Source organism: Chamaesiphon sp. (genome assembly GCF_041738855.1).
Classification (GTDB): Bacteria; Cyanobacteriota; Cyanobacteriia; order Cyanobacteriales; family Chamaesiphonaceae; genus Chamaesiphon.
Window position 1 is genome coordinate 1 of the sequence record NZ_JBGSPA010000208.1, and the last position, 45483, is coordinate 45483.

Below are 45483 nucleotides of genomic sequence, written 5' to 3' on the forward strand. Positions count from 1 at the left end.
TGAAGGCATTGAGTCAGTGCTACGCCGATTCAAGCGAGAAGTCTCCAAAGCGGGGATTTTTCCAGATATGCGGAAGCACAGACACTTTGAAACTCCAATTGAGAAGCGTAAGCGCAAAGCGATCGCTAGACACAGACAGAACAAGCGCAGATTCCGCACTTAGTTCCTGACTGTCTAAAATATTTAAGACTATAAATCTGTTCGGAGAGTACTCATTACTCGCTCGGGCAGATTTTTGGTATGTGGGCGATTGATGGCGATCTTACCCTAGCCCAACAATATGTGCCAACTCACCATCTGCAAAGCCAGATCTGCTGCTAGATGACTGATATAACTCGGCAATAAAGATTGGTAGATCTGCATACATCTCGCCCACAGTCCGCCAGCGATGAATACAGCAACCGCACCCACAGCTACCAACCGCCAATCATCACAGTAAGCAGCCAGCAAGATAATGTGATGGAGCGTAAACAAGCCAGCAGAAATCCATACCGCCCAAGTTTTCGACCAGATTATTTGGCAGTGACGATAGACAAACCATCGCCAGCCATACTCCTCAATGAATGAATTGATGAGCGTCTGAAAAGTCCCAAACCCAAACACCATCAACGGCACATTCATACCCATCTGGCTGACTCTAGCTCTAATATCGGCAATATCTAACCAATATCTGCCCGCAAACCAATAACTGGCAAGAATTAGCCCAAACATCATCCCGCCTAAGATCGTGCCAGCTAGCAACCCATCCCGCTGAGACCATCTCCATTTTAACGGTTGGCGATCGATAACTAGCTGCCACCCGATCGGCAATATCAACATCCCGATCCCACAGCCGAGCGCGATTGCTTGCCCGATTGCGCCAAGAGCAACAACCGTTGATGAGATCGCCCCGATGCTCGACAGCGGCACTACCAATAGTAAGGCTAGAATCGATCGATTGCGGCTGAATCGATCTGGAGTGGGATTTGAGTTCATAGCTGCTAGCGTTAGATATTCTTAATCTAATCCCTAATTAATTTTTAATGGAGATCGAGTGGACAGTTAGGCAATCGTCCACGCTCACCAGCAGAGAGCAGGAGGAATAGATAGTGCGATCTCAGAGGGGATAGCGATGCCAATACTTCTCGGTTAATCTAAAAACTAATTAGTCCGCGTAGGCGGACTTTGCGTCACTAGCGGCGACTTCAGTCGCTAGCAGTTCTTAAACGAGAAGTATTGATAGCGATGCTGCCAGTTTGGAGCGATGGTGACTTAGAGATGGCGATACGGATAAATATTAGAGATTGGGACTATGTTCCCAAAATTACTGCTAGCTATTCTCAAAAAATATTGACATAAATTCTCATTACCTGTATAGTAATTGATATCACTCAAATTTACTGGTAACAAGCAACCAGTCATCAGCAGTAGATCCAATTAGCGATCGTTGATGACTGGCTCGTAGATGTTACATTCAGTTTTCGGACTGGATGGGGATTGTAACTAGTCATTGGTTTGGTGTTCTCCTCTCTAAAAATTAAGGATCGGTAAGTCGGATCGATGAGTATACTCTCATCATCCGATTTTTTTGTAGTTATTAAGAATTATTATTAATAATCTTGGTGAACAAAGCGCAGGGGTTTAAATCCCCTACCAGAAAAAACTTCGCTGTCAACTGTCAACTGTCTGCTTGGTGCAACACATGCGCCAGGTATCCTCCGCGTGATTGCATCCGCAACTGTCAACTCTCAACTGTTTAACTAACCACACAAAAGACCTCCGGCTGGAGCAACCAACGTTATTTAAATCGCTCTTTTGCGCTGGTAAAAGCGGTAGCCATCACTGCTTGGATTTGTTGTGGATCGGGGTTTTTGCCACCCATCAGATCGCCAAAATAAACACAAGCACTTTCGCCTAATGCCAGAGTGTAAGCAGCAGCCCACGAAGCAGAAATGACGCTGCCAAAGCCAGGGATAAATTTAATCAACTGTCGGGCTACTAATTGCGCGACAAAACCACCAGCGATCGCACTGACTACGCCCCCAGCTTGCGATCGAGTCAATGTTTGCCCATATAATTTGCCCAGTAGTCCCACCATCGAGACTTGAATGGCAGTCAGCACGGGCAGATCGGCAAAGGGAAGGGGAATGGCGGCGACAGTTCCTGCCGCGATCGCAAAGGGTAAAATATAGCGACGAGCGACATCCCGATAGATATTGCCGAGTTTGTCGCCATCTAAATCGCTAGCGGCTGTCCCCGCACCCAGCAGTTGAGACATGGCTCTAGCTTCGGCTTCAGGTAGCAGATCGGCGAGGTTGGCGCGCATCGTCTCCAAGCCATAAAATTCGGGCGTGTAGCCATCTTCGGGTAGAGTGAAGTCGATTGCCACCGCTCGATCGCATAGCCCTACAAACGCCTGCTGGATGGCTGTAAAGGCGCGATCGATCGATTCGACACTATTCAACTGTGGGGAATGATCGGTTTGGGTGGCTGGATAAAGTTCGTGCAGACAAGTGACTGCTAGTAAACACGGGATCTGCGGATATTTTTGACGTAATTCGCTAGCGATTTGGCGCAATGTATCGATCGCAAAATCAGTGATTTTGACTGTCAAAATGATGATGCGCGGACGCGTGGTTTCGGCTTCGAGATCGCCGATGAGTTCTTGGATCAGGCTCTGGGTATCGCGATCGATATCACCCAAGCCGACGGTATCGGTAAATACTAATAGCGGCAACTCGCTGGACGGATAATTGTAGCGGGTGGTGGATTGGGTATGGGGGCGAAATCCCTGTCCGACAATTTCGGCAGATACCCCTGTCAATCCCCGGACGATCGAACTTTTGCCTGCTTGGGGTTTGCCAATCAGTAAAGCTTCAGTGGTGGGTAATTGCGATCGAACACTAGCTAAAATCTCGGCGATCTGAGCATCATCAACACTAAACCACTTCCCAACTGTTTGCGCGGCTTTATCGACAGGCAAAACTTGCATCGCTCGTGCTGTAGCCTCCTCCCACCCTGCTTTGAGGCGATCCGTCCAGATATTTAGGGCTGACTTTGATGCGGATCGATCGGTGGAGCTAGTCGATGGTGGCGGTGTGGATGATGGATCTGGCGGTTGTGGCACGATCGTGGGGGGAATGATGGCACTTGACTACTTCAATTATCCGCTGTGCGATCGGTCTTGGTGGCGTGTTATTACGGTAGTATTTACCGTCGATAGTCGTACCTGTAGCAATCCTCAATCAGATCCTTTGGTATCGATTGTGGTGCGTTACGGCTGTCGCCTAACACACCCTACATCAAGTCGAGCTACTCGCCATCAATACCCCTTGCATTTTACTTAAAGTATTGATGAGGGTTTCTACCTGTTCGTTGGGGCGCAATACACCTAGACCTCTGGCGGTGACTTTACCAGTACTATAGATATAGCGCGATCGACTACTATCGGTGAGATATTCGGCGAGTAAATTCCAGGCTGGTTCCGCCATTGGCGTTTCCAGAATAACGTGTTGTTTGCCATCGGGACGGATGCGACTAAAACCGAGTTGTTTGGCAATTTGTTTTAGTTCGACAATGCGGAATAATTGGACGGCTGGCTTGGGAATTTCGCCATAGCGATCGTGCCATTCGGCGGCAATATTGGTGAGTTCTTGTTTGGTATCAGCGGCGGCTACCGATCGATAGGCACTCATTTTTTGCTCTAGATCGGAGATATAATCAGCAGGAATCATCGCTGTGACTTTGAGATCGATTTGGGTATCATCTACTTGCGGTATTTCCTGTCCGCGAATCTCTTTGATTGCTTCTTGCAACATTTCCATATACAAGTCAAACCCGATGACATCCATCTGTCCCGATTGTTCTGCACCCAACAGATTGCCCACACCACGAATCTCCATATCGCGGGTTGCTAGTTGATAACCAGATCCCAACTGGGTGAACTCCTGAATCGCTTTCAGTCGCTGTCTAGCTGTCTCGGTTAAGGTTGACTCTTTGGGGAAAAACAACCACGCATGAGCTTGAATCCCCGCACGTCCAACGCGTCCCCGCAGTTGGTACAATTGCGACAATCCAAACCGATGAGCATCTTCAACCAAGATCGTATTGACGCGGGGAATATCCAAACCCGACTCAATAATCGTCGTACATACTAGTAAGTCAGCATCGCCATTACTAAACGTCAACATCGTTGATTCTAGTTCCGACTCATCCATTTGCCCATGAGCGATCGCAATCCGACAAGATGGAATTACTTCATGTATTTTGGCAGCCGTTTCTTCAATTCCTTCAATTCTGGGCACTACATAAAATATCTGTCCACCGCGATCGAGTTCTTGCCGGATTGCGGTTTCGACAGCTTCGATCTTGTACGGTGACAAATGAGTATCGATCGGTCGCCGTGATGGTGGTGGTGTGGTAATTAGGCTCATTTCTCGGACGCCAGACAGTGACATATAGAGCGTACGTGGAATCGGAGTTGCGGAGAGAGTTAGTACGTCAATTTGACTTTTGAGCGTCTTGATTTTTTCTTTTTGATTTACTCCAAATCGTTGTTCTTCATCGATAACTAATAATCCTAAATCTTTAAACTTCAACTCTTTACTCAATAGTTGATGAGTTCCGATTACAATATCCAACTCTCCAGTCTTCAGACGTGCTAAAATACTTTTACGTTCTTCGGCTGTGCGGAAGCGATTGAGCAATCCGACATTAATGGGATAGGGTGCAAATCGCTCTTTGAGAGTGTGATAATGTTGCTGAGTTAAGATCGTTGTCGGTGCGAGAAATATTACCTGCTTATTGGCAGTCACAGCTTTAAAGATCGCTCTGATTGCTACTTCAGTTTTACCAAAGCCGACATCGCCACAAACCAATCGATCCATCGGTCGATCGCTTTCCATATCGCGCTTGACATCTTGAGTCGATTTCAATTGATCGGGTGTTGGTTGGTAGCGAAATGAGTCTTCTAATTCTTGTTGCCACGGTGCATCGGGTGGAAAGGAAAAACCTTCCTTTTGCGATCGCTCGGCATACAGTTTCAGCAAGTCAAATGCTAGCTTCTTGATCGACTTCTTGACTTTTGCCTTGGTTTTTTCCCAGGCTTGCCCCGATAATTTATTTAATTCTGGTTTGGCACCTGCTGCTTGCCGAAACCGTGACAATACACCCAATTGATCTGCGGCGACTTTGAGCGAACCATCAGCATACTGAATCGTCAGATAGTCACGCGTAATATCATCTGTCTGAATGCTTTCAAACTTGATAAATCTTCCCAATCCGTGATTGCGATGCACCACATAATCACCTGGGCGCAGCTTATTGGGATCGACTTGTTTGGATACCGCCTGACGGCGTTTGCGAGTATAACTAAAACTCGCTAAAGATTGCTGCCCAAAAAACTCGCGATCGGTAACTAATACCATCCGAAATGTGGGCAGAATAAATCCTTCTAATTCAGCGATACCTGAGTACTTGATCGCGACAGTCGTATGCTGAATCTGGAGTTTATCGATCGCCGGAAAGTCGCGCGGGTTGGGGACAAATTGCGCGGGACAATCATGCTCTTGTAATAGTGATGCCGATCGCGATGGTTGAGCGGATACCAGCCAACTTGAATAACTTTGCTTATGATAACCGCGTAAAGTATCGGCAATTTTGGCAAACTGATGGGGAATTGTGGGAATCGATCGACAGGCGAGATTTAATCCTTCTCCAGTCACTGCTAACTCATCCAATCGGAGATAAGCAAACCTGTCGCTAATTTTAGTAATACTAGTATCAAACTGTTGATGTCGAATAAGTGTACCTGCGGGCAATATTTCCCATTCCTCCTGCATATACTCCCACCAGCGATCGTTATGAGCTTGCGTACGATCGAACTCATCGATCGTTACTAAACAATTGTCTGGTAAATAATCTAAGAGTGAATAACGCTCTTGCGTGTCATCTTCACCAAAAATCGTCCCAAAATTGACTGGCGTCAGCGTCAAACTTGCAATCTTATCCAAAGAACGTTGGGTACTCGGATCGAATTCGCGCAATTTATCTAGCTCATCGCCAAACCACTCCAACCGCACTGGCAACTCCGCCGCCACCGGAAAAATATCAATAATATCCCCGCGCCGACTCCATTGTCCCTCTACTTCTACCAACGGGACTCGCTCATAGCCCAAATATACCAACTGCGTACCGAGTCGATCGACATCCCCCTCATCACCCACTCGCAGCGTCAAACATCGCGCTGCAAACTCTGCTGGTGATGGTAAATGGGGCTGAAGAGCCAGCGCAGTACAGACGATCGCCACTTCATTGGCACGTCCGCCCGTTTCCTCCCCAACTAGCGATCTCAAAGATTGCACCTCTGCCAACCCCTGCATCTGTCCCCAAATCAGCTCGGATTCGGTGCTAGCAGCCCCGTAGGGCGATGATTCGGTCGTTGGATAGAAATGGACAGTTTTCCAGCCCATCGCCTCTAGTTGAGCCGCCCATCTGCCACCTTCTTCTACCGTGGCAGTCACTACCACCAGATGTTGCTGCGATCCCTGTGCCAGTGCTGAAGCCACCAGTCCTTTTGGCAGTCGCGGCAATCCACTCAAATGCAACATCCGCTGTTGGTCGAGCTTGGAGAGCAGTTCAGCCGCGAGTTGGGAGCGTTCGAGGGTGCGAATCAGTGCAGAAAATGCCATCGTTTCAGTCAGCAGTAGATGATAAATAGCCGCGCGCTCGACCTGTGGCACGATCGATCGCGACAGATGCGTCAAGAGCTGGGGATATGATTCTCACCTTAGATGGTTTTGCCAGATTTTTAAAGGGATATTGGGTGGACTAGTTATTCAGTTTGGGTTGCAGAGTTAGCTAGAGACTAAAGTCTCCGCTAGTGATGCAAAGTCCGCCTACGCGGACTAATAGATTTAGTCCGCGTAGGCGGACTTTGCATCATCAGCCACGATTTGCGGCTCGCGTTCCTCGGGTTCCCCGAGGGTTTAGCGGCTTTTTTATTCGGGGGTTCCCCCGTCTTGGCGTTTTTTATGCGGGGGGAACCCCCGCATAAAACGCCGCCGAATAAAAAAACGACAAGACAGCGAGAAAAGACACAATCGTAGGCATTTTTCACACTCCGCGATCGCACACCCTACCAACTGCGAATCTACCCAAATCGACCGCTGATATATTCTTGAGTGCGCTCCTCCTTGGGAGAACCAAAAATAGTGCGCGTATCGTCGTATTCCACCAAGTAGCCAAACCGACTACCACCCTCGCCAGCTTCGGCATTAAAAAAAGCCGTCTTGTCTGATACCCGAGCGGCTTGCTGCATATTGTGAGTGACGATGATGATGGTAAACCGATCCTTTAGCTCGTGGATCAGATTCTCGATCTGGACGGTCGAGATCGGGTCGAGTGCAGAACATGGCTCATCCATCAAGATCACTTCAGGCTCGATCGCGATCGTCCGAGCGATACACAGCCGCTGTTGTTGACCGCCAGAGAGCGACAAACCGCTTTGTTGCAGCTTATCTTTCACTTCCTCCCAGAGAGCCGCTTTACGCAGCGATTGCTCGACCCGCTCGTCGATATTGCCTTTGAAGCCAGCAATTCGCAACCCAAAGGCTACATTTTCATAGATCGATTTGGGGAAAGGGTTTGGTTGTTGAAATACCATCCCAATGCGTCGCCGGACTTCTACCGGATCGATTTTGGCATCGTAGAGGTTGGTACCCCGATAGGTGATTTGACCTTGAACTTTGGCACTGGGAATCAAGTCATTGAGGCGGTTATAGCAACGTAGTAGCGTACTCTTGCCACAACCCGAAGGGCCGATAAATGACACGACATTATTCTTGGGAATATCCAAGTAGACATTCCGCACCGCTTGGAACGCACCGTAGAAAATTGAAACATTATCGGTCTTAATAACGATATCTTTGTCCGTTAGAGCTGCCATAAAATTAAGAGATGAAGGACACAATAAGGCTCGAACTGAAAAATAGCTCCCAATTTAGTTGCTTGCTAAATGATTGTGGTGTTGGCTTGGCTCATCGGCATCGCCGCTAAGATCGATGCTTAAATGTATCTATTGTTACATAAATTTATCGCGGCTTTACACAGCATTCCCCCACCTTCTCAAATACATCCACCACAATCCGAAAATTCAGTAAATCGATCGAACAGAGCCGATCTCAGCAGCGATCTCGGTTGCTAGCATCATGCTGACGATCGGCAACACCGCTACCCCAGCTCAATTTTGGAATTAGTAAACCTTGCGGCGAGAGACAACCCGAGCGATGATACTGATTCCTAAAATCATCACCAAAATCAGCAATGCAGCTACCCAAGCTAATTGTTGTTGATTCTTGTATGGAGAAATTGCAAAGTTATAGATCAGTACTGATAGGGTGGCTGTAGGCTCCCACAGTCCTTTGATATCATATTGGTTGAATAAAGCTGTAAACAGCAGTGGAGCTGTCTCTCCAGCCGCTCTAGCGATCGCGAGTGTCACACCAGTGGCGATAAAAGGTAGTGATGCTGGCAAAACAATCTGTGATACAGTCTCAAAGTTAGTAGCACCGACGCCTATTGACGCTAGCCGAGTCGCTTTAGGGACAGATTTAAGTCCTTCTTCCGCCGTACGAATAATCGTCGGCAACATCAACACTGATAGTGCGACACCGCCAGCCACTGCCGAGAAGCCACCTGTTAGTAGGACGATAATCCCGTAAGCAAACAGTCCAGCAATAATAGACGGTACGCCGCTAAGTACATTGGTACAAAAGCGTACGAACTGAGAAATCCAGTTACCCTGAGCGAATTCAACGGTGTAAATCGCTGTTAATACACCAAAAGGTATACTGATGATAGCACCGATCAGGCAGGTGAGCAGAGTCCCAACGATCGCGTTTCTAAACCCGCCACCCTGGATGCCCGCCGCTGGGGGTAGATCGGTAAATACCGCTGGTGAAAGACTTCCCAGTCCATTGACGATGACCATGAACAGAATCGAAGCTAGAGGAATAATCGCGATCGCTACACAGGCAAACACCAGTCCAGTCATCACTTTCCCAAATAACTGACGATTGGGAGACACAGCAAACTCGTTGCCATTGGGATTGGATTGAGCAGGTAATTCAGAGGATAAGGGAGTCATAGTTTAGGTTTTAGGCTTTAGTTTTTAGCGGATGCGCGCCCGCCTTTGTTCCCCGACGGTTTAGCGAAAAGTGCGTTCTTGGGCTTTGCCCAAGTGAAGCACCTTTTCAAGACAGCAGTCCTAATTTTCAGCTTTTAACTAACTTACTCCACCTGCTGAAAGCGACTGACAAGTGCTTGCGCCAATACGTTCACGAGCAGCGTCAAAACCATCAGAATCAGAGCTTCATAGAATAGTGATGACTTCTGAAGACCACTGGCTTCGCCAAACTGGTTGGCAATCAACGAAGCGAGCGTCGAAGCCGGAGATAGCCAAGACACATTCACCTTATTGGCATTGCCAACTAGCATCGTCAGTGCCATCGTCTCGCCCAATGCTCGTCCCAATGCCAGCATGATCGACCCAATAATCCCTGAAAGTGCAGCGGGGAGTAGCACCCGCGTGATGGTTTCCCACCGCGTCGCGCCCAAGCCATAAGCTCCTTGACGAAGTTTTGGCGGGAGGGATGTCAACGTATCGCGAGAAATCGCAATGATCGTCGGGAGAATCATGATTGCCAGTACCAAGGATGCCCCAAACAACTGCCTTCCCCCTGGCTCGGTCGAGAAAAAGGGAATCCAACCGAAACTCCGATTGAGTCCCTGTAAGAGCGGTTTGATCGCTGGTAGGAATACAAACAAACCCCACAAGCCGTAGACTACACTCGGTACGGCTGCGAGTAGTTCGATCGTAAACGCGATCGGTTGGAGAATATTTTGCTTCAAAAAGTTCTCCGTCAAGAAAATCGCCACGCCCACACCCAGCGGTACTGCAAATATCAGTGCCAGGATGGAACTCATCACAGTACCGTAGATGTGAGGCAGTGCGCCGTAGATATTCTTGACTGGATCCCAAGTACTATCGAACAAAAATCCCAGCCCGAACGCTTGAATCGCTGGTAAGGCGATAACTAGAAGTGAGTAGGCGATCCAAATTAGAATCAAACCCACTGAAATCGCCAGCCCCAGAGTTAATCGTCGGAAATTCTGGTCGATCGCTCGGACTACATTGAATCTAGTCGATGCGTCTAGGAGTGATAACTCCTTGGGATCTGAAGGTTGTACAGTCATAAAAGTCTATTTGGCTTTGGTGAGTTCTTCTTTGACCTTGGCTACCAATCCATCCTCTAGAGGTACATAGCCCAACTCGGTGGCTGTAGCTTTGCCTGTCGTCAACGACCAGTCAATCACTGATTTCAATGCTGTTTGCTTGGCAGCATCTTTGGACTGAGGATACAGTAACAGCCAAGTCAGACCAGAAATGGGATAAGCTTTTGGGTTGGTAGGATCGGGAACTGTGAGGGCGAGATCGGCTGGTATTTTTTGACCAGCAAATGCTTCGGCACCTGCTTCTGGAGATGGAGCGATGATTTGACCTGATTTATTTTCGATCGCCGCCATGGCTAAACTAGTCTGCTTGCCGTAAGCATACTCCACATACCCGATCGAATTAGGTGTTTGTTGGAGCTGTGCTGCGATACCTTCATTACCTTTAGCACCAGTACCGACTGGCCACGATACGGACTTGTTGGCACCCGCAGTCCAGGTAGATCCACAAGCCGCTTTGAGGTGAGTTGTGAACTGAAAAGTGGTACCACTGCCATCCGAACGATGAACGAATTGAATAGTTTGGTCGGGTAGTTTAGCCCCTGGGTTGGCTTTAGCGATCGCTGGATCGTTCCATTTAGTAATCTTACCTGCGGCAATCCCACAGTAGGCAGCGCGAGACAGTTTGAGATCTTTGACATCAGTCAGGTTGTATGCAAAGACGACACTGCCACCAGTCATCGGCACCTGAATTGGTTCGGCATTATATTTCGCCTTGAACTTAGCGCGCTCTTCAGCGGTTAATGGCGCATCTGTCGCACCAAAATCTACCGTACCCGCCAAAAATTGCTCGACGCCAGCCCCACTACCAACAGATTGATAACTGATCTGAGTGCCAGGATTGGCTTTGTTGTAGTCATTAAACCACCGCTGATACACAGGTGCGGGGAATGATGCTCCCGCACCACTGAGGGAGGCACTTGCCCCACCAGCAGCAGGTGCAGCTCCAGATGCTGCTGGTGTCGGCGCACCTGCTGGTGGAGCAGCCACATCAGGACTCGTGGGAGTACACGCAGATATACTCAGCCCGAGCATCAGGGCAATCGGTGCCCAAATTGCTCGATTCGACCTAGTGAGCTTTGCGCCAGTAGCAGAGTCTCGATTGAGTAGTGTCAATTTATTTAATTGTTTACCGTTCATGATTACTTTCTCCTCAAAATTTATTATGCTCTCAACTAACCACGACTGAAGGTGCTTCAATTCGTTAGTTCGATCTGATTTGTGGGTATCTTGAAGATGTTGCAGCCTACAACGCATCTGCAAGTACTGAGATTAGATCGGGATTAGTTCAGTGTTTAATTACTATTGAGCATAGGTCAATCATGAGTGCTTTCTGGTTAACAATAGGTTAAGATTTGCATTTAGATTTGCTAGTCCCAGACCGAAAGCAGCACTGTGATAAGGATTTGGCTACTTTCGATCCACCGACTAAAAGCTCTCTCGAAACAACCTCCACGCTAGTCTGTTTTGGTAGCTCAGTTATTAACAAATTTCCATAAAAAATGTCTGTAATGTTGCTAAATCATTACAGACATTGTTGAGCGATCGATGTCAAAGCAGTGCTAAAGATTGAGCTGCTCGGACTGTGGCTTAAATTGCTACGTTGATGTAGCTTTGAACCACTATGAACACCTAACTATCAACTCGATAATACTCTTTAGTTGCCTCCAGATATCCCCAAGCTAAGCCTTCAGGATCGCGGTTGCGCGTCCAGTCGATAAAATTTGGTTCGCTCCGACGTTTGTAGACAGTGCTGGGATGAACATCCAATCGCTTGGCTAGTTCGGACTGGATAATCGTCACTACTGGGGTGTCTGTCGGTGGCGTCACATCGTTAGCTGGATCGAGCTGTGCTGCTGCTTGGTGGTCGAGTTCCAGCATTGGCGGCGCGATCGACTCAGCCATTACTGGAGTTGCTGGAGCTACTATTTGAGTTGGCGGCGCGATCGCTTCAACCGTTACGGGAATCGATCGCACTGCTGAGTCGGGGCTGAGATCGGCTGAAACTGGCATTGCTGTTGCTAAATTAGCGACAGATGGAGTAGCTTCTAGCGGTAGTAATACTTCAGGAGTTGCCGGAGTGGGCACAAATGCCACGACTGGAGTTGTCGCTGGCATGATTTTTGGCGGTGGCGTCTCCAGCTCACTATCGTCAAAAATCCTGCCCAGAGTGGTATGGGAAATAAAATAGTAGACTGGAGCACCGTCGGGACTTCTGCGACTACTAGTGCCAAATTCACTAGCCCTAGCAGCTAAATACCGATTGGAGACAGCCCCAGAAATTTTGGCGGTGAGAGCCAGATCGAGCGGGGTGATTTCGCCGCGATTTTGGACGATCAGTTGTTGAAATACGGGGTCGATCGATCGAGTCGTCTTCGACCATTCATAGCTTTGCCACATGTTGCCACCAGCGATGAGTACCGTCATCCCCAAGATGAACGGCCACGCTACAAACAGCGCGGACATCGCTAGTGCTGCTGGGATGAGAATTAGCAGAAAACCTGTGGCATTTTTCGGATTGATAGCTCTTTCAGGCATTTGCCCTATCGTTTGAAGTTAACGGTAGATGATTTGAGTCGATTGTACCGCTTTCGGTGCCGATCTGTTCGGATTGACTCATCGATCGTTACGCCCAGTTGAGACTATTTATAATTAACAATTCCAGCAAAATCACTAGGAGCAAGACTCGCGCCACCGACTAATACACCATCAATCTGGGGTTGAGCCATAATTTCGTCGATATTGCTCGGTTTGACTGAGCCGCCGTACTGAATGGTGACATGGGGATTGGTCAACTGAGCGCGGATCAGCCCGATGACGCGACAGGCTTCAGTGACTTCGCACGTCTCGCCAGTACCGATCGCCCAAATTGGCTCGTAGGCGATTACCAGCCGCTCTTGGTCGATCCCGACCAGATCTCGCGCCAACTGGGCGGCGATAATCTGCTCGGTTTCCCCTGCATCTCGTTGTTGTTTGGTCTCGCCCACGCAGAGAATCGGAATCAACCCATGATGTTGAGCGGCTTTGAGTCGTAGGTTGACTGTCTCGTCAGTCTCCCCAAAGTATTGACGCCGTTCGCTATGACCGATGATGACGTATCTGACGCCCATTTCGGTCAACATACTGGCAGAAATCTCGCCTGTATATGCGCCGCAGTCTTCCCAATGTACGTTTTGGGCACCCAGCCGAATTCGATTACCATGCAGGCTTTTATTGACGATCGTCAAATCTGTAAATGGCACGCACAAAACTACTTCCCGATCTTCGGGAGCATCATCAATTTGAGAAATAAATTCTGTCAAAAACTCGGTGGCTTCGCCTTGAGTTTTATACATTTTCCAATTACCAGCAATAATAACTTTACGCACTGTCTAAATTTAGATTACTCTTGAGGGTTGTTTTCTATGTTCTCATGAATTGGGTTTAGGCTTTGGGTTTTAGGCTTTAGGGTTACATCATGCTTAACTGCTGGTAACAAGCGAATCGGCAGACGGAGAGAATTTGTGGGTTGCGAGTTCTACAGGTGTGGGCAGAACCCGGATCTGGGGGTACCGACCCCCAGACCCCCCGTTGAGAGGCGGGACGCCGCCCCTCAAACTCCCCTGCGTATGGATGGCTGGTGGGTTGCTTAGTGCGGCGTTCGCTCCATTCTAGATTTTAGTTGGAAGTTATTCGATCGTTCACCATCCACCATCCACCATCCACCCTCACGATCGCCTACCTTGCCACCAAAGCACAAGTGCGATCGCCGTAGATGGCAAGAATACTGCTGTCAGGACGATACTGGTGGTGGGGGATGGGGTCAGACTTTTGCCAAAGTAGTTGATGGCGATCGCGATGGCGACAGATGGTAATAACATTTTGAGTAGTAGCCCAACTTGGTCTGACACTGAATAATCTCTATCCTCAAATTTATGGTGCAATTTAGCGAACTGACAATCCAACTAGGGTCGGCGATCGCCGCTAGTAGTCTGGGGACAGCCAGCCACCTCAACCCAATCTTAACTGGCTTGGCACCGATCGAGACAGCCGCTGCTGGGACGATTAGTTACATCGAAGGGGATAAGTTTGCCAAATTTGTCGGGAGTACGGCGGCGAGTGCCTTGATTTTGCCGATGAATGCGGCGATCCAAGCCCAAGCAACCGAGCGCGAGATTGCTTGGCTGGCTGCTAGTGAGCCGCGCTTGTTGTTTGCCCAAGTCATCAAGTTATTTTATCAACCGTTCCAGCTCCCACTGGGAGTGCATCCGAGTGCAATCGTCGCACCAGATGTCGAACTGGGTAAGAATGTGGCGATCGGTGCCCATGTCGTCATTCAAGCTGGGGTCAAGCTCGGTAGTAATGTGACGATCCATCCCAATGTAGTTATTTATCCTGATGTTCAGATCGGCGATCGCACGATTCTCCACGCCAATTGCACTATTCACGAACGCGTGCGGCTCGGGGCTGATTGTGTCATCCATAGTGGGGCAGCGATCGGCTCAGAGGGCTTTGGATTCGTACCGACGGCAACGGGCTGGTTCAAGATGGAACAGGCTGGTTGTACGGTCTTGGAGGATGGGGTGGAGATCGGCTGCAATAGTACGGTCGATCGACCTGCCGTGGGTGAGACGCGGATCGGTCGCGATACCAAGCTAGACAACTTGGTGCATATCGGACATGGTTGTCAGATCGGCTCCAATTGTGCGATCGCGGCTCAAGTTGGTTTGGCTGGCGGGGTCAAGGTTGGCGACCGCGTTTTACTGGCTGGGCAAGTTGGGGTCGCCAATCAAGTTACGATCGGCGATCGATCGATTGCTACGTCCAAAACGGGGATTCATCGCAATGTCGAACCAGGCGAGATTGTCTCTGGCTATCCGGCAATTTCCCATAAACTCTGGCTCAAAACTGCGGCGATCGTCAATCGATTACCAGAAATGTATCAATTATTCAAGCAAAGTCAACGAGATTAAATGGGTCGATCGTCAAGTTTTGCACAGTGGGATCGGACTACTCATCTAAGTCAATAGATTTGGGATAACAATTGTTAAATCTACTGCTTTCGATGGATGCCATTACTGATGAAGCATGATAAGCTACCGTTGTATTCTAATCGATCGATTCCTAAAGAGTAGAAAATGCCTAGCTTTGACGATCGTTGTCGATCGATTCTATGTGCCGATCGCTGTATACTTTTGGTTAGATGAACCGAGACTGATTCAATTGTTTGAAACTGCCAAGTCGATGAGAAGTTGAAGAATCTTCAACCTCAATTCGTAGTTGGTAGCAAGATCTAAAAATCGGTATATTTCAACACAATTTAGCCAATCTTGAGGATACTAGCGATCGCCACTCCAAAGTCCTAAACTGCGAATATTTGGAACATTTGTCAAGCGGCGGTCGATCGCGATCGATCGCTGCCGGAACATGGTGTGTGCTAGACCTAAACTGCTCCCAATTGAAATGAGCCGCACAGAGTGCTAGCTGGTTTTTTGCCTCACACTTAGTCCGTGGATTCACAATTTACATAGCAAGAATATGAACGAAACTTGGCAACTCATCAGTACGTTACCTGGAACTAGTCAGCTTATTGCTGAAAATTGGCTACTCGCTCAAGTTGCAGCACCAACAGTCGTACCAAATATCAATCCAAATTTTTCAACAACTGGGGTTGAAAATTTTGTCAGACAGACTAGTGGTACGCTCGGATCTTTTTTACCAAATTTAATCGGTGCGGTAGTTACGCTATTTGTCGGGTGGATCGTCGCACTGATCGTGTCATCAGTCGTTAGGAATATACTCAAACGGACAGATCTAGACAATCGATTGGTGGGCTGGGCGAGTGGTAGCTCGACTGGATCGAGCATGAACTCGGAAAAACTGATCGGGGACATTGTATTCTGGTTGATTTTTCTATTTGCCGTATTGGGTTTTCTCAATGCGCTCAACCTCACTGTGGTCGCTCAACCACTCAATAATGTCCTCAATCAAGTTCTAGCATTCGTGCCAAAATTGGCTTCAGCGGCTGCATTGGCGGCGGTAGCTTGGCTGATTGCGACTGCTGTTAAGGCGATCGTCATTCGTACGGCAGGAACTTTGATGCCAGCGATGTCACGGCGGTTGGCAGTCGGCGAAAATCAAGTTTTACCCAGTGAGACATTAGGCAATGCCCTCTACTGGTTTGTTTTCTTATTTTTCCTACCCCTGATCCTCGATGTCCTCGACTTGAGAGGGCCATTAGCACCCGTTCAGAATCTGCTCAATGATATTCTCAGTGCGCTGCCAAATATCTTCAAGGCAGGTTTGATCGCTCTGGTAGGTTGGTTTGTAGCCCGCATCGTTCGCGAGCTGGTGACCAATCTACTCGCTGCGGCTGGGACTGAGCGATTGGCTGCCAAAATCGGCTTGAATAGAGCTGCTCCAGGTCAATCGCTTTCGGGGCTATTGGGTACGGTTGTGTACTTGATGGTGCTGATTCCGACGGCAGTAGCCGCCTTAGATGCACTTCAGATCCCAGCGATTTCTGGCCCAGCCACTTCCATGCTCCAACGAGTGTTGGATACGATTCCCCAAATTCTCACCGCAGCGGCGATTTTAGCGATCGCTTATGTGGTAAGTCAGTTCATTGGTGAGTTGGTGAGCAATCTCCTCAGCGGATTGGGCTTCAACAATATCTTCCGTGCGCTAGGACTCAATGCGCTGCATGATGCCACTACTGCGACGCCAGTGACGCCAGTGAGCGGTAGCGAGATCGTACCTACCAGCAGTACCAAACAGACGCCCTCCGAGGTGGCTGGATTGGTAGTACGGATTGGTGTAATGTTGGTTGCAACCGTTGCTGCTACTGAAGTCTTGGGGATACCATCACTCAATCAACTCGTAGATGGATTGTTGCTCATTTCTGGTCAGATCCTCTCTGGAGTGGTAGTATTTGCGATCGGTTTATACTTGGCAAATCTTGCCCAAAGAGTAGTCAGCAGTTCTGGTACTCAACAGTCACAAGTTCTCGGACAAGCTGCCCGATTGGCAATTATCATCTTTGTTGGCGCGATGGCATTACAACAAATGGGGATTGCCGCTAGTATCGTCAACTTAGCTTTTGGTCTCCTGCTCGGTGCCGTTGCAGTGGCGTTGGCGATTTCCTTCGGTCTGGGTGGACGCGATGTCGCTTCCGAACAACTGCGGGATTGGTTGTCAGGTTTTCAAAATAAGCGTTAGATCGTTGATAGTTGATAGTTGACAGTTGACAGTTGCGGCGCGCGCTCTGGAGGTTCCCTCCAGGTATAGCGCGACAAGACAGACAGCGGCTTGCTATATGTCAATTTCAAGTCGATAATTTGAGATCTGAACAGTCAGGAGCCAGTTTTGAAGACTGACTCCTGACTTTTTAGTTGTAGTAGCGATTTTACAAGTTGGCTAGACTTCTGCGAAGGCAGATGCTACGCGAACGGATCGGATAGTTTTACCCCCGAACTCCCCAATAACACCCCTACCCTCTACCCCCTACCAGTCACTTGAGCTAAAATATTAATCACATTTAAAATTTTTTTAGAGACAGTGGAAACTAGTACGATTAACTGTAGTGAAGTTTGTGTGAGTGGGTGCATTCGACCCGATCGCTGTCAAAGTCAAGCTCATGTCCAGTCAGCCTCCAAATTTATTAGCGAAACTTCCTTGGACAAAATGCACGAACTAGCCGAGGAGGCGCGACGTAAAAAATTGACGGCTCCCCCAGTGTGGGTGATTCCAGATTGGCAAGATTAGTTTATCTATTGGCATATCTATCTAAAACTACTATCTACGAGCTGCTATATGAACTTAATCTCGCTCCAGAATCAACTGGACAACCTCTCCTTCGGAATCTTGCTACTGACGATGCTGATTTATTGGGTCGGTGCTGCTTTCCCTAGCATCCCCTTCTTACCCAACTTGGGGACTACGGGGATGGCAGTCGCCAATCTGTGCATGGCAACCTTACTCAGCGCGCGCTGGATCGAAGCGGGTTATTTCCCACTCAGCAATCTTTATGAGTCGCTGTTCTTCTTGGCTTGGGGTGTCACTGCTATCCACCTATTTGCAGAATCCATCAGTCGCAGTGCCCTAGTGGGAGTCGTCACTGCGCCTGTGGCGATGCTGATTACCGCATTTGCCGCATTGAAACTACCGGATGATATGCAGGCATCAGCACCATTGGTACCCGCGCTCAAGTCCAACTGGTTGATGATGCACGTCAGTGTGATGATGCTATCTTATGCGACCTTGTTGGTGGGTTCTGTACTCGCGATCGCCTTTTTATTTGTCACTCGCGGTCGGGAGATCGAGTTGCGTGGTAGCTCTTTTGGTGGTAACGGTTATCGCTTGACGAGTAGTCTAGCGACTCAAACTGCTGCCGCTACTGCTGTCTCACCCGTGACGATGTTGGCATCAGCCAGCTATACCAACGGTAAATCGGCTCTAGGCACAACTGCCGTATTAACACTGCCCACAACTACTACTGCCACGGCAACTCTCACACCGCAGCGGCTGAGTCTAGCAGATACATTGGACAATATCAGCTACCGCGTCATCGGTTTGGGATTTCCATTGTTGACAATTGGGATTATTGCTGGTGGCGTCTGGGCAAATGAAGCTTGGGGTTCTTATTGGAGCTGGGACCCCAAAGAAACTTGGGCGTTGATTCTGTGGTTGGTATTTGCGGCTTATCTGCATTCGCGGATTACCAAGGGCTGGCAAGGACGCAAGCCAGCAATTTTGGCGGCTGTCGGCTTTGTCGTGGTGTGGATTTGCTACTTGGGGGTCAATCTGCTCGGCAAGGGATTACATAGTTACGGCTGGTTCTTGTAATATGATGTTAGCGATCGGGGTTTTTGCCGATCGCCAGCTAGCTCAACATCTAGATATTTAGTCCAACTATTGGAGAGTATTATGACCGATCGCTTTGAGTCATTGGAACATGGAGAAGTTATCTCAGTTCAACACGAAACGCAGGTGCTCAGTGGACATCGTACCTTTAGAGTAGGCGAACTCAGCGCGGCGATTAAAGCTCATTTGGAAAAAGCGATCGAGAATTGGACTGAAGAAAACAATGGCTGGTTTAGCGATCGCGGGATCGATTGCGAGGCACTGAGATTTGGCTCCAATGGCTGGCAAAAAGGTCGAATTAGGCTATCTCTAGAATTTTGTCCAGATCTACCGCACCCACCTGCTCATAGTGCTGCCAGTAGCATTCCCGCCGCAGCAACTGCGCCGTCCCAAATCGGACAAGCGATCGCTCCGCCGCCAGCCACCCCCAGTCCAGCCGCTACTACCAATGCCGCTGATGAGATCGCCGCCACAGCCATAGATCCAGCTCTGCATCAGGATCGGGCGACTACCATCCCCGTTGCCGAATACTTTAGTCCCACAGATACCACTAGTCCTGCACCTCAGCATGACAATCATCCCGTTGACATCCTAGCGGCAATCCCCGTCGCCGGAATCGCCGCAGTGGGCGGTATTGCCGTCGCAGCTACCGCTGCACCAGAGTTGCACGAAGCTGTCACCAACTTGGCTCCACATGCAGATACGACCTTGGAGCTAGAACATCATCTTAGCGACCCGAGTGCGCCAAATAGCGGTGGCTTTGATGAGATCGCCTTTGACTTCGATATCGCTAATAGCGATCGCGGGATCAGAATACCCAATGGCACGATGGAACTGGATTTAGCCGACTTAGGGCTAGATTTTTCCGAGCATGAGTTGCTAGATTTTGAAGATAATGGCATGTTTCATAGCACTACCGAATTTATCAATCTTCAGGATCTCGATCGACCAGCAACTTCCGGTACGCCGATCGATGAAGTCTGGAACGAAATCAGTCAAGGCAATTGGCCTGGAATTAATTGACATCAGGTTTGTCACAGCACTAGTCCAACAGACTTGTGTCTATACGGTAGCCGTGGCGGTGGCGATGGCAATACCCAGGCTCTGCCGTGTCGGCGCATATATTGATGTGCGTAAAGATGGAGTAAGTTTTGAAAACTTGACAAAAAAGTTTAAATATGTATCAAGATGATATCGCTAATTTATGGACGTGATTCAACTAACAGGGATTCGTTGCTACGGTTACACGGGATATCTACCAGAGGAGCGATTTTTAGGGCAATGGTTTGAAGTCGATCTCCGCATGGGGCTGGATTTGACCGCAGCAGGTCAGAGCGATCGGATTGAGGACACACTCGATTATCGGAGTGTGATTACTGCTGTCAAAGACATCATTGCCACATCCAAATTCGATCTAGTTGAAAAACTCGCCGAGACAATTATCGCTACAGTCCTGAGTTTCGACATGGTGCAACAAGTCGAGCTAAAGTTACACAAGCCTGGAGCACCAATTCCCGATTTTGGGGGCAAAATCACGATCGAATTAATTAGATCCAAGTAAACCATCGATAGTATAGCAACCGCCAAGGCTGTTAGGACGGAACAGCGATTGAAATCGCCGCTCAGAATGCAAAGTCCGCCTACGCGGACTAATTGAAAAAATGTCCTAACGATCTTGGCTATTGCTATATCAAATACTGGTGCGTTACGGCTGTCGCCTAACACACCCTACATCAACCTAGCTTGTCATTTAGGATGGCTATATATTGGTGCAAGATGTCGGTAATCACGCATATTGCGGTTGCATAAAGATCGGTATCTCACCTAACTTTTAGCCGACTAGATCGGGTAGGCTAGAACTAATTGTGACTCTTTAGCATTGAACTGACGGGAGCATCTATGACTGTGCGATTGCAACGTCCACTTTTGATTGGCGGGATTGGGTTAACACTGGGTTTGTGGGGTTTGGATAGTGTCGCTCACAGCCTGTCTGGCGTGGGCGACTTGGTGACGGTAGGCACACTCGCCGCTGGGGGTGGGTATTGGTGGTATAGTCAGCGCGATCGTCAGCCGCAAGGAGCAGCAGGCAAGGTAGAGATCGATCGGGTGACACTCGATCGCGTCCTGAGCCAGGTAGAAGTGGTCATCACTCAACTAGCGATCGAATGTCCTAGTTTTGAGCGCGAGGGATTACAGCAACAACTTACCCAAGCTCAGAGCAATTTGACGCGAACCGATCGCCAGATCGCCATTACTGGCGGTCAAAAAGTTGGTAAAAGTAGTTTGATGCAGCTACTCACCACCGCGCCAGTCCCCTCAGCCACCGCACTCAGATACATTGAGACACCAGCTTTGTTTACTAGTGGTGCTAATAGTGACGTAGCCACCGCTACCGCCGAGCGAGTCGCACTCAATGCCGATCTAGTTATCTTTCTCACCAATGGCGACCTCACCGCCACTGAATACAAATATCTCGCCACCCTCCATCAAGCTCAACAGCGGGTATTATTGGTATTCAATCAAGCCGATCGCTATCTGCCTGAAGAACGCAGCCTCATCCTGCACAAACTCCAATCGATCGTCGCAGGGACAATCGCCCCTACAGATATCCTCACCGCTAGTACTGCACCGACACCGCTAAAAGTTCGCCAAATCCAAGTAGATGGCACCATACTAGAAACGCTGGAAACACCACCTGTCGAGATCGACAGCCTCAATCATCAACTGACGCAGATCCTCGCCAATGACAGCGAAAAACTAGTCTGGGCGAATACTTATCGTCAAATTGCCACAGTCCAAACTGCTGCCAAAACCGCGCTCAATAGTGCCCGACGCGATCGCGCACTGCCACTCATCGACCAAAATCAGTGGATCGTCGGTGCGGCTGCATTTGCCAACCCCGTCCCCGCATTGGATCTGCTCGCGACAGCAGCAGTGAATGCCCAAATGGTTGTCGATCTCGGTGCGATTTATCAGCAGAAATTCTCGCTCGCACACGCTCAAGCCGCCGCTGGGGCGATGGGTAGCGTCATGCTCAAACTGGGCTTGGTCGAAGTCTGTACCCAGACAGTCAGCGGCTTGCTCAAGACCAATGCGGCAACCTTTGTCGCTGGGGGACTGGTACAAGGATTGAGCGCGGCTTATCTGACGCGGATTGCTGGGTTGACCCTAGTTGAATACCTCGCAGCGCAAGATCTCGTCGCTCCCGAACCAGCCCGCGCCTGGAATCTCGATCGCTTGGGGAGCACTCTTCAGCAGGTCTTCCAAGCCAACCAACGCGCCGCTTACCTCCAAACTATCGTCAAGCAAGGGATCGAGCGGCTACGACCCGCTGAGGCGACGATCTGAGGCGCGATCGGGTGATGGCGATTGCCACTCGATCGATCGGGGCTTACCCCTCAACCCCCCTGATAAAACCCATTTGAGATCTTCTGTCTTGTCGGTTTTTTTATGCGGAGGGAACATCCGAATAAAACCGCCGCTAGTGGGGAGGGCGGGTATGTACGATATCGAATACTTGTAGGTTGGGTTGACCGAATGTGAAACCCAACCTGCAAGTATTCTGATGTTAAGTTATTGAATCCCCGCGCCCAAATTGTCATATTCATCATCGATCGTCAGTTGCGACGGTTTCAGCCGTCGTACATGCGTCTGGATACCTTGGGCTGATTCGCCCTCCAAGTCTTCGACATATCCCACAACCGCTAAGGCTGCCTCGTGAGCATTGGCAAATGGGCCAAAGTAGTAAGTACATTTGGGCACGGCTGTCAAAACTTCCACCCACCAAGCCCGTCCCAATAAATAGAGTCCACTAGCCAAGAGTTCAGAGATATTCATAATTATTTAATTGTTTATCGAGTGGATGCGATCGCCTGACAGTGCCCTAACTTCACAAAGCACTGAGGTGTTAATGGATCGGGGTATGCAGGCACTAGAGTGGGGAATTGGGGGAGCTGAGAGCGTAGAAATAGCGAAATATTTCTCAAATTGGCAACACTAGCATGTCACTCCATCGCTTCAATCTGGAGTTGAGCTATCAGTCGAGCGATCGTGTTACCCGATCGCCAATTTTGGCGATCTAGCTGTCCTGAAGTGGTTTCAGACAGATCCGAGCTGATGCGATCGAATGCTGGCAAACTCAACTGGCAAGCGATCCATTCACCCTCAACGGTAATATCGAGCTGGCTACAACTACCGTGATAGTGACCATCAGGTTGAAAAAAACGACAGTTGTGACAGGTCAACGGACGGGGCATATTTAAGTTTGCTAAATTTCTACTAAGTGTCGATCGCCGCAGATATTGTCTGCGGCTATTTTCTTTTGTCGATCGATTATTAAAATACTTTCAGATCCGCTCTAGCTTTGGTTACCAGCATTAAAGCAAATAAATGTGAGGAAGTCGTGAGGATCGAATGAGAATTCTAAATTTTGTTTGCTCATCTAGTGTTAAAATACTGATAACTGGTACGGGCTATTAATCTCATTTTTTTAATAAAATTTGTGATAGTCGCAACAAGTATAAATACCTAGGGTATTTTGAAGGGTATTGCTTTAATGAAATATAAGATACTTACAGAAATCTTATAGCGCAAAAATCTCTCTAAATCCCTCAGTAGCCGATCGCTGTATCTAGCGCGGTTCCTAATTCCTAATTCCTAATTCCTAATTCCTAATTCCTAATTCCTAATTCCTAATTCCTAATTCCTAATTCTCAGGATCGGTTCAAAAGCAGAAAACATCTATCGATATGAGGATTTAATAATTTACTTTATCTGCTAACGAGAGTTATGTTAGTCGCTCGATTGCGATCGAAAAGTAACCAGACCGCTAAGCATCTTCAGCAAATAAATATATTAGTATCACTTGCCACAAAGATTTTCATTCCTTTAGTGATGAGGAGCTAATACAGATCGAAAAGTCATAGCTCTCTCAATACGGTTCGGTTAAGTCCATTTTCTTAGATATTGTCAGTCCGCGAAGGCGGACTTTGCATCACTAGCGGCGGTTTCAACCGCTACCTAACTAGCTAACCGAACCGTATTGATAGCTCTCTTGGATCGAGGTAGTGACGATCGCGAGATTTTCGGACAGTTCTAAACCAAAGGTAATTTAGCTTGATGAACTCACCACGATCGAATCAACAGCCGCAACCACCAGACGATCCAAACGATGCTGCCACCACAACGAGCGTAGAGGGCGATCGCTTCCCCATAGTGGGAATTGGAGCTTCGGCAGGGGGATTAGAAGCATTTAGACAGTTACTGAGCCATTTACCAACCGATACGGGGATGGCGTTTGTGTTGATTCAGCACTTAGATCCCAAGCAAAAAAGTTTGTTACGCGAGATTTTGGCACGAGAAACTGCCATGCCTGTGGTGGAGGTGCTCAACGATATGGCGGTAGAACCCAACTGCGTGTATGTGATTCCGCCCAATACCAAAATGGCGATCGAGCGGGGACTACTCAAACTGACTCCCCGTGAGAAAAGTCGGGCGATGGTGATGCCTGTGGATACTTTCTTCCTGTCATTAGCGGCAGATTTGGGCAATAAAGCGATCGCGGTCGTCCTTTCTGGCGGCGATGGCGATGGTTCCCAGGGACTCGAAGCCGTCAAAGCAGCAGGTGGGATTACCTTTGCTCAGAATGAGGACTCGGCGCAGGTAAGTAGTATGCCCAATACGGCGGTGGCGACAGGTCATGTAGACTTTATCCTCCTCCCTCAAGAAATTGCCGCAGAACTGGCAAACATCAGCCGTCATCCTTACATTGCTAGTCCCACACCTGCGAATGCTGAAGTGCTAGTAGAGGGAGAGACTGCCATGCAGGTCATCTTTTCGCTGATCCGAGCTGCGACAAGGGTAAACTTCACCCAGTACAAGCACGCCACGCTCAAGCGACGAATTTTGCGGCGGATGGTGCTGTACAAGCTCGAAAATATCGATGATTATGTCACCTACTTGCGCGGACACTCAGCAGAAGTGCAAGCATTGTATGAGGATATGCTGATTCACGTCACCAGCTTCTTTCGAGATCCGATCGCCTTTGAAGCTCTCAAAACTAAGGTATTTCCAAATATTGCCAAGAAAGGGGCGGATGTCCCGATTCGGATCTGGGTAGCCGGATGTTCGACTGGCGAAGAAGCGTATTCGATCGCGATTTGTCTGTTGGAATATTTAGAAAACCAGCCGATTAAGCCGCCGATTCAGATTTATGCGACCGATATTAGCGATCGAGCGATCGACACAGCCAGAGCTGGCTTTTACAAGTACAGTGCCGTTGCCGATGTCTCCTCCGAACGGCTCCAGCGATGCTTTGTACCCGCCGATGGTGGGTATCGGATCGGCAAGTCGATCCGCGAAATATGTGTCTTTGCCAGACAAAACATCTGTAGCGATCCGCCTTTTTCCAAACTAGACCTGATTAGCTGTCGTAACGTGCTGATCTATCTAGGCGCAGCACTCCAAAAGAAGATTTTGCCGACCTTCCACTATGGACTCAAACCCACGGGTTTTCTGCTCTTGGGCACATCCGAGACAACTGGCGACTCCTCCGACTTGTTTACGGCGGTAGATAAGAAGCAGAAAATTTATGCCAGAAAATTGGCTCCAGCACGGCTGTCGATCGATCTCATCGCCCATGACGCCCATGCCAGCGAACTTGTCAATCCTACCCCCAGCGATGACCCTGCCTGGAGTGACTTTGACCTCCAAAAAGAAGCAGATCGGATCGTTTTAGAGCGGTTCGCGCCTGTTGGTGTGGTCATCGACAACGATTTAGAAATTCTCCACTTTCGGGGACAGACGAGTCTCTATCTCGAACCTGCACCAGGTAGAGCCAGCCATAACCTACTGAAGATGGCAAAAGATGGCTTGAAGCTAGAGCTACGTACTGCCATTTACCAGGCAAAACAGCAAAATTTGGCAGTGAGAAAGGATGATGTGCAAATTACCGATGGAGATCGGGTACAACAGATTAATTTTGAGGTAATTCCCCTCAAAGCACGCGGGATGGAAGAACGCTATTTTTTGGTACTATTCCAAGCAGCTACCCCCACGACAATTCCTCAACCTACTGGGCTGATTTTGACTCCCAGTGCCACTCCAACTTCCCAGCTACCCAGCGAACCGGAGATTGCGCGACTCAACCAGGAGCTAGCAAGCACCAAAGAGTATCTACGCACCATCATCGAGGAGCAGGAAGCTACCAACCAAGATCTCAGAGCGGCGAATGAAGAAATCTTGTCCAGCAATGAAGAGTTTCAGAGCAGCAACGAGGAACTAGAAACCGCCAAAGAAGAAATCCAGGCAACCAACGAAGAACTCAATACCATCAATGACGAATTGCAGCGACGCAACCACGAACTCACCGAGGTGAGCAACGATCTGGAAAACCTGATTAGTAGTACGAATATTCCCATTTTGATGCTGGGTAGCGATCTGTGCATCCGCCGCTTCACGCCACTCGCCCAAACCATCTTGCATCTGATTCCGACGGATGTGGGACGACCGTTGTGGGATATCAACCACGCCCTCAATGTCACCGACTTGGAATCACAGATTCGAGAAGTCATCAACACCCTCAAGACCACAGAACAGGAAGTGCAAGATCGAGACGGGCATTGGTACGATCTCCGCATCCGTCCCTATCGCACCCTCGACCACAAGATCGATGGGGCGATGGTGATCTTGGTAGACATCGACGCACTCAAACGCAGCATGGAGCAACTCGAACACTCCCGTAACTACGTCCGAGCGATCGTCGAAACCGTCCGCGAACCGCTGATCGTCCTCGATGGCAACTTGCGCGTATTTACCGCCAATCGATCGTTTTATCATACCTTTGAAGCAACAATCGCCGATACCGAACAGCGATTAATTTTCGATCTCGGGAATGGACAGTGGAATATCCCCAAATTGCGGCAGTTACTCCTAGAAATCCTCCCCACCGACAGCGAACTTCAGGATTTTGAAGTCGAGCATGACTTCGAGCAAATCGGCAACAAAACAATGCTACTCAATGCCCGCAAAATGACTCAAGCCGAAGGTGGCGACAATATCCTCCTCGCGATCGAAGATATCACCGAGCGCAAACGCCTCGAATCAGAACTGAGATACACCGTAATTCAAGAACAGTCCGCCCGCAGTGCCGCCGAATCCGCCAATCGCGCCAAAGATGAGTTCCTATCGATGGTTTCCCACGAACTCCGCAACCCCCTCGGGGCGATCCTCGGCTGGGCACAGCTATTACGTACCCAAAAGTTTGATGCAGCCAGAACTAAGCATGCCCTCGAAACGATCGAACAGAGTGCTAAAACTCAAGATCGACTGATTGAAGACCTCTTAGACGTATCCGCCATTACTTCCGGTAAGCTGAGGTTGAATACTAGTTCGATCGACCTTGTGCCGATAATTCACAAGGCGATCGATCTCGTCCAATTGTCCGCAGATGCCAAGCAAATCGAGCTAGTATCCAACCTCGATCTCGCACCAGCACAGATCGTCGGCGATCCAGATCGGATCGGGCAGATCGTCTCCAATCTGCTCATCAACGCCATCAAGTTTACTCCCGCTGGCGGGCGTGTAAATATCGACTTAGCTTACCTACCAACGACCGCCCAAATCGGTATCAGTGATACCGGAAGCGGCATCACGGCTGAGTTCTTGCCATTTGTATTCGATCGCTGGAGCCAATCAGACACCACCCAAACTCGATCGCATCCTGGCTTAGGCTTGGGACTATCGATCGTCCGGTCATTAGTAGAGCTGCACGACGGCACCGTCACAGTAGCCAGCCCCGGCGCAGACCAAGGCTCAACCTTCACAGTCTGTTTACCAGTTGACAGTTGACAGTTGACAGTTGACAGTTGACAGTTGAGTTTAATTGTTTTTAGAAGTTTTAATGATAGATGTTAAGAGCTTGATTAACTCGTTGACATCTGCATGAATAGATTTGTAGCTTTTTTCCTCTATATACTCAGATTGAAACAGCAGATCGAGCCAATACTCAGTTTCATTAGCTTCTTTAAGAGCAATAGCAAGCTTGTGAATAAAATCAGCTTTGCTTTCACCCTGTTCAGCTTCTCTAATCAACGCCCCGACTGCCGTGCCACTCCTCAGAACTTGCTTACTTAAAATGTATTCTCTCTTCTCATCTACCAAGTACTTATAGAGTTTTATTACCCGTAGTGCAAAAGAAAACGACTTATCTCTAACAATATATTTAGTCATAATTTTAACTGTCAACTGTCAACTGTCAACTGTCAACTGATTCACGCACTAGTCGATCGAGTTCCGCCTGCATCTGCGCTTCCACCCGATCGTAACAAGCATCAACATAATCCCGATCGATCGCCGCACTCCGCCCAGATCGCTCGAATTCGATCGGTTCGCAGATCCGAATCTGGATCTGAGTCGGTAACGGTAAATTGGGCAACGGGCCGATCCCAATCCCCCACGGCAAGCCCAGATAGATCGGGAATACATTTGGATCGATCCCAAATAGCCACGGCATCCCAAAATCGTGCAGCCGTTCGAGGATCGGGTACAGATCTGTCAACACGATCAGCCCCTCATGAGCACCTACGGATACTACAGGCACGATTGGCGCACGTTCCCGCAGGGCGACTTTGATAAATCCCTTGCGCCCAGCCAACTGAATCCGATGCCTCTGACTATATGGGCGAAAAATATCCTCAGCACCGCCAGGATAGACCAACACCGTCGCATCTTGTTGGAGAGCGGCGATCGCCATTTTGGGATGAGCCACGATCGCCCCCGCCCGCGCTGCTAACTTGGCTGTCGGCCCAAAATACTTCCACACATCGGGGTGTGCTAGCCCGTATGCAGGGCGTTCGGTACCATAACGCTCAAACCAGTCATACATCAGCATAAACATGTCAGGAGCCGCCAGACCCCCATTGTGAGAGCCGACTACCAGCATCCGTCCCTGCGGCGGGAGATGTTCCCAGCCATCGGTCTGTACCCGAAAATAATATTGATACAACCACTTCCAGAGCGGCATCAGTACCTCACGGATCGCCCATGGATCGCGATCGTCCAACGACCAACCATCATATTTATGTTGCAGATACGGTGGGAGTGGGGCGATCGGGGGGACAGGATTAAACAATTGTCGCAGAGTGAGGAAGGACTGGAATTTGAGCCACAATTTAGTTGCCTGTAGCTGCATGAGGCTTATCGATCGTACCAAACAACGGCTGGAATTGGAACGATCTCAACCCCAACGATCCGGACGGTTCAACGATGGCGATCGCTGTCATGTCTCGACCTGACTATCCGTGTCCGTTCCCCAAAAATCGCCTAGATAATTATTTGTCAAAGGTAATTAACCCACGCTACTATGGATTGCAGCGATTTATACCGATTTTTTCTCTACCTACTTGCATAATCAGCGGGGATTTGCTATATTAGTCAAGTTGCGAAATTAATGTTGGCAATGCGCCGGGATAGCTCAGTTGGTAGAGCAGAGGACTGAAAATCCTCGTGTCCGGAGTTCAAATCTCCGTCCTGGCATATAGAACCCATTTGAGATCTTTTTGGGCGGCTAGTCGCTTGAGCATCAGCTGCATAAAGCATAGCTTGAGATTGGCATTGGAACTTACAACCATTCTTGAGCTGGTAAAAGTAGCATTAATAGTAGATGCTATCGATCGAGAAGCGGTGAGCTTCTACCTTAGGCATGGTTTCACCGAATTCCCTAGTGACCCATTGAAACTGTATATTTCGATGGAGTAGATCGCAAAACTCAACCCATAACCGAAATAGCCCCAATCTTGAAAGATCGGGGCTACATCTAGATCGTTAACCGTTGGCAGCAGTTAGCGATCGAATCAAACAAATTTAGATACATACATTATGACTCAACCGTCCATTCCACAATGGTGTATTTCACCGATCGCGCCTGATGAGCCGAAAGCATTTCTGGGGGATTTGTTGGAGATGTCTGCTGATAAGTAACTACTGTAACATCTGGGAGCCTGTCGAACTCATGTGGCATTAAAGGTGATACGATCGATGGCAGACGATCGTATCTAACTTTGTAAAGTTAGGGTCACTATCTTGTGTGAGCAGTGTGATGAAAATGATGACTAAACCCGATCGACGTATTCAGCCAAAACTAGCCCTGGTGATGGCATTATTGACGACTATTACCAGTTTATTAGCGACTAGTTGTACAGATCCCAATCAAGCTGGCGGTAGTGGTGGCACGGCACCTGGAGCCAGCACTTCAGCTAGTAGTGGCTTAAAAATTGGTTCGCTACTATCGAACACTGGCGATCTAGCCTCGATCGCTCAACCATTACCGACGGCGATTAAAATGGCAGTAGAGACTGTCAATGGCTGTGGTGGGATCAATGGCGCACCCGTCACCCTCGTATCAGAAGACGATCGCAGCGATCCGAGCGAAGGTACCGCTGCGATGACAAAACTCTCGGAAGTGGACAAAGTAGCTGGCGTCGTCGGTGCATTTGGGAGTGGGATTTCGACTGCGGCTGCATCTGTAGCTGTCAAAAACAAGGTGATGATCGTCTCGCCAGGGAGTACTAGCCCCGTCTTCACCGATCGAGCCAAAAAAGGTGACTATCAAGGTTACTGGGCGCGGACGGCACCGCCAGATACTTATCAAGCCCAAGCGATGGCGCAGTTAGCAGTCAAAAGAGGCTTCACAAGAGTCGCCACGATCGCGATCAACAATGATTATGGAGTGGGCTTCGAGCAGCAATTTGTCACCGCCTTCAAGAAATTGGGTGGTACTGTCACGAATGAAGCCAAACCCACCCGTTATGATGCCAAAGGCACTACTTTCTCATCGGAAGTAAAAGCAGCTTTTGAGGGCAAACCGCAGGCTGTCGCTGCCATAGTCTATCCTGATACTGGTTCGATCTTACTCAAAGATGCTTACGAACAAGGCTTGAGCAAAGGTGTGACAATTATGCTCCCCGATGGTGCGTACTCGCCCAAATTCCCCGATCAGGTCGGCAAGTCAAGCGATGGCAAATTTATCATCGATGGGGCGATCGGTACTGTTCCTGGGGCACATGGCAAGGCTCTAGAAGACTTTAACAAGAAGTGGCTGGCGACTGGAAAGCCTCTTACAGCGTATCTCCAACACTCGTGGGATGCAGCAGCACTCATCATGCTAGCAGCACAAGCAGCCAAAACAAATACAGGCGAAGGCATTGCTAGCCAGATCCGTGAAGTTGCAGGCGGTGCGGGCGAAGAAGTTTCGGATCTGTGTCAAGCAATTACTCTCCTCAAAGCTGGCAAGAAAATCAACTATCAAGGTGCGAGTGGGAATGTCGATCTCGATCCTCAAGGCGATGTCATCGGTACTTACGATATCTGGCAAGTGCAACCCGACGGTACCCTCAAAACGATCGACAAAGTGAACATTCAAGCTGCTGGCTCGGCACCAACAGTGGATGCTAAACCCACTGATAAACCTGCGATGAAACCGTTACCATCGACGCCTACCAAACAAGGCTAATCTCGATCCATAGCAATCCTAAATCAGATCCTTGCGTATCGATCGTGGTGCGTTACGGCTGAAGCCTAACACACCCTACATCAACCTATTTTCTCATTTAGGATTGCTATATTAACTTTTTAACGATGGTAAAATTATGATATTATCGACAATTTCTAATTGAATCTTATTCCTGATGATTACCTCTTTCCAGGTTTGATAAGTAGTAGGCGGATGATACTGATATGTTTGACAATCATATCTGCCCTCGATACCAGTCATCACTTCCATCAGATTAGTTGCGGCAGCTTTGACGCCATCATCTGTCGATCGAGCACCCAGATAAAAATCATTACCTGGCCATGAAACATGATCCCAAGCTACAAAACTAAAGAGGTGATAATTTGTGAAATCATCGCCCGCTTCGGCGTAGGCTTGTGGATGACAAAGTTGAGGTTTGTTGATATTTCCTTTGGTCAGTGGTCTGACTAACAAACTAATTTCATCGATTTCAAATCTTTCATTCTCACATTCTTGATAAGGATCGTAATAAATAACTTTAATATTTGGAAACTTATGACTGTGGGTTGATAAGAAAGCTACTAACGCCTCTTTCAATTCGGTACCTAACTGTCCTCTGAATATACCTGCAAACTGCCCACAACCCATGCCAGGAATCGTAATAAGTGCCGTCTGCCCATTTTGCTTGGCTCGATTGTTAGCATAAATAAATGCTGGTAATAATCTCCGCTCATAAAGGTGATAATATTTGCTGCTACTCAACTCTCCATTGTCAGTAACTTCTTCCCAATCAACGGGAGTAACATTATTACCGTTGCGTAATAATGCACCTGGAGTGAAAATCAAAGTAGCTGAAAATGGCTGTTCATGAACAGTAGGATGGCGATGTCTACCGTTATCATAGACAGTAACTGGTGTGACAATACTAATGTCGCCCAAAATTGCTAGTTCTTCCTGATTCCAATCAGTCCCATTACCATATACCTCAAATTCTGCAAAAATCTGAGGACGCTTAGTTCTCAGCAGCACTTCAATAAATTTACTTGCTGTCAGCTCAGAAAGATCCAGACACTTCAATCGATCGCTCAAATATCTACCACAACTAGCTCCAGATTTGAGGTTGTCTAAATAATTGTCGATCTTTTGATAGGTTTGGCTGTTTACTAAGATTTTATATTATTTCATATCGAACTTATATTTTAGATAACTGAATCTATAGTTTTTGATTGCAAATATCTATATAAACCGCCTTAAACTGAAGCTCTGGATAGTAGCAGAAGTCTACTGATGTAGACAGAGGAAGCTCGATCTTAGTGCAGAAAATTAAGTAAAATCAGAGCTTAATAACAAAGCTATCTCGCAGATGAAAATCAGCTTCCTCGCCACAATGCGTCAATGCCCAATAACTAATATCGTCTTGTGTAGATTTAATCACAGTCGTAACTGAAACTTCTAGTTCGCGATCGATTGAGATAATTTGACTGAGATCTACTACTAATTTTAGCGTTAAAGAATTTGCAAATCGATCGACATCGAATGGTAAGGATGTAAAAGCTGTTTCATCTCGCAATCCCTGGCGATAATCATCAAGGTGGAACACATTCCAATCACCACTGGGTGAGAGATTGAATTCCCAATAATTGCGATCGCCGATAACTCCGATAAAGAACTCGAAACAGGTAGCTTCCCAAAGTCCAAATTTGCGACTAGGCGCGGCTGCGGGTGACGGGATTGCTACCGAATCCAGCTCGCCGAGGAGTTGATAATCGATCGCGAGTAGATGCCCAGATCGATCGATATTACCGACAATCTCGATCGGCGGCACGGAATCTACAGCAAAAGGAACGAGGCTAAAATTGTTCATCGTAAGTCCTGAATAATCGATCGAATTTCCACTTCCTGCGCCTCAATACTCTTGGTGAGCTGGAACTGCACTAATGCGCGATCGAGATTGTGTTGTGGATACTTGACTTTGAAATACACATTTCCGGCTAAATAATCAGTAAAAAACCGCAGTCCCAACTCAAACGCAATCAACCGAATCGCATCGAATAAATACTCATAGTCATCCGCTGTCAAAAAACCGCCAGCTTGAGAAAGATAACCCGTTAGCATCGCTCGACACATCTGCGTGTCAAATTGCACCTGCTCCCATGCTGTCGTCTCCTCACCCAAGGGATTGCAACCCGATCGCAAGCAGTCACCGATATCATAGTGGATCAGTCCTGGCTTGACGGTATCGAGATCGATCGCGCCAATTGCTTGGTGGGTGGTGGTACAAATCATCACGTTATTGACCTTTGGATCGCCGTGAATCGGTCGCAACGGTAGCTTACCATCACTTTTGGCATCTTCTAGTACGGACGCCCACTCTTGCCGCTCCTGGACGAAGTTGAGACAATAATCCACATCTACACCGCCAACTCTAGTAGCTGTTGCTAGCACCCGCTGATAGTCTACTAGATACTGGGGCGTAATATGGAAGCCAACCAGTGTATCGGCGAGTTGGGCGGGATCTAAATCGCTAATGAGCTGGTGAAATCGACCTAAAGCATAGCCGACTTCGCGCCCATGTGCGAGATCCTGGATGATATCGATCGATTGGGAGCCGTCGATGAAGCTGATGGCGCGCCAATAAGTACCGTCGGGTTCTACCCAACCAACGCGATCGGCTGTGGTCAATAATACGCGCGGAATCGCCCACCGTCGAGCGGATTGCGCTGATTCACACTCCAACTTATCGCAGACATGCTGAGTCACGATCCGCATATTCTCCATCACCAGTGCGGGTTGTACAAAGACATTGGTATTGATCCGTTGCAGCACAAAGTGAGGTGCGGCGTCATCCACCACCGTGACTAGGAAGGTGTCATTGATATTGCCACTACCAAAGGCACGAATGTCGCTAATTTGGCTAGAGCCAGCAAATTGTTGGGCGATATGATTCAGACGATCCAATATTTTTAGGGGTGGGGGGATGGTACATAAACTCACTAGAATGCCTACGATTGAAATCGTGGCTAGTATTGTGATGGGCGGGTGAGCCACCCAACAGCGATTTGGAGCGCTAAACCTTTAGCAAAGCCTACGCATCGCGAATCGCTCTCTTGTCTTGACGCATCGACAAAGGAGGGAGCCTCCGTGACGCGCAAGCCGCTATCAACTGTCAACTGTCAACTGTCAACTGTCAACTGTTTAAATAGATTATCTCGTAACTTGCTCTATTGATTTGTTTTCTAACGATTCGACGAGAGATTTTTCCTCAAGTGCAAGGGAATTATGCTCGGTTACCAGTTGATTATAAGTATCGGTTTGCGCTCTAAGCTGGGAGACTAATTGATTGTAGTTTCTCACGCGATCGTTAAAATTGGCGATCCGGAAACTATAATCATGGGGAGGATTGCTGACAATCGCACCTTGAAGACTGACTCGATCTGATTCTACTGCGGCTGCTTCTTGCTTTACCTGGGCGACTAGTTGCTCTAGTGCTGATTTTTGCGTTATCAATTGTTGAGTGAGCGTTTTTGCCTTGGTTCGCAGCTCAGTAAATACGCCTTCATATCGTTCGGATAGAGCCACGATCGCCGATCGCTCTGTAAAATATTCACGGTAATGATCTTCTAATTCTGGACTGAGATTTCGCACCTCAGTACCCAAAATCGAGTGTAGCTCATTGTTTACCGATAGGCGATCTTGGGTGTTGTATGTATCGACTAGTTTGAGAATGCGTGGGTTTTGCAGTTGTTTGAGTATCGCTTGTAACTGCTTGTTGATTTGGACTTGCTCGAAGAGTGACATCCGTTGATAGACAACATGGAGCATTTCATGCGCTGCTGTGACCTCCATGACGCCTTGCAACCGAGGATCGCTCACTGATTGCAGGAAAATCCCTCTATTGACCACATAACAACCGAGGACGATCGTCTGTTCGGAACGTTTGCAGAGATTGAGAGATGATTTTCTGGCTTCAATTGTCGGGTTGTTGACGTAAAACAATCGTTGACCTGTCTCCGTCATCGTCGTATTTGTTGCCAGCTTGGCGATCGCTGAAGACGGTTTGTATGTCAGTAGTTTACCCCAATCTTGCAAATCTTGGGTGAACCTCACCGCGCCGATTATCACAGCAACAACAAGTGCAATACTGAGATAAAGTTTTAGCCGTTTCATAGATCGAAACAATATGCGATGATAATAACTATAAAGTTGAGAATATCTTAGCCGTTTCATAGATCGAAACAATATGCGATGATAATAACTATAAAATCGAGAATACCTACGCTAACGACTCACTAGTGAGCATCTGTTCATGTCCAACCCGCCGCTCCAAATTAATGCGCCCATCGTTGGCATAGTCTCTCTTCCAGAGAATCGCAACCGCTCTCTAGATCGCCAGTTTCGAGTACTAGAAAGACGACTGACTAGGCTCGAAGATATTCAATTGACAGGACAAGAAGTAAATTTTTCCTTTGATGGTGTATATGCCGAGATCGATGAGATTGAAGACCAGATCGATCGCCGTTGCGATCGATTGGAAGCACGATTCGATCGATTAGAGCTGCGGATCGAGCAACGATTTGATGAGTTAAATCGCAAACTCGATCTCGCGATCGCGTCATCACGGCACATCCCTGAGCGATTGGGTGGGGATTGAGAGGATGTTAATTAGTTGATAGCAACGATCGTCGCTAACGAAGAACAGGGATTTCAGCCCCACCTTAACAACCCGACGATCGGTTGTCAATTATCAATTAACTCCGCAGAGTGACTCGAAACTTTTCTACCAATATATCTCTGATCTGCTGTTGCAATGGTTCGACATCTGCATCAGTCAACGTGCGATCGATCGCCCGATAGATCGATCGGATTGCCAGACTTCTTTGCCCATCGGGGACATTTGTACCACGATATTCATCGAAGACTTCGACATCTTCCAACAACTCGCCGCCAGCTTTGAGCATCGATTTTTTAAGATCTGCTAGAGATAGATCGATCGGCGCAAAGAACGCGATATCGCGATCGGAAGCAGGATAGGTAGAATAATTGGTAAATACTGGCACCAACCGTTCTTCGGCGGCGAGGTAATTGAGAATCGGATCGAGATTGAGTTGGAAGACGTATACGGCTGCGGGGAGATCCTGCTCTTGCCGGAGTTGGGGATGGAGTTGCCCGAAGTTGCCCAATTTTTGACCCTCCAACCAGAGGGAGGCAGTGCGCCCAGGATGCAGTTTGGGATCGCTCCGATCGGGTTGATACTCTACAGGTATTTTCAGGCTCTGACAGACGCTATCGAGCATCCCCTTGGCTTGGTACCAGGTGAGCGGTTGCGGCTTACCACCAGTCGTCCAGCGTCCGATCCCAGCATCGCCACCCATTATCCCCGCCAAGACATCGGTTTCGATCGCGCCTGTTTCATCGCGTCCGAACACTTTACTGATTTCAAAGCCTTGGAGCGCGCCATTCCCCTGGGCGAGATTGGTTTGGAAACTGTGAATCAAGCCCGAAATGAGTTCCGATCGCAAAGTCGCATATTCCGCAAACATCGGGTTGACGATTTCTACCTGCGAACCGTTATTGAGTTTGGTGAGGGCATAGGAATATTGGACGATTTCATTCAAACCGATCGCGCGGAAAGCAGCGCGAATCTTGCGTAAGAGTTCCTCATCCAGTGAGAGAAAGCCCGCCGTCGATTCAGATGGGAGCGTATCCATGAATCGATCGTAACCATAAAGTCTAGCGACTTCTTCGATCAGGTCGATTTCTCGCTCCAGATCGCGATAACGATAGGGCGGGATTGCCACATTCCAGACATCTTCCTCAACTACTGTCAACTGACAACCCAATGCTGTCAGCGTCCGCTCGACATCTTCCGGCGTGATTTCCCCAGGTTCGCCATCATCATCGATCGGCCCCAGGATTTGATTCAACCGCTCCAATCGGAGTTTAATCGTGCGCGGATTTTGGGTCAGATCGGGTCGATGGTCGGTCATCGCTTGGGCAATAACTGTCCCGCCAGCTAGTTGCGTGAGTAGCGCGATCGCCCGATGAGTGGCTGTTTCGAGTTCGGCAAAGTTGACCCCGCGCTCGTAGCGCGTCGATGCTTCCGATCGCAGTCCGCCTTGACTGCGTGCCGACTTCCGCACTGCGACAGGCTCAAAAATTGCTGCTTCCAAAACGATGTTTTGGGTACCTGTGGATACCTCGGTATTTTCGCCACCCATGACACCTGCCAGAGCCACAGGCACATCCCGAGCGGTAATTATCAGATTTTGCCCCTGAAGCAGTCGTTCTTGACCGTCTAGCGTTTTGAGGGTTTCACCTTGCTTCTGAGCGTACCGGACGCCCATCTCTAGAGTGTCACTCCCACTCACCGCTTGCAATTTATCGGCATCAAAAGCGTGTAAAGGTTGTCCCCACTCCAGCAGGATGTAGTTAGTCACATCCACCACATTATCGATCGGGCGAATCCCAGCGGCTTGCAAGCGACGTTGCAGCCACTCTGGCGACGGGGCGATCTGCACACCGTGCAGCAATGTTGCCGAATAGACGGGACAGGCAGCAATTTCACCAATTCTGACAGTTAATTGCGGTTGGGTGGGAATTGCTGACATGTCCGCTGTTGGTAGCTTGAGCTTGCCCCCAGTCAGCGCAGCGACTTCTCTAGCGATGCCTACCATACTCAACGCATCGGCGCGATTGGCGGTGGACGATAGATCCAGAATGACATCATCCAATCCCAATAGCGATCGCACGTCAGTACCGATTGCAGGTGTGCTGGAATCGTCGCTCTCGCCGAAGATATAAATCCCCTCCGAATCCTTCGTCAGCCCCAATTCTGAGAGCGAACAAATCATCCCCTCCGACTTTTCACCCCGCAGTTTTGCAGGCTTGATTTTGAGATCGACTTTGGGAAGATAAGTCCCCACCGTCGCCACCGCCACATGAATTCCCGCGCGGACATTGGCGGCACCGCAGACGATTTGCAGCGGCTCCTCACCACCAACATCGACAGTACAGAGGCTGAGTTTATCAGCGTTGGGATGTTGCACCCGCGTCAGCACTCGCCCGACTACTACCCCATCCGCCCACGTCCGGCGATCCTCGATCGATTCCACCTCAAATCCAGCTAGAGTCAGGATCTTCGCCAACTCTTCAGGATCTAGTTGGCAGTCTACCAGTTCTTTTAACCAATTTAAAGCAATATACATTTAATTTATTTGAGCTACAGTGAGCGTCGTTGGCGCAGCTCTCCACAGAAAATCTCGCGCCTATTTATTGTCGTACAGATCGGCAGTGGTGTCAGAGGCGATCGTCAAAGTCGCGGTTACCTGGATCGATCGATAACCTGGATTGAGTAATTTACAACTATTTCGCGGGTAGGGGCAATTCATGAATTGCCCCTACCCGCCTCTACTGAATTTAGATCTCTACGCTAAGATCGATTTTGACCCAATCGCCGCTGGAGATCTAGGATGATGCTATCTATAAATCGCAGAACTTGGACTCTACCCGCCATCGCTCGAGCCTGCATAGCACTATTCCCAACTTTACTACTAGTGCTCTCGATCGAGCCAGTCGTAAAAGCACAGCCAGAGGCAGCAGTCGCGATCGATCGAGCATTTCGGTATGAATCTTCATTTGCAAGCAGCAATACTCAGGGGCGATTGGTGAGCAGCTTTAAAAACTGGCTGGGAGCATTTCAACGGATTCGGACAGATGGCAATAATTATATTGCAGTTTTCGATCGCGGTTCACTACCGATCGATGCCAAGTTTAAGGCAAATGGCTCAGTCGAAAGTCTGATTTTTGGCTGTCCGATTTCCAAATCGCTATCCCTAAGTGATGCCCCCAGCGATGTCCGCCAAGCATTATCCAAGTGCCCTGGCTTCAAATAGTAGGTGATAAATTTGAGTAGATCTCGATCGGCTACGGTTATTTATAGCAGCTCCTACAATCGATCGAGAACCGATTGGATATCAACAAACGATCGACTAATTACACCGATAGACTCAAGGGATCTAATATGACTCAAACCAACAACCAACCGATCGCACCGATTCAACCTGTCACAGATGACTATTTTGGCATAGAGATAGTAGACAACTATCGCTACATGGAAAACTTTAACGATTCAGCTGTACAGCAGTGGGTGAAAGCTCAAGCTGACTATACGATCGATACACTAGCACAACTACCTGGACGCGATGCCTTTTTCGATCGCATGAAGGAATTGGATGATTCGGTTCCCGCCAAAGTGTCTGGAGTCTTGCGTCGAGCCGTGGCAATCAGCCAAGTTTGCCGCACGGTTGCAAGCGGCATCAGCTAGCAACAAGCCTGTGTTACTGCGGATGGATTATGAAGCTGGGCACGGCATTGGTTCGACCAAAACCCAGGTAATTCAGGAACGCGCCGATATTTTTGCCTTCATGATGTGGCAATTTGGGATCGAGGATTGCTAGCAATAGTATCGTCGATCGCATTAATTAGTCGAAAAAGGGCTTCTTGTGCATAAATTCAGGCGATCGTTCAACACTTCTGTTAATACATATATTTATGGAATTCTATATTCTCTCGATCCTATTACCTGTTTTACCGATCGATATTGCGCTGACCGTTCATTGCCTACGGAAAAATAGAAAAATTCTGAGTGTGCTGGCAACAGCATTTTTATATCTCATTGCTGCCTTAATTTGCATTGCGGTCTTCAGCCAAGACCCTCGGTTTCAGGGGCAAGGGGTTATCGGCCTAATGTTATTTTTTGCTGTAGGCACAGGTCTTGCACTGATTCGCTTGCTTGTGGGCATCATGATTTTGCTTTATCGAAAACTTCGATAAAGCTCCTCGATCGATTAGCAGCATTTGTCTCGATCGAGCAACTGCGTTTATCCATCACCAATCCGGCAATCGATCGAGAAAGAACACAACACCGTTGTTGGCAGACAAGAAGCTTGGGTAGCATGGCTATTCACTAGTCCCGATTTCCAGCGACAAGGATTAGCTAGAACGATGTTACTTCATGCGTTGGCTCGGCTTAGGGCGATCGACATCGAGATTGCTAAGATTGGCGTAGATGCGGAAAATGCTTTCGGTGCGAGGCAACTGTATGAATCGATCGAATTTAAGCATCTTTATACTAACATCGCCTATGTCAAGCATTTATAGGCTCAATTAATCTCTACTCCCCTTCTCGTCGCGTCCGATCTCATGCTTGAGCATCTTCACCCATTAACGGAGCCGTTGCCATGCCCTTGAGATCGCTCCACTTCCGCAGTGATTTGACTGGTACTGTCGGCACATATTCTCTAATGCTCTCAATTACATGAGTCATCACTTGAATTTGCTCTGTGGGGGACAAGCGATCTATGTCACTCAATACTTGTTGTAATTGTGGACTCATCTATTCACCTCTGGTTATCGATTCCTAGTTTAAAACCTTTGACTCCCGATACGATTAAGCTCTACGGGCTGCTTGCAGCTCCATATATTTGATTTTCTGCTCCAATCGCGGTAAGGCACTAGTGGCTGATTCGCGGACGTACTCATCGAGACTGGTATCTTCGATCGCTGCTGTCAAGATTGGCTCTGCACGGATGTCGCCGATACTAGCCAAAGTATTTACCAGAATTACCTGAAGGGCGATGTTATCGGTCGTCTGGAGTGCCTCTACGAGGATTTCAAAGGCAGGGGTACCCAGTTCCCCTAGTGCCATTACTGCCGCAATATTGACGACGGGATTCTCATCGCTCATGGAAGTCTTGAGGCACTCTAGTCCCTCGGCGGGAAATGGGACATCGGGATAGTTGACGATTACCTGCGCTAGAGCTTTGACTGCACTACCGCGCACGGTGACATTATCGCTAGTAGATAGGATCTCGATCAAAAATGGTACGGTATCCATGCCGATCGCACCGAGGGTTTTGACCGCTGCCCGTCGATAGGTAGTATCATCTTCATCGAGGATACTTATCAGCCGAGGAATCGTCGTCTCATTGCGGGTCTCGACTAGTTCGAGCATCGCCCGATCTCGTAAATTAGGATTGGGATGTTTGAGTCGATCGAATAATGCGTCCATTAGGCTTTAGGTTTTAGGTGTTAGGCTTGAGGATCGGATAATAGTTGTAGGGTGTGTTAGCGAAAGCGTAACGCACCAGCCAAGTTTCGGGCACTGCCTATAGAATGCCTACGATTGAAATCGTGGCTAGTGCTGCAAAGTCCGCCTTCGCGGACTAATAAACTAGTCCGCTCCTCGGACTTTGCACTCCGAGGAGCGGTTTCTAACCGCTTGGGGTGGACACTCCCCACCAGCTAGGTTTCAGGCTATTCACCCAAATTTATTGGTTTGCTGCGATCGCAGATCGGGCGCGAATCAGCCAATCATCATCATTAGCAGTAATTTCTCGTCCGCTGTCATCACCGAGTTTGGCTAATGCCATCAAGATCGCGTATTTGAGATCCCAAATTTTGGTATCCAAACTAGCTACTAGTAGCGGGATCGCGCGGGTGTCGCCAAGCTCGCCCAAGGCTAGCGCGGCGGCGGCGCGAGACTTCTGGAACTGTGGTTCGCGGTTATTTAAGGCTTCAACTAACAGATCGTAACCTGGCGTATATTTGAGCCACCCAATCAGCTTCATCACATGATAATGGGCACCATAATCGTTGTAAGCCTCTGCTTCATAAGTCGCTAGCAATGCCGCAGGTGCCAGCGCAGCAAAGTCGTCTAAGATCGTCTGAGTCGCCAGATAACACAGCCCAAAATCAGTTTCATACAACTGACGAATCAAAAAATCTAGCGTGGGCGGCAGATCGTACTCGTGAATCAATTCTAGATCTTGAGGTCGATCGAGTAATGTTTGCTCTAAACTCGATCGAATATCAGCGTATTCTAGCTCTCCCTGCGCGACACCGCAATCTGCGAGTAGTCGAATTGCGCGTAAGCGAAAGACGATCGAGACGGGACATCTAGCGATCGTCCCAATTGCCGGATAATAATTGGTATCGATCAGATCCTGAATACAAGCGCGTCGGGCATTCCGATTGGGATGGAACAAAAATTCCATCACCCGCTCCATCTGTGTATAATCACCTGTGAATCGACACACTGCCGCAATCGCTGCACTGGCTGTCGCTTCATCGCTAGACTCAGTAAAAGTGCGAATTCGATCGAGTGCTGGTGAGTAATCAAGCTTAACTAAGGTGTGAATGATGACGCGATGATTTTGTCCTTCGCGTTCGAGTATCTGCGCGATTTCTGACAATATTTCGGGATCTTTAGTCCCAATTTCCCCGATCGCCCACACGGCATTTTCGACAGTATAGCAGTCTGCTTCTGCCAAGCAGTTACGGATCGCGGGTAGTGCTTGTTTGGCTTGGAGTTTGCCCAATGTCTCGACAGATTTGCGCCGCACGATCCGATTATCCAGTTCGGGATCGTCATTGGCGATCGCTCTGAGCAGCGCAGCGATCGATGCTTCCGTGTCAAAATTAATTAGGTGAGAAGCCGCGACATAGCGAGATTCATCCTCAGCTAGTTTATCGCAGGGCGTATCTAATAACTCGATCGCTTCGGCTTCAGTGAGCTTAAAGATATTAAAAAAACGTTTATTAGTCATAATTATTTATTTTATCCCCCGTAGGTTGGGTTTCACATTCGTTCAACCCAACCTACAGACCTACTTTTACAACAAAAGAGGCTCTCGATCGCATCGCTCAACCATTAGGCAAAGCAACAGATCGAAAACCCCTTTTAAGCACTCAAATAACCTAAATTATTGAGTCAACCAGCTTCCTAAGATAAGGAGTTGATGGTGTAGTCGAGGAGAGCATTGTATTCAACCAATGCTTGAGCGGACATGTCACGAGGAGCACAACCGCGAGTACGTGCAAAGCGGAGAGCTTCAACATAAGGAGCAGTAGGTAAGTCTAATGCACGGTAAACTTCACGTCCACCAGCAATACCCCACTCATCCAAAGGACCAGTACCACCAACGATCAGACAGTAGTTGATCAAACGCATGTAGTGTTTGATGTCGCGTAAGCACTTGTCTTTTTTAACTTGGGTTTCGTTAGCTTCACCGGAGTTGTTCAAGTAGCCATACTTTTTGATGCAAGCATCATAAGCTTCTTTAGCTACGTTGTCCAAGTTAGCCGCCAATTTCTCAGCAGCTTCTAAACGTGCGCCTGCACGTTGGATGCTACCTTGTACCGATTCTAGATCGGAAGAGGTAGGAAAACGACCAGCCGCATCAGCAGCAGCGATTACCGTGGTAACAACAGATTTCATGTTCGATTAACTCCAGAAAAAATATTTTGATAGTTTGTTTCAATTCAGTCAGCTGGTAACGATCGATCTCGTCTACTAGCTAAGTGCAGAGATTACGCGATCGAAATAGGAAGCAGCTTCGGAAGTCAGTGCGGAACAGTCACCTTTGGATGCACCCATTTGGACAAAACGCTTACCACCGTTTGCTTCGGTGTTGGTGTCGTTGATGTGAGCCAGCGCAGCAGCTTTCATGATTTGAACTGCACGGATAGTAGAAGTTGTCGGTACTCCCAATGCTGCATAGGTTTCCTTCAAACCGTTCAAACAACGATCGTCGAGGACCGAAGCATCACCAGCGAGCAAAGCGTAGGTAACATAACGCAAGATGATTTCAGCATCGCGCAAGCAAGCAGCCATGCGACGGTTGGGGTAGCAGTTACCACCAGCTTGGATCAAACCTTGGTTTTCGCAAATCATCCCAGCAACAGCATCGGATACTGCACAGCTAGCATTGCTGGCGATCGCGTTGACTGCATCTAGACGTTTGTTGCCTTCAGCGATGAAACCTTTGAGTGCGTTGAGGTCGGTACCACCGATCGGTGCAGTCTTGGCATCTGCGGTTACGACCGCTCTGGAAAAAGAGTCAAGCATTGAAGCTCTCCTAGTTAATTAACAATTTCGAGATTCATCATAAACCGATCGCTTCACCAGACACTAAGGTTATGAGAAACAACTCAACAATCTGTAACATTCGCTACTTGCGCGAATTAACCAGGAATTAGATCGCGGCAATTTCAACGATGCAGTTGTGCCAACTGTCCCACTAGCCCCACGATCGCCCCACCTAAAATCGACCACAGCGGATCGACTCGCCATCGCCATACTAGCAGAGCGGCGATCGCGGCGATGAGCAAGGATTGCCAATCTAATAAGGTACTAACTGTTAATTGATAAGCCACAACCGCAATCGCGCCCCACGCTCCAGCATTGACGCCATCTAGCCACGATCTAAACCAAGTCGATTGTCGCAGTTTGGGTGCCCAGCGGGTCACTAGAGCCACGAAGATAAAGCTGGGGAGGAAAATACCGATTGTCGCGGCGATCGCGCCCTGATGCCCAGCTAGCAGGTAGCCGATGAAGGTAGCCGTCGTAAATAACGGCCCTGGAGTCACTTGCCCGATCGCGATCGCGTCAAGTAGTTGTGTCGATGTCAGCCACTGAGTCCGCTCCACCAATTCTGGCTGAAGAAATGCCAGTAATACATAGCCACCGCCATAAATCGTCGTCCCAATCTTGAGGAAAATTGTGAATACATCTACCCATGAGGGCTGAGATGTAACTACTGGCAAAATGGCTAACAGCGGTAGATCGATGCTGGGCAACCAAATTGCAGGTAGTCTTCGGCTCCAATCGCGCCAATGTTGACTCAGTAGCACCCCAAATCCGGCTAGCAACAGCACCAATAATGTATTTAGGGCTTGCTGAATAAGTCATACGATCGAGTGAGCGAATCTCGAAGCACGCTCACTCGAAGCGCGTCGTCTAGCGACGATCGCCAATGATAATTTTTAGTTAAGCTCAAAGGAGATACAAGCAAGATTTCTAATCG

Annotated in this window: 44 protein-coding genes and 1 tRNA gene; 17 read left to right on the forward strand and 28 right to left on the reverse strand. The window is 48.5% G+C overall.

Annotated features, from left to right (window positions below; translation table 11 throughout):
- On the forward strand, nt 1-163 hold a 163-nt coding region (gene rpsU, locus ACEW9I_RS23185; RefSeq protein ID WP_373542735.1), incomplete at its 5' end, for a 30S ribosomal protein S21.
- Nucleotides 164-267: 104 nt separating this feature from the next.
- On the opposite strand, the gene ACEW9I_RS23190 is transcribed toward rpsU, so the two are convergent.
- The 11 genes from ACEW9I_RS23190 to ACEW9I_RS23240 form a co-directional block, all read right to left on the reverse strand.
- Complete coding sequence (locus ACEW9I_RS23190) at nt 268-975, reverse strand: CPBP family intramembrane glutamic endopeptidase (RefSeq protein WP_373542697.1); 708 nt, start codon at nt 973-975, stop codon at nt 268-270.
- A gap of 802 nt (nt 976-1777) precedes the next feature.
- Complete coding sequence (locus tag ACEW9I_RS23195) at nt 1778-3106, reverse strand: YcjF family protein (RefSeq protein WP_373542698.1); 1329 nt, start codon at nt 3104-3106, stop codon at nt 1778-1780.
- The gene (locus ACEW9I_RS23200; protein ID WP_373542699.1) at nt 3060-3224 is read right to left on the reverse strand and encodes a hypothetical protein; all 165 of its coding nucleotides are present in this window, start codon (nt 3222-3224) and stop codon (nt 3060-3062) included. The genes ACEW9I_RS23195 and ACEW9I_RS23200 overlap by 47 nt, the downstream gene beginning before the upstream one ends.
- A gap of 57 nt (nt 3225-3281) precedes the next feature.
- Nucleotides 3282-6668 (reverse strand): transcription-repair coupling factor, encoded by a 3387-nt coding sequence (mfd, locus tag ACEW9I_RS23205; protein ID WP_373542736.1) that lies wholly within the window; start codon nt 6666-6668, stop codon nt 3282-3284.
- 461 nt (nt 6669-7129) lie between these two features.
- Complete coding sequence (gene pstB / locus ACEW9I_RS23210) at nt 7130-7924, reverse strand: phosphate ABC transporter ATP-binding protein PstB (RefSeq protein WP_373542700.1); 795 nt, start codon at nt 7922-7924, stop codon at nt 7130-7132.
- A gap of 306 nt (nt 7925-8230) precedes the next feature.
- Nucleotides 8231-9124: a phosphate ABC transporter permease PstA gene (pstA, locus tag ACEW9I_RS23215; RefSeq protein WP_373542701.1), complete on the reverse strand. Its 894-nt coding sequence runs from the start codon at nt 9122-9124 to the stop codon at nt 8231-8233.
- Between the two features lie 143 nt (nt 9125-9267).
- Nucleotides 9268-10233: a phosphate ABC transporter permease subunit PstC gene (gene pstC, locus ACEW9I_RS23220; protein ID WP_373542702.1), complete on the reverse strand. Its 966-nt coding sequence runs from the start codon at nt 10231-10233 to the stop codon at nt 9268-9270.
- 6 nt (nt 10234-10239) lie between these two features.
- Complete coding sequence (gene pstS, locus ACEW9I_RS23225) at nt 10240-11304, reverse strand: phosphate ABC transporter substrate-binding protein PstS (protein ID WP_373542737.1); 1065 nt, start codon at nt 11302-11304, stop codon at nt 10240-10242.
- A 597-nt stretch (nt 11305-11901) separates the two neighbouring features.
- On the reverse strand, nt 11902-12807 hold the full coding sequence (locus ACEW9I_RS23230; protein WP_373542703.1) for a hypothetical protein: 906 nt from the start codon (nt 12805-12807) through the stop codon (nt 11902-11904).
- Between the two features lie 104 nt (nt 12808-12911).
- On the reverse strand, nt 12912-13637 hold the full coding sequence (gene tpiA / locus ACEW9I_RS23235; protein WP_373542704.1) for a triose-phosphate isomerase: 726 nt from the start codon (nt 13635-13637) through the stop codon (nt 12912-12914).
- A gap of 339 nt (nt 13638-13976) precedes the next feature.
- Entirely contained in the window at nt 13977-14159 is a 183-nt protein-coding gene (locus tag ACEW9I_RS23240) for a hypothetical protein (RefSeq protein WP_373542705.1), read from the reverse strand.
- A gap of 27 nt (nt 14160-14186) precedes the next feature.
- On the opposite strand from ACEW9I_RS23240, the gene lpxD reads away from it, so the two are divergent.
- Entirely contained in the window at nt 14187-15221 is a 1035-nt protein-coding gene (gene lpxD, locus ACEW9I_RS23245; protein ID WP_373542738.1) for a UDP-3-O-(3-hydroxymyristoyl)glucosamine N-acyltransferase, read from the forward strand.
- 366 nt (nt 15222-15587) lie between these two features.
- Here lpxD and ACEW9I_RS23250 read toward each other — a convergent pair whose 3' ends face one another.
- Nucleotides 15588-15722: a hypothetical protein gene (locus ACEW9I_RS23250; RefSeq protein WP_373542706.1), complete on the reverse strand. Its 135-nt coding sequence runs from the start codon at nt 15720-15722 to the stop codon at nt 15588-15590.
- A 64-nt stretch (nt 15723-15786) separates the two neighbouring features.
- On the opposite strand from ACEW9I_RS23250, the gene ACEW9I_RS23255 reads away from it, so the two are divergent.
- The 6 genes from ACEW9I_RS23255 (at nt 15787) to ACEW9I_RS23280 (ending at nt 22458) form a co-directional block, all read left to right on the forward strand.
- Complete coding sequence (locus ACEW9I_RS23255; protein WP_373542707.1) at nt 15787-17466, forward strand: mechanosensitive ion channel; 1680 nt, start codon at nt 15787-15789, stop codon at nt 17464-17466.
- Nucleotides 17467-17805: 339 nt separating this feature from the next.
- Nucleotides 17806-18012, forward strand: coding sequence for a hypothetical protein (locus ACEW9I_RS23260; RefSeq protein ID WP_373542708.1), 207 nt, complete (start codon nt 17806-17808; stop codon nt 18010-18012).
- 48 nt (nt 18013-18060) lie between these two features.
- Nucleotides 18061-19092: a c-type cytochrome biogenesis protein CcsB gene (ccsB, locus tag ACEW9I_RS23265; protein ID WP_373542709.1), complete on the forward strand. Its 1032-nt coding sequence runs from the start codon at nt 18061-18063 to the stop codon at nt 19090-19092.
- 81 nt (nt 19093-19173) lie between these two features.
- Complete coding sequence (locus tag ACEW9I_RS23270; protein ID WP_373542710.1) at nt 19174-20133, forward strand: KGK domain-containing protein; 960 nt, start codon at nt 19174-19176, stop codon at nt 20131-20133.
- Nucleotides 20134-20314: 181 nt separating this feature from the next.
- The gene (folB, locus tag ACEW9I_RS23275; protein WP_373542711.1) at nt 20315-20671 is read left to right on the forward strand and encodes a dihydroneopterin aldolase; all 357 of its coding nucleotides are present in this window, start codon (nt 20315-20317) and stop codon (nt 20669-20671) included.
- Between the two features lie 338 nt (nt 20672-21009).
- The gene (locus ACEW9I_RS23280; RefSeq protein ID WP_373542712.1) at nt 21010-22458 is read left to right on the forward strand and encodes a DUF697 domain-containing protein; all 1449 of its coding nucleotides are present in this window, start codon (nt 21010-21012) and stop codon (nt 22456-22458) included.
- Nucleotides 22459-22683: 225 nt separating this feature from the next.
- On the opposite strand, the gene ACEW9I_RS23285 is transcribed toward ACEW9I_RS23280, so the two are convergent.
- Together ACEW9I_RS23285 and ACEW9I_RS23290 are read right to left on the reverse strand one after the other, a co-directional pair.
- Nucleotides 22684-22947: a DUF1816 domain-containing protein gene (locus tag ACEW9I_RS23285; protein WP_373542713.1), complete on the reverse strand. Its 264-nt coding sequence runs from the start codon at nt 22945-22947 to the stop codon at nt 22684-22686.
- A gap of 167 nt (nt 22948-23114) precedes the next feature.
- Nucleotides 23115-23366: a hypothetical protein gene (locus ACEW9I_RS23290; protein ID WP_373542714.1), complete on the reverse strand. Its 252-nt coding sequence runs from the start codon at nt 23364-23366 to the stop codon at nt 23115-23117.
- 862 nt (nt 23367-24228) lie between these two features.
- Here ACEW9I_RS23290 and ACEW9I_RS23295 point away from each other — a divergent pair.
- Complete coding sequence (locus ACEW9I_RS23295) at nt 24229-27957, forward strand: chemotaxis protein CheB (protein ID WP_373542715.1); 3729 nt, start codon at nt 24229-24231, stop codon at nt 27955-27957.
- A 30-nt stretch (nt 27958-27987) separates the two neighbouring features.
- Here the strand turns inward: ACEW9I_RS23295 and ACEW9I_RS23300 are convergent, their stop codons facing one another.
- Nucleotides 27988-28338 (reverse strand): four helix bundle protein, encoded by a 351-nt coding sequence (locus ACEW9I_RS23300; RefSeq protein WP_373542716.1) that lies wholly within the window; start codon nt 28336-28338, stop codon nt 27988-27990.
- Between the two features lie 25 nt (nt 28339-28363).
- Nucleotides 28364-29299, reverse strand: a complete 936-nt coding sequence (locus ACEW9I_RS23305; RefSeq protein WP_373542717.1) for a lysophospholipid acyltransferase family protein — start codon at nt 29297-29299, stop codon at nt 28364-28366.
- Nucleotides 29300-29570: 271 nt separating this feature from the next.
- On the opposite strand from ACEW9I_RS23305, the gene ACEW9I_RS23310 reads away from it, so the two are divergent.
- A tRNA-Phe gene (locus ACEW9I_RS23310) sits at nt 29571-29643 on the forward strand.
- A gap of 592 nt (nt 29644-30235) precedes the next feature.
- Nucleotides 30236-31618 carry an ABC transporter substrate-binding protein gene (locus tag ACEW9I_RS23315; RefSeq protein WP_373542739.1) on the forward strand — a complete coding sequence of 461 codons (1383 nt, stop codon included), beginning with the start codon at nt 30236-30238 and terminating at the stop codon, nt 31616-31618.
- A gap of 111 nt (nt 31619-31729) precedes the next feature.
- Here the strand turns inward: ACEW9I_RS23315 and ACEW9I_RS23320 are convergent, their stop codons facing one another.
- The 4 genes from ACEW9I_RS23320 to ACEW9I_RS23335 form a co-directional block, all read right to left on the reverse strand.
- Nucleotides 31730-32707 (reverse strand): hypothetical protein, encoded by a 978-nt coding sequence (locus ACEW9I_RS23320; protein WP_373542718.1) that lies wholly within the window; start codon nt 32705-32707, stop codon nt 31730-31732.
- A gap of 244 nt (nt 32708-32951) precedes the next feature.
- On the reverse strand, nt 32952-33482 hold the full coding sequence (locus ACEW9I_RS23325) for a DOMON-like domain-containing protein (protein WP_373542719.1): 531 nt from the start codon (nt 33480-33482) through the stop codon (nt 32952-32954).
- Complete coding sequence (locus ACEW9I_RS23330; RefSeq protein WP_373542720.1) at nt 33479-34576, reverse strand: phosphotransferase enzyme family protein; 1098 nt, start codon at nt 34574-34576, stop codon at nt 33479-33481. Before ACEW9I_RS23330 ends, ACEW9I_RS23325 begins: the two co-directional genes overlap by 4 nt.
- A 246-nt stretch (nt 34577-34822) precedes the next feature.
- On the reverse strand, nt 34823-35785 hold the full coding sequence (locus tag ACEW9I_RS23335; protein ID WP_373542721.1) for a hypothetical protein: 963 nt from the start codon (nt 35783-35785) through the stop codon (nt 34823-34825).
- Nucleotides 35786-35924: 139 nt separating this feature from the next.
- On the opposite strand from ACEW9I_RS23335, the gene ACEW9I_RS23340 reads away from it, so the two are divergent.
- The gene (locus ACEW9I_RS23340) at nt 35925-36269 is read left to right on the forward strand and encodes a hypothetical protein (RefSeq protein ID WP_373542722.1); all 345 of its coding nucleotides are present in this window, start codon (nt 35925-35927) and stop codon (nt 36267-36269) included.
- A 97-nt stretch (nt 36270-36366) separates the two neighbouring features.
- Here the strand turns inward: ACEW9I_RS23340 and pheT are convergent, their stop codons facing one another.
- A complete protein-coding gene (pheT, locus tag ACEW9I_RS23345; RefSeq protein ID WP_373542723.1) occupies nt 36367-38823 on the reverse strand; it encodes a phenylalanine--tRNA ligase subunit beta in 2457 nt (818 codons plus the stop codon).
- 60 nt (nt 38824-38883) lie between these two features.
- Nucleotides 38884-39006 carry a hypothetical protein gene (locus ACEW9I_RS23350; protein ID WP_373542724.1) on the reverse strand — a complete coding sequence of 41 codons (123 nt, stop codon included), beginning with the start codon at nt 39004-39006 and terminating at the stop codon, nt 38884-38886.
- Between the two features lie 81 nt (nt 39007-39087).
- Between ACEW9I_RS23350 and ACEW9I_RS23355 the strand changes: the two genes are divergently transcribed.
- From ACEW9I_RS23355 to ACEW9I_RS23375, 5 genes are all read left to right on the forward strand, one after another.
- The gene (locus ACEW9I_RS23355) at nt 39088-39510 is read left to right on the forward strand and encodes a hypothetical protein (RefSeq protein ID WP_373542725.1); all 423 of its coding nucleotides are present in this window, start codon (nt 39088-39090) and stop codon (nt 39508-39510) included.
- Nucleotides 39511-39638: 128 nt separating this feature from the next.
- Nucleotides 39639-39941 carry a hypothetical protein gene (locus ACEW9I_RS23360; RefSeq protein ID WP_373542726.1) on the forward strand — a complete coding sequence of 101 codons (303 nt, stop codon included), beginning with the start codon at nt 39639-39641 and terminating at the stop codon, nt 39939-39941.
- Complete coding sequence (locus ACEW9I_RS23365; protein ID WP_373542727.1) at nt 39922-40074, forward strand: hypothetical protein; 153 nt, start codon at nt 39922-39924, stop codon at nt 40072-40074. The genes ACEW9I_RS23360 and ACEW9I_RS23365 overlap by 20 nt, the downstream gene beginning before the upstream one ends.
- A gap of 94 nt (nt 40075-40168) precedes the next feature.
- The gene (locus ACEW9I_RS23370; RefSeq protein WP_373542728.1) at nt 40169-40450 is read left to right on the forward strand and encodes a hypothetical protein; all 282 of its coding nucleotides are present in this window, start codon (nt 40169-40171) and stop codon (nt 40448-40450) included.
- Between the two features lie 24 nt (nt 40451-40474).
- Nucleotides 40475-40777, forward strand: coding sequence for a GNAT family N-acetyltransferase (locus ACEW9I_RS23375; RefSeq protein ID WP_373542729.1), 303 nt, complete (start codon nt 40475-40477; stop codon nt 40775-40777).
- Between the two features lie 40 nt (nt 40778-40817).
- Here the strand turns inward: ACEW9I_RS23375 and ACEW9I_RS23380 are convergent, their stop codons facing one another.
- From ACEW9I_RS23380 to ACEW9I_RS23405, 6 genes are all read right to left on the reverse strand, one after another.
- Nucleotides 40818-41012, reverse strand: a complete 195-nt coding sequence (locus ACEW9I_RS23380; RefSeq protein WP_373542730.1) for a hypothetical protein — start codon at nt 41010-41012, stop codon at nt 40818-40820.
- Between the two features lie 54 nt (nt 41013-41066).
- Nucleotides 41067-41687, reverse strand: a complete 621-nt coding sequence (locus ACEW9I_RS23385; protein WP_373542731.1) for a HEAT repeat domain-containing protein — start codon at nt 41685-41687, stop codon at nt 41067-41069.
- A gap of 259 nt (nt 41688-41946) precedes the next feature.
- The gene (locus tag ACEW9I_RS23390) at nt 41947-43224 is read right to left on the reverse strand and encodes a HEAT repeat domain-containing protein (protein WP_373542732.1); all 1278 of its coding nucleotides are present in this window, start codon (nt 43222-43224) and stop codon (nt 41947-41949) included.
- 176 nt (nt 43225-43400) lie between these two features.
- Complete coding sequence (locus ACEW9I_RS23395; RefSeq protein ID WP_373542733.1) at nt 43401-43895, reverse strand: bleomycin hydrolase; 495 nt, start codon at nt 43893-43895, stop codon at nt 43401-43403.
- A 75-nt stretch (nt 43896-43970) separates the two neighbouring features.
- Nucleotides 43971-44525: a bleomycin hydrolase gene (locus ACEW9I_RS23400; RefSeq protein WP_373542734.1), complete on the reverse strand. Its 555-nt coding sequence runs from the start codon at nt 44523-44525 to the stop codon at nt 43971-43973.
- 143 nt (nt 44526-44668) lie between these two features.
- A complete protein-coding gene (locus ACEW9I_RS23405) occupies nt 44669-45334 on the reverse strand; it encodes a chromate transporter (RefSeq protein WP_373542740.1) in 666 nt (221 codons plus the stop codon).
- Between the last annotated feature and the right edge of the window lie 149 nt (nt 45335-45483).

Coding starts and splice junctions, on each gene's coding strand:
- ACEW9I_RS23190 (WP_373542697.1), bottom strand. CDS start 975: ATGAACTCAAATCCCACTCCAGATCGATTCAGCCGCAATCGATCGATT.
- mfd (WP_373542736.1), bottom strand. CDS start 6,668: ATGGCATTTTCTGCACTGATTCGCACCCTCGAACGCTCCCAACTCGCG.
- pstB (WP_373542700.1), bottom strand. CDS start 7,924: ATGGCAGCTCTAACGGACAAAGATATCGTTATTAAGACCGATAATGTT.
- pstA (WP_373542701.1), bottom strand. CDS start 9,124: ATGACTCCCTTATCCTCTGAATTACCTGCTCAATCCAATCCCAATGGC.
- pstC (WP_373542702.1), bottom strand. CDS start 10,233: ATGACTGTACAACCTTCAGATCCCAAGGAGTTATCACTCCTAGACGCA.
- pstS (WP_373542737.1), bottom strand. CDS start 11,304: ATGCTCGGGCTGAGTATATCTGCGTGTACTCCCACGAGTCCTGATGTG.
- ACEW9I_RS23230 (WP_373542703.1), bottom strand. CDS start 12,807: ATGCCTGAAAGAGCTATCAATCCGAAAAATGCCACAGGTTTTCTGCTA.
- ACEW9I_RS23255 (WP_373542707.1), top strand. CDS start 15,787: ATGAACGAAACTTGGCAACTCATCAGTACGTTACCTGGAACTAGTCAG.
- ccsB (WP_373542709.1), top strand. CDS start 18,061: ATGAACTTAATCTCGCTCCAGAATCAACTGGACAACCTCTCCTTCGGA.
- ACEW9I_RS23270 (WP_373542710.1), top strand. CDS start 19,174: ATGACCGATCGCTTTGAGTCATTGGAACATGGAGAAGTTATCTCAGTT.
- folB (WP_373542711.1), top strand. CDS start 20,315: ATGGACGTGATTCAACTAACAGGGATTCGTTGCTACGGTTACACGGGA.
- ACEW9I_RS23280 (WP_373542712.1), top strand. CDS start 21,010: ATGACTGTGCGATTGCAACGTCCACTTTTGATTGGCGGGATTGGGTTA.
- ACEW9I_RS23285 (WP_373542713.1), bottom strand. CDS start 22,947: ATGAATATCTCTGAACTCTTGGCTAGTGGACTCTATTTATTGGGACGG.
- ACEW9I_RS23290 (WP_373542714.1), bottom strand. CDS start 23,366: ATGCCCCGTCCGTTGACCTGTCACAACTGTCGTTTTTTTCAACCTGAT.
- ACEW9I_RS23295 (WP_373542715.1), top strand. CDS start 24,229: ATGAACTCACCACGATCGAATCAACAGCCGCAACCACCAGACGATCCA.
- ACEW9I_RS23300 (WP_373542716.1), bottom strand. CDS start 28,338: ATGACTAAATATATTGTTAGAGATAAGTCGTTTTCTTTTGCACTACGG.
- ACEW9I_RS23305 (WP_373542717.1), bottom strand. CDS start 29,299: ATGCAGCTACAGGCAACTAAATTGTGGCTCAAATTCCAGTCCTTCCTC.
- ACEW9I_RS23325 (WP_373542719.1), bottom strand. CDS start 33,482: ATGAACAATTTTAGCCTCGTTCCTTTTGCTGTAGATTCCGTGCCGCCG.
- ACEW9I_RS23335 (WP_373542721.1), bottom strand. CDS start 35,785: ATGAAACGGCTAAAACTTTATCTCAGTATTGCACTTGTTGTTGCTGTG.
- ACEW9I_RS23340 (WP_373542722.1), top strand. CDS start 35,925: ATGTCCAACCCGCCGCTCCAAATTAATGCGCCCATCGTTGGCATAGTC.
- pheT (WP_373542723.1), bottom strand. CDS start 38,823: ATGTATATTGCTTTAAATTGGTTAAAAGAACTGGTAGACTGCCAACTA.
- ACEW9I_RS23350 (WP_373542724.1), bottom strand. CDS start 39,006: ATGAATTGCCCCTACCCGCGAAATAGTTGTAAATTACTCAATCCAGGT.
- ACEW9I_RS23355 (WP_373542725.1), top strand. CDS start 39,088: ATGATGCTATCTATAAATCGCAGAACTTGGACTCTACCCGCCATCGCT.
- ACEW9I_RS23360 (WP_373542726.1), top strand. CDS start 39,639: ATGACTCAAACCAACAACCAACCGATCGCACCGATTCAACCTGTCACA.
- ACEW9I_RS23370 (WP_373542728.1), top strand. CDS start 40,169: ATGGAATTCTATATTCTCTCGATCCTATTACCTGTTTTACCGATCGAT.
- ACEW9I_RS23380 (WP_373542730.1), bottom strand. CDS start 41,012: ATGAGTCCACAATTACAACAAGTATTGAGTGACATAGATCGCTTGTCC.
- ACEW9I_RS23385 (WP_373542731.1), bottom strand. CDS start 41,687: ATGGACGCATTATTCGATCGACTCAAACATCCCAATCCTAATTTACGA.
- ACEW9I_RS23390 (WP_373542732.1), bottom strand. CDS start 43,224: ATGACTAATAAACGTTTTTTTAATATCTTTAAGCTCACTGAAGCCGAA.
- ACEW9I_RS23395 (WP_373542733.1), bottom strand. CDS start 43,895: ATGAAATCTGTTGTTACCACGGTAATCGCTGCTGCTGATGCGGCTGGT.
- ACEW9I_RS23400 (WP_373542734.1), bottom strand. CDS start 44,525: ATGCTTGACTCTTTTTCCAGAGCGGTCGTAACCGCAGATGCCAAGACT.